At 73.0% G+C, this 57,671-nt stretch carries 28 protein-coding genes (2 of these 28 running past the window's edge); 9 read left to right on the top strand and 19 right to left on the bottom strand.

The window, feature by feature from the left end; genetic code table 11:
* From ACIQAC_RS18780 to ACIQAC_RS18735, 10 genes are all read right to left on the bottom strand, one after another.
* Positions 1-1,164: the 5' end (the start) of a type I polyketide synthase gene (locus tag ACIQAC_RS18780; protein WP_402192389.1), read on the bottom strand. It extends 2,808 nt beyond the left edge of the window; 1,164 of the gene's 3,972 nt are visible here — the first part of the coding sequence; the start codon lies at positions 1,162-1,164; the stop codon falls past the left edge of the window.
* 26 nt (positions 1,165-1,190) lie between these two features.
* The gene (locus ACIQAC_RS18775) at positions 1,191-16,676 is read right to left on the bottom strand and encodes an SDR family NAD(P)-dependent oxidoreductase (RefSeq protein WP_402192387.1); all 15,486 of its coding nucleotides are present in this window, start codon (positions 16,674-16,676) and stop codon (positions 1,191-1,193) included.
* Positions 16,677-16,741: 65 nt separating this feature from the next.
* Positions 16,742-21,505, bottom strand: coding sequence for a type I polyketide synthase (locus tag ACIQAC_RS18770; RefSeq protein WP_402192384.1), 4,764 nt, complete (start codon positions 21,503-21,505; stop codon positions 16,742-16,744).
* Positions 21,505-26,946: an SDR family NAD(P)-dependent oxidoreductase gene (locus tag ACIQAC_RS18765; protein ID WP_402192382.1), complete on the bottom strand. Its 5,442-nt coding sequence runs from the start codon at positions 26,944-26,946 to the stop codon at positions 21,505-21,507. Before ACIQAC_RS18765 ends, ACIQAC_RS18770 begins: the two co-directional genes overlap by 1 nt.
* 546 nt (positions 26,947-27,492) lie before the next feature.
* Positions 27,493-28,731 (bottom strand): cytochrome P450, encoded by a 1,239-nt coding sequence (locus ACIQAC_RS18760; RefSeq protein WP_402192380.1) that lies wholly within the window; start codon positions 28,729-28,731, stop codon positions 27,493-27,495.
* A complete protein-coding gene (locus ACIQAC_RS18755) occupies positions 28,728-29,993 on the bottom strand; it encodes a cytochrome P450 (protein ID WP_402192378.1) in 1,266 nt (421 codons plus the stop codon). Before ACIQAC_RS18755 ends, ACIQAC_RS18760 begins: the two co-directional genes overlap by 4 nt.
* Entirely contained in the window at positions 29,990-30,682 is a 693-nt protein-coding gene (locus ACIQAC_RS18750; RefSeq protein WP_402192376.1) for a GTP-binding protein, read from the bottom strand. Before ACIQAC_RS18750 ends, ACIQAC_RS18755 begins: the two co-directional genes overlap by 4 nt.
* Positions 30,663-31,019: a DUF742 domain-containing protein gene (locus ACIQAC_RS18745; protein WP_402192374.1), complete on the bottom strand. Its 357-nt coding sequence runs from the start codon at positions 31,017-31,019 to the stop codon at positions 30,663-30,665. Before ACIQAC_RS18745 ends, ACIQAC_RS18750 begins: the two co-directional genes overlap by 20 nt.
* Positions 31,016-31,444: a roadblock/LC7 domain-containing protein gene (locus ACIQAC_RS18740; RefSeq protein WP_402192372.1), complete on the bottom strand. Its 429-nt coding sequence runs from the start codon at positions 31,442-31,444 to the stop codon at positions 31,016-31,018. The genes ACIQAC_RS18745 and ACIQAC_RS18740 overlap by 4 nt, the downstream gene beginning before the upstream one ends.
* On the bottom strand, positions 31,441-32,802 hold the full coding sequence (locus ACIQAC_RS18735; RefSeq protein WP_402192371.1) for a sensor histidine kinase: 1,362 nt from the start codon (positions 32,800-32,802) through the stop codon (positions 31,441-31,443). Before ACIQAC_RS18735 ends, ACIQAC_RS18740 begins: the two co-directional genes overlap by 4 nt.
* A gap of 337 nt (positions 32,803-33,139) precedes the next feature.
* Here ACIQAC_RS18735 and ACIQAC_RS18730 point away from each other — a divergent pair, with 337 nt between their 5' ends.
* A complete protein-coding gene (locus tag ACIQAC_RS18730) occupies positions 33,140-35,851 on the top strand; it encodes an FAD/NAD(P)-binding protein (protein WP_402192368.1) in 2,712 nt (903 codons plus the stop codon).
* Positions 35,852-35,923: 72 nt separating this feature from the next.
* On the opposite strand, the gene ACIQAC_RS18725 is transcribed toward ACIQAC_RS18730, so the two are convergent.
* Positions 35,924-40,216: a discoidin domain-containing protein gene (locus ACIQAC_RS18725; RefSeq protein ID WP_402192366.1), complete on the bottom strand. Its 4,293-nt coding sequence runs from the start codon at positions 40,214-40,216 to the stop codon at positions 35,924-35,926.
* A 254-nt stretch (positions 40,217-40,470) separates the two neighbouring features.
* Here ACIQAC_RS18725 and ACIQAC_RS18720 point away from each other — a divergent pair, with 254 nt between their 5' ends.
* The gene (locus ACIQAC_RS18720) at positions 40,471-40,956 is read left to right on the top strand and encodes a DUF6174 domain-containing protein (RefSeq protein WP_402192365.1); all 486 of its coding nucleotides are present in this window, start codon (positions 40,471-40,473) and stop codon (positions 40,954-40,956) included.
* 115 nt (positions 40,957-41,071) lie between these two features.
* On the opposite strand, the gene ACIQAC_RS18715 is transcribed toward ACIQAC_RS18720, so the two are convergent.
* Together ACIQAC_RS18715 and ACIQAC_RS18710 are read right to left on the bottom strand one after the other, a co-directional pair.
* The gene (locus tag ACIQAC_RS18715; RefSeq protein WP_402192362.1) at positions 41,072-43,645 is read right to left on the bottom strand and encodes an NPCBM/NEW2 domain-containing protein; all 2,574 of its coding nucleotides are present in this window, start codon (positions 43,643-43,645) and stop codon (positions 41,072-41,074) included.
* 310 nt (positions 43,646-43,955) lie between these two features.
* A complete protein-coding gene (locus ACIQAC_RS18710) occupies positions 43,956-44,837 on the bottom strand; it encodes a GNAT family N-acetyltransferase (protein ID WP_402192360.1) in 882 nt (293 codons plus the stop codon).
* A 170-nt stretch (positions 44,838-45,007) separates the two neighbouring features.
* On the opposite strand from ACIQAC_RS18710, the gene ACIQAC_RS18705 reads away from it, so the two are divergent.
* Entirely contained in the window at positions 45,008-45,766 is a 759-nt protein-coding gene (locus ACIQAC_RS18705; RefSeq protein WP_402192358.1) for an SDR family NAD(P)-dependent oxidoreductase, read from the top strand.
* Between the two features lie 24 nt (positions 45,767-45,790).
* Here the strand turns inward: ACIQAC_RS18705 and ACIQAC_RS18700 are convergent, their stop codons facing one another.
* Positions 45,791-47,764, bottom strand: a complete 1,974-nt coding sequence (locus ACIQAC_RS18700) for a hypothetical protein (protein ID WP_402192356.1) — start codon at positions 47,762-47,764, stop codon at positions 45,791-45,793.
* A 263-nt stretch (positions 47,765-48,027) separates the two neighbouring features.
* Between ACIQAC_RS18700 and ACIQAC_RS18695 the strand changes: the two genes are divergently transcribed.
* The gene (locus tag ACIQAC_RS18695) at positions 48,028-49,479 is read left to right on the top strand and encodes an alpha/beta hydrolase (protein WP_402192353.1); all 1,452 of its coding nucleotides are present in this window, start codon (positions 48,028-48,030) and stop codon (positions 49,477-49,479) included.
* 32 nt (positions 49,480-49,511) lie between these two features.
* On the opposite strand, the gene ACIQAC_RS18690 is transcribed toward ACIQAC_RS18695, so the two are convergent.
* Entirely contained in the window at positions 49,512-49,943 is a 432-nt protein-coding gene (locus ACIQAC_RS18690) for a methyltransferase domain-containing protein (protein ID WP_402192350.1), read from the bottom strand.
* Between the two features lie 122 nt (positions 49,944-50,065).
* Here ACIQAC_RS18690 and ACIQAC_RS18685 point away from each other — a divergent pair, with 122 nt between their 5' ends.
* Together ACIQAC_RS18685 and ACIQAC_RS18680 are read left to right on the top strand one after the other, a co-directional pair.
* On the top strand, positions 50,066-50,923 hold the full coding sequence (locus ACIQAC_RS18685; RefSeq protein WP_402192348.1) for an NAD-dependent epimerase/dehydratase family protein: 858 nt from the start codon (positions 50,066-50,068) through the stop codon (positions 50,921-50,923).
* 74 nt (positions 50,924-50,997) lie between these two features.
* On the top strand, positions 50,998-51,870 hold the full coding sequence (locus ACIQAC_RS18680) for a LysR family transcriptional regulator (protein WP_402192345.1): 873 nt from the start codon (positions 50,998-51,000) through the stop codon (positions 51,868-51,870).
* Here the strand turns inward: ACIQAC_RS18680 and ACIQAC_RS18675 are convergent.
* Both ACIQAC_RS18675 and ACIQAC_RS18670 read right to left on the bottom strand, forming a co-directional pair.
* A complete protein-coding gene (locus ACIQAC_RS18675; protein ID WP_402192343.1) occupies positions 51,867-52,832 on the bottom strand; it encodes a catalase in 966 nt (321 codons plus the stop codon). The two genes, ACIQAC_RS18680 and ACIQAC_RS18675, sit on opposite strands and share 4 nt — an antisense overlap.
* Positions 52,833-53,010: 178 nt before the next feature.
* Positions 53,011-54,015, bottom strand: coding sequence for a 2-dehydropantoate 2-reductase (locus ACIQAC_RS18670; protein WP_402192341.1), 1,005 nt, complete (start codon positions 54,013-54,015; stop codon positions 53,011-53,013).
* 166 nt (positions 54,016-54,181) lie between these two features.
* On the opposite strand from ACIQAC_RS18670, the gene ACIQAC_RS18665 reads away from it, so the two are divergent.
* Together ACIQAC_RS18665 and ACIQAC_RS18660 are read left to right on the top strand one after the other, a co-directional pair.
* Positions 54,182-54,448, top strand: coding sequence for a hypothetical protein (locus ACIQAC_RS18665; protein WP_402192338.1), 267 nt, complete (start codon positions 54,182-54,184; stop codon positions 54,446-54,448).
* Positions 54,449-54,764: 316 nt separating this feature from the next.
* Entirely contained in the window at positions 54,765-55,556 is a 792-nt protein-coding gene (locus tag ACIQAC_RS18660; protein ID WP_402192337.1) for an ANTAR domain-containing protein, read from the top strand.
* Positions 55,557-55,947: 391 nt separating this feature from the next.
* Here ACIQAC_RS18660 and ACIQAC_RS18655 read toward each other — a convergent pair whose 3' ends face one another.
* The gene (locus ACIQAC_RS18655) at positions 55,948-56,679 is read right to left on the bottom strand and encodes a hypothetical protein (RefSeq protein WP_402192335.1); all 732 of its coding nucleotides are present in this window, start codon (positions 56,677-56,679) and stop codon (positions 55,948-55,950) included.
* 130 nt (positions 56,680-56,809) lie between these two features.
* Positions 56,810-57,232, bottom strand: coding sequence for a CBS domain-containing protein (locus ACIQAC_RS18650; RefSeq protein ID WP_402192333.1), 423 nt, complete (start codon positions 57,230-57,232; stop codon positions 56,810-56,812).
* 220 nt (positions 57,233-57,452) lie between these two features.
* On the opposite strand from ACIQAC_RS18650, the gene ACIQAC_RS18645 reads away from it, so the two are divergent.
* Positions 57,453-57,671, top strand: partial view of a thiamine pyrophosphate-requiring protein gene (locus tag ACIQAC_RS18645; protein ID WP_402192331.1) — the start only. 1,578 nt of this gene lie beyond the right edge of the window; only the first 219 of its 1,797 coding nucleotides appear in the window; the start codon lies at positions 57,453-57,455; its stop codon lies off the right edge, out of view.

Raw genomic sequence — 57,671 nt, 5'->3', positions numbered from 1 at the left:
CCCGTGCCGCATGGCCATCACCGTCTTGATGACACCGGCGACTCCGGCGGCGGCCTGCGTGTGACCCAGGTTCGACTTCACCGAGCCCAGCCACAAAGGCAGTTCGCGATCCTGGCCGTAGGTGGCCAGCAGGGCCTGCGCCTCGATCGGGTCGCCCAGGGTGGTGCCCGTACCGTGCGCCTCGACCACGTCCACGTCGGCCGCGGACAGCCGGGCCGAGGCGAGTGCCTGGCGGATCACCCGCTGTTGGGACGGACCGTTGGGCGCTGTCAGGCCGTTGGACGCGCCGTCCTGGTTGACCGCCGAGCCGCGCACCACCGCGAGCACCGCATGCCCGTTGCGGCGGGCGTCCGAGAGCTTCTCCAGGACGAGGACGCCCAGGCCCTCGGAGAAGCCGGTGCCGTCGGCCTCGTCGGCGAAGGAACGGCAGCGGCCGTCCGGGGAGAGGGCGCCCTGGCGGCTGAACTCGACGTAGGTGCCCGGCGACGCCATCACCGTCACTCCCCCGGCCAGCGCCAGCGTGCACTCGCCCTGCCGCAGCGCCTGCGCGGCGAGGTGCATGGTGACCAGCGACGAGGAGCAGGCCGTGTCGACGCTGAGCGTCGGGCCCTCCAGACCGAGGGTGTAGGCGACCCGGCCGGAGACGATACTGCCGGACCCGAAGCTGCCGAAGTAGTCGTGGTACATGACGCCCGCGAAGACACCCGTACGGCTGCCGCGCAGCGAGACGGGGTCGATGCCGGCGTTCTCCAGGGCCTCCCAGGAGCCCTCCAGGAGCAGCCGCTGCTGGGGGTCCATGACGAGGGCCTCGTTCGGGCCGATCCCGAAGAACCCGGCGTCGAAGTCGCCCGCGTCGTGCAGGAATCCGCCCTGCCCGGTGTAGGAGCGGCCCGGCACACCCGGTGTCGGGTCGTACAGGTCGGGGTCCCAGCCGCGGTCGCCGGGGAACGCGGTGATGCCCTCGGCGCCGTCCCTGAGCAGCCGCCACAGGTCCTCCGGGGACCGGACGCCGCCCGGGTAGCGGCAGGCCATGCCGACGATCGCGACCGGTTCCCGGGCCGCCGCGGTCAGGGCGCGGTTGCGTTCCCGCAGCCGCTCGATCTCCTTGAGCGAGGCCCGCAGGGCCTCGACCATCCTGGTGTCCGGGTTCTCGGACTCGGCCATGGTCCTCTTCCTTGTCACGGGCTTCGTCACAGGGCGTCGTCGTCCCCTACGAGATCGTCGAGCGCCATGCTGATGAGGCTCTCGGCGTCCATCGCGTCGATCGACGCGCGGCCGGCCTCGTCGGCGGTTGCCGGGTCCTGCGCGGGCCGCAGTCTGGCGAGTTCGAGCAGACCGTCCAGGAGTCCGGCCTCGCGCAGCCGGGCCACCGGGATGGCGGCGAGCGCCGCCCGTACGGTGTCCTCCTCCGTGCCCGGGGTGTCGCCGGTGCGCGGTGCCAGTTCGGCGGTGAGGTGCTCGGTGAGCGCGGTCGGGCTGGGGTGGTCGAAGACGAGGGTCGCGGTCAGCCGCAGGCCGGTCGCCTCGTTGAGCCGGTTGCGGAACTCGACGGCGGTCAGTGAGTCGAAGCCGAGGTCCTTGAAGGGCAGTTCGGCGTCGAAGTCCTCGATGCCGAGGACGGCACGGGCCTCGTCGCGGACCAGCCGCAGGAGCCGCTCCGACCGCTCGCCGAAGGCGAGTTCGGCCAGTTCGCGGCGGAGTGCGCCGCCCGCGGCCGACGCCGTGGCCGTGGTCCGGCGCGGGGTGCGCACCAGGGAGCGGAGCAGCGGGGCGACACGGTGGGCCTCGCGCGGGGCGAGGTCCAGGTGGGCGGCCAGCAGGACCGGTTCGGTGCGGGCGGCGCCGGTGTCGAACAGGGCGAGCCCCGTCTCCGCGTCGAGGGCGAGGACTCCGCCGGAGGCCATCCGCCGGGTGTCGGTGTCGTCGAGCCGGTCGGCCATGCCGCCGCTGCCCGCCCAGGCGCCCCAGGCGAGCGAGACGCCGGGCAGGCCGAGCGACCTGCGGTGGGCGGCGAGGGCGTCGAGGAAGGTGTTGCCGGCGGCGTACCCGGACTGGCCGGGGCTGCCGAGCAGACCGGCGGCGGAGGAGAAGAGGACGAACGCGGTCAGGGGGCGTTCCCGGGTGAGTTCGTGCAGGTGCCAGGCCGCGTCGAGCTTGGGCCGCAGTACGGCGTCCAGCCGGTCGGGCTCCAGCGAGGTCAGTACGGCGTCGGCGACGATGCCGGCGGTGTGCACGACCGCGGAGACCGGGTGCTCGTCCAGGACCCGGGCGAGGGCGTCGCGGTCGGCGGCGTCGCAGGCGACGACGGTCACCTCCGCGCCGAGCCCGCCGAGTTCCGCGGTCAGCCCAGCCGCGCCGGGTGCCTCGGGTCCGCCGCGGCTGAGCAGGACCAGCCGTTCGGCGCCGTGCTCGGTGACGAGGTGCCGGGCGACGAGCCGGCCGAGGGCGCCCGTGCCGCCGGTGACGAGCACACCGCCGGACCAGTCGACCGGGGCGGGCTCGGCGACGAGCGGGGCGCGCACCAGCCTGGGCGCGCTCACCGCGCCCTCGCGCAGCGCCAGTTGGGGTTCGCCGGAGGTGACCGCGGAGGGCAGCAGCCGGCGGGAGGCGTCCGTGTCGTCGAGGTCGACGAGGACCAGCCGGTCGGGGTGCTCGGACTGGGCGGAGCGGATCAGGCCCCACGCGGTGGCGGCGCCGGGGTCGGTGATGTCGCCGGGTCCGGCCGCGCCCCGGGTGACCACCACGAGGGTGCTGTCGGCGAGGCGGCCGTCGATCAGCAGGTCCTGTACCTGGTCGAGCAGGCCCAGGACGTTGGTGCGGATGGCGTCCGGTCCGTCGCCGCCGGGGTGCAGGACGACGACGGTGTCGGGGGCCAGTTCGGCGGCCTCGCCGAGGTCTTCCACCACCACGGTCTCCGCGACCTCGCCGGCCATGGCGGCGGCGAGTTCCTCCCGGCCGGTGCCGAGGACGACCCAGCGGCCGGCCTGCGGGGCGGCGGTGATGGACACGGGCGCCCAGTCGAGGGCGAACAGGTCGTCGTGGCCGCCCGCGGCGGCGGCGGCGATCCGCTGCGGGTCGACGTCGCGCAGCGACAGCGCCGCCACCCGTGCCACGGACCGGCCGCTCTCGTCGGCGGTGTCGATCCGCACCGCGCCGGTTCCGGCGGGGGCGATCCGCACCCTGAGCGCGCCGGCACCCCGCTGGTGCAGTTCCACACCGCTCCAGTTGAAGGGCAGCGACATACGCTCCGCGGCTCCGGCGCGCAGCCCGATGGTGTGCAGGGCGGCGTCGAGCAGGGCCGGGTGCACGCCGAACGCGGCTCCGTCGGTGGTGACTTCGACCTCGGCGTACGCCTCGTCGCCTCGCCGCCAGGCCGCGCGCAGCCCCTGGAAGCGGGGGCCGTACTCGGCGCCCAGCTCGGCGAGGCGTTCGTAGACGCCGTCCAGGTCGACCGGTTCGGCGCCGGGTGGCGGCCAGGCGGTGAGGTCGTGGCCGGGCCGTTCCTCGGCGGGCCGCAGCAGGCCGGTGGCGTGGGTGGTCCACGGATCGCCGTCGCCCGCCGCGGAGTACACGCGGAAGGCGCGGCCGCCGTTGTCGTCGGGTTCGCCGACCGTGCACTGGAGGCGGACGGCGCCGTCCTCGGGCAGGGCCAGTGGTTCGGTGACGGTCAGGTCCTCGACCGTGCCGCAGCCGACGCGGGCACCGGCGGCGAGGGCCATCTCGACGAACGCGGTCCCGGGCAGCAGCGCCACTCCGCCGACCCGGTGGTCGGCCAGCCACGGGTGCTCGGCGAGGGCGAGGTGGCCGGTGTAGAGGGTGCCGTCGGCGCCGGCGAGTTCGACGGCGGTGCCGAGCAGCGGGTGGTCGCCCGCGGCGCGGGGCAGGCCGACGTCGCCGGTCATCCAGTAGCGGCTGCGCTGGAAGGCGTAGGTGGGCAGGTCCGAGCCGTCGCGGTGGGGCAGCAGGGCCGCCCAGTCGACGGCGGCGCCGTGTACATGGAGGGCGGCGAGGCCGGTGAGCAGGGCCTCGGTCTCCTCGCGGTCCTTGCGCAGCAGCGGGACGACGGCCGTCCCGTCGGGCAGGCAGTCGCCGGCCGCCGAGGTCAGCGCGTTACCCGGTCCGACCTCCGCGAAGTGGCGTGCGCCGCCGTGGTGCAGGGCGGTGACGGCGTCGGCGAAGCGGACGGCCTCGCGGGCGTGCCGCACCCAGTAGTCGGGGGTGGACAGCTCGTCGGGGGCGGCCGGGGCGCCGGTGAGGGTGGAGACCAGCGGGATGCGCAGGGTGCCGTATGTGAGGGATGCGGCGATCTCGCGGAACTCGGCCAGCATCGGCTCCATCAGGGCCGAGTGGAAGGCGTGGCTGACGGCGAGTTCCTTGGTGCGCTCGAAGCGGGCGGCGAGGGCGCGGGCCGGTCCCGCGGGGCCGGAGATCACGACGGAGGTGGGGCCGTTGACGGCGGCGATCCCAAGGCCGCCTTCAACGCCGTCGCCATCGCCATCGCCATTGCCGTTGCCGTTGCCGTTGCTCTCGCCGAGCAGCTGCGTGACCTCGTCCTCGGTGGCGCGTACGGCGATCATCGCGCCGCCCTCGGGCAGCGCCTGCATGAGCCGGCCGCGGGCGGCGATCAGCGTGCAGGCGTCCTTCAGGCCGAGCACACCGGCGACATGGGCGGCGGCGTACTCGCCGACGGAGTGCCCGGCGAGCAGGTCGGGCCGGACACCGAACGACTCCAGGAGCCGGTACAGGGCGACTTCCACGGCGAACAGGGCGGGCTGGGTGTACTCGGTGCGCTCCAGCAGCTCGGCGGAGTCCATGACCTCGGCGAGCGGCCGGTCGAGCAGCGGGTCCAGGTGGGCCCGCACCTCGTCGAAGGCGGTGGCGAAGGCGGGGAAGACCGCCGCGAGGCGGGTGCCCATGCCCGGCAGCTGCGAGCCCTGGCCGGAGAAGAGGAAGGCGAGCCGGCCGTCGGTGGCGGTGCCCAGGACGCCGGCCTGGGGGGTGCGGCCCTCGGCCACCGCCCTGACTCCGGCGGTGAGTTCGGCCGGGGTGGCGCCGAGGACGGCGGCCCGGTGGCCGAGTCTGGTGCGGGCATGGGCGAGCGCGCCGGCGAGGCGGTGCGGGTCGGTGTCCTGCGTCAGGTACTCCAGCAGACGGGCCGCCTGGGCGCGCAGGGCGTCAGGGGTGTGGCCCGAGAGCAGCCACGGCACGGTGCCGGTCGCCGGGGCCGTGGTGGGTTCCGCCGGCTCCTCGGGGGGCGCGGCCTCGACGATCACGTGGGCGTTGGTGCCGGAGATGCCGAAGGAGGAGATGCCCGCGCGGCGGGGGCGCCCCGGGTCCGGCCAGGCACGCGACTCGGTGAGGAGCCGGACGCCCGCGCCCTCCCACTCGACGTGCCGGGAGGGCCGGTCGACGCCGAGGCTGGCGGGCAGGGTCTCGTTGCGGATCGCCTGGACCATCTTGATGACACCGGCGACACCGGCGGCGGCCTGGGTGTGACCCAGGTTGGACTTGACCGAGCCGAGCCACAGCGGGCTGTCCTCGGTGTGCTCGGCGCCGTAGGTCGCGATCAGCGCCTGGGCCTCGATCGGGTCGCCGAGCGTGGTGCCGGTGCCGTGCGCCTCGACGACGTCGACGTCGGCGGCGGGGACGCCGGCGGCCTCCAGGGCGCGGCGGATGACGCGCTGCTGGGCGGGGCCGCTGGGGGCGCTGATGCCGTTGGATGCGCCGTCCTGGTTGACGGCGGTGCCGCGCAGTACGGCGAGGATCTGGCGGCCGTTGCGGCGGGCGTCGGAGAGCCGTTCGAGGAGCAGGACGCCGGCGCCCTCGCCGAAGCCGGTGCCGTCGGCGGCGTCCGCGAAGGGGCGGCAGCGTCCGTCGCGGGACAGGCCCCGGTGCCGGCTGAACTCCACGAAGGTGCCCGGGGTGGCCATGACGGTCACGCCTCCGGCGAGCGCCAGTGAGCAGTCGCCGTCGCGCAGGGCCTGGGCCGCCAGGTGCATCGCGACCAGCGACGAGGAGCAGGCCGTGTCGACGCTGAGGGTGGGGCCCTCCAGGCCGAGGGTGTAGGCGACGCGTCCGGAGACCACGCTGCCGGAGCCGAAGCTGCCGAAGTAGTCGTGGTACATGACGCCCGCGAAGACGCCGGTGTCGGAGCCGCGCAGGGTGGCCGGATCGATGGAGGCGCGCTCCAGGGCCTCCCAGGACGTCTGGAGGAGCAGCCGCTGCTGGGGGTCGGTGACCAGGGCCTCCTCGTCGTCCATGGCGAAGAACGCCGGGTCGAACTCGCCCGCGTCGTAGAGGAAGGCGCCGTGCCGGGTGTAGCTGGTGCCGGGGCGGTCGAGCGTGGGGTCGTGGAGGTTGTCCACGTCCCAGCCGCGGTCGGCGGGGAACTCACCGACGGCGTCCCGGCCTTCGGCGACCAGCCGCCACAGGTCCTCGGGGGAGGTGATGCCGCCCGGGAAGCGGCAGGCCATGCCGACGACGGCGATGGGCTCGTCGGCGGTGGTCTCCCGGGTGGCGGTGCGGACGGTCGCCGCGGCGAGGGTGCCGGTGAGTTCACCGAGCAGGTAGCGGGTGAGTTCGGCCGGGGTGGGGTGGTCGAAGACCAGGGTGGCGGGCAGTCTGAGGCCGGTCGCCGCGGAGAGCTTGTTGCGCAGTTCCACGGCGGCGAGGGAGTCGAAGCCGAGTTCGCGGAAGGCCAGGGTGCGGCCGACGTCCTGCGCGGAGCGGTAGCCGAGAATCGTCGCCACGTGGCTCTGCACCAGCTCGGTGAGGAACGGCTCGCGCTCCCCCTCCAGCAGCCCGGCGAGCCGCTCCCGCAGCGCGTCGGCGCCACCGGCGGTGCTCGGCCCGGTGGCCGCACCCGACCGGCGTACCGGCACAAGACCGCGGAACAGCGGTGCCAGATCGTCGCCCTGGGCGCGCAGCGAGGCCATGTCGAGCTTCACCGGCAGCACGGCCGGGTCGGTGCCGCGCAGGGCGGCGTCGAACAGGGCGACGCCCTCCGCGGTCTCCAGCGGCGCGACTCCCCCGCGCGCGATGCGCGTACGGTCCGTGTCGTCGAGGGTGCCGGTCATGCCGCCCGCCTGGGCCCACAGTCCCCACGCCAGCGAGTGGGCGGGGAGGCCGAGGGTGCGGCGGTGTGCGGCGAGCGCGTCGAGATAGGCGTTGGCGGCCGCGTAGTTGGCCTGTCCCGGTGAGCCGAGGGTCGCGGCCGACGAGGAGAACAGCACAAACGCCGACAGGTCGAGGTCCGCGGTGAGTTCGTGCAGGATCCAGGCGGCGTCGACCTTCGGCCGGAACACCGCGTCGATCCGCTCCGGGGTGAGGGAGGTGAGTACACCGTCGGCGAGCACACCGGCCGCGTGGATCACGGCGGTGAGCGGCCGGTCGGCCGGTACGGCGTCCAGGACGGCGGCGAGCGCGGTGCGGTCGGCCACGTCGCAGGCGACGCTGCTCACCTCGGCGCCCAGTCCGGTGAGTTCGGCCGCGAGGCCGGCGGTGTTGCCGCTGCGGCTGAGCAGCAGCAGGTGCCGGACGCCGCGTTCGGTGACGAGGTGGCGGGCGAGGATGCCGCCGAGGGCGCCGGTGGCACCGGTGAGGAGGACGGTGCCGGTACCCAGGCCGGCTGTGGCGTCCGCCTCGGCGCCGGTGCCCGAGTCTCCTTCCTCGCTCTCCCCGCCGGTGGTCACGCGGGCCAGTCGCGGCACGTGCCACGCCCCGTCGCGCAGCGCCAGATGCGGCTCCCCGGTCGCGAGCGCCTCCGCGAGACGTCCGGCGTCCGGCTCCTCGTCCGTCTCGATCAGCACGATGCGGTCGGGGTTCTCCGACTGTGCGGAGCGGACCAGGCCGCCGACGGCGGCGCCCGCCGGATCGGTGCCGGTGACGACGACCAGGGTGGTGTGGGTGAGGTGCTCGTCGGCGAGCCGCGTCCGCAGCTGGTCGAGCACGGTGTCGACGGCCGCCCGGGTCTCGGCGGCTCCGACGCCGGCCGGGGCGAGCAGGACCTCCGACGCCGTGGCGGTCCCGGAGGGCGGCGGGGCCGGTATCCAGTCGACGCGGTGCAGTGCGCCCGCGCGGGCCGTACGGGCCGCGGCGGCCAGGGTCTCGGTGCGCAGCGGCCGCAGGGTGAGCGAGTCGACGGTGGCGACGGGCGCGCCGGTCGGGTCGGCGAGTGTGAGGGTGACGGTGCCCTCGCCGGTGGAGCGGACCCGCACGCGCAGTGCGGTGGCGCCGGTGGCGTGCAGCCGTACTCCGGACCAGGCGAACGGCAGCAGCGCCTCGTCGCCGGCCGCGTCGGTGAGGCCGACGGTGTGCAGGGCGGCGTCGGACAGGGCCGGGTGCAGACCGAAGCCGTCGGGGGCCGCGTCGCTCGCGACCTCCGCGTACAGGCCGTCGTCGGTGCGCCAGGCGGCCTTGAGGCCCTGGAACAGGGGGCCGTAGCCGAGGCCGAGGGCGGCGAGTTCGTCGTAGAGGCCGTCGAGCGGTACCGGTTCGGCGCCCTGCGGGGGCCATGCGGTGAGGGGCTCGGCGGTCGTGGGGAGGGTGCCGGTCGGGGCGAGGAGGCCGTCGGCGTGGCGGGTCCACGGGAGGTCCTCGTCGGGGCTCTCCGGGCGCGACCAGATACCGACCGGGCGGGTGTCGCCGTCGGGCGGGCCGACGGTGACCTGGAGCTGGACGGCGCCGTGGTCGGGCAGGACCAGGGGTGCGTGCAGGGTGAGTTCGGCGATGTCGCCGCAGCCGACCTGGTCGCCGGCGCGCAGCGCGAGTTCCAGGTGGCCGGTGCCGGGGAAGAGCAGCGCGCCGCCGACGCGGTGGTCCTCCAGCCAGGGCTGGGTGCCGGGTGAGAGGCGGCCGGTGAGGACGGCGCCCTCGCTGTCGGCGCGGACCAGCGCGGCGCCGAGCAGGGCGTGGTCGGTGGGGTCGAGTCCGGCGGAGGTGACGTCGGCGCCGGTCGCGGTGGAGTCCAGCCAGTACCACTCGTGCTGGAAGGCGTAGCCGGGCAGCGGCACCCGGCGGGCGGCGCGGCCCTCGGCGACGGCGGTCCAGTCGACGCCGGCGCCGTGGGTGAAGGCCTCGCCGAGCGCGGTGAGCAGCCGGTCCCGGCCGCCCTCCTCGCGGCGCAGGGAGCCCACGGCGGCGACGGCGTCGTTGGTCTCCTGGATGCCGACGGTCAGTACCGGGTGGGGGCTGGACTCGATGAACAGGTGGTGTCCGTCGGCGACGGTGGCGAGCACGGCCTGCTCGAAGTGCACGGTGCCGCGCAGGTTGGTGTACCAGTAGTCGGCGCCGAGGTCGGTGGTGTCGATCGGGGCGCCGGTGACCGTGGAGTAGAACGGCACCTGGGTGGCGCGGGGTTCGATGCCGGCGAGGACCTCGGCGAGGCGCTCGCGCAGGGTCTCGACGTGGGCGCTGTGGGAGGCGTAGTCGACGGGCAGCCGCTTGGCGCGGACCTTCTCCGCGCGCAGCAGGTCGAGGAGTTCGTCGAGGGCGTCGGAGTCGCCGGACACCACCGTGGAGGCGGCGCCGTTGACGGCGGCGACCGACAGCCGGCCGTCGAAGGCGGTGAGCCGAGCGCGGACCGCGTCGGCGCCCTCGCCGACGGACATCATGCCGCCGGATCCGGACAGCAGTTCGGCGATCGCCCGGGAGCGCAGCGCGACGACGCGGGCGCCGTCCTGGAGGGTGAGGGCGCCGATCGCGCAGGCGGCGGCGATCTCGCCCTGCGAGTGGCCGATGACGGCGGCCGGGGTGACGCCGAACTCGCTCCAGGTGTGCGCCAGGGACACCATCACGGCCCACAGCAGCGGCTGGACGACGTCCACGCGGTCGAGTCCGCCGCGCAGTTCGGTGTCGAAGTCCCAGTCGGTGTACGGCTTCAGCGCGGTGGCGCACTCGGCCATGCGGGCGGCGAACACCGGGGACTCGTCGATGAGCCGGGTGGCCATGCCGGACCACTGGGAGCCCTGTCCGGGGAAGACGAACACGGGCTTGGCGCGGCCGGGCGCGGTGGACTCGACGAGGCCGGGGGCGGTGCCGCCGTCGGCCAACGCGGCCAGGGCGCCGCGCAGTTCGTCCGTGTCGGCGCCGGTGAGGGAGGCGCGGTGGGTGAAGCGGGCGCGGGTGGTGGCCAGGGACCAGCCGACGTCGGACGGGTCGAGGTCCGGGTGGGTGTCGAGGTGGCCGAGGAGCGCGGCGGCCTGGCCTGCGAGGGCGGCGGGGGTCTTCGCGCTGAGCAGCCACGGCACGGCGAGGCCCGGGGCCTCGGACCGCCGGGACTGCGCGGGGGCGGCGGCGATGGGCGCCTGTTCGAGGATGACGTGGGCGTTGGTGCCGCTGATCCCGAAGGAGGAGACACCGGCCCGGCGCGGCCGGCCGAGCTCCGGCCAGTCGCGCTGCTCGGCCAGCACCCGCACGTTCCCGGCGTCCCAGTCGACCTTCGTGGACGGGGCGTCGACGTGCAGGGTCCGAGGCAGCACCCCGTGCCGCATCGCCATGACCATCTTGATGACACCGGCGACACCCGCGGCGGCCTGGGTGTGCCCGATGTTGGACTTGACCGAGCCGAGCCACAGCGGGCTGTCCTCGGGCCGGTCCTGCCCGTAGGTCGCGAGCAGCGCCTGCGCCTCGATGGGGTCGCCGAGGGTGGTGCCGGTGCCGTGCGCCTCCACCACGTCGACGTCGGCGGTGGTGAGCCGGGCGTTCTCCAGTGCTTCGAGGACCACCCGCTCCTGGGAGGGGCCGTTGGGCGCGGTGAGGCCGTTGGAGGCGCCGTCCTGGTTGACGGCGGTGCCGCGGACGACGGCGAGGATCTCGTGGCCGTTGCGGCGGGCGTCGGAGAGCCGCTCGACGACCATGACGCCGACCCCCTCGCCCCACACCGTGCCGCCCGCCGCGTCGGCGAACGCGCGGGTACGGGCGTCGGGGGCGAGCGCGCCCTGCCTGCTGAACTCGATGAACGTCTCCGGGGTGGCCATCACGGCGACGCCGCCGACCAGCGCGAGGCTGGACTCGCCCTGCCGCAGCGACTGGGCGGCCAGGTGCAGCGCGACCAGCGACGACGAGCAGGCCGTGTCGACGGAGAGCGACGGTCCTTCGAGGCCGAGGGTGTAGGCGACGCGGCCGGAGATGATGCTGCCGGAGCCGAAGCTGCCGAAGTAGTCGTGGTACTGGACGCCGGCGAACACTCCGGTGCGGCTGCCCTTGAGGCTCTGCGGGTCGATGCCCGCGTGCTCCAGCGCCTGCCAGGACGCCTCCAGCAGCAGCCGCTGCTGGGGGTCCATGACGAGGGCCTCTTTGGGGCTGATGCCGAAGAACGGGGCGTCGAAGTCGCCCGCGTCGTGCAGGAACCCGCCCTCGCCGACGTAGGAGGTGTCGGGGCGCTGCCGGGTCGGGTCGACGATCCGGTCGGCGTCCCAGCCGCGGTTGCCGGGGAAGGCGCTGATGGCGTCGGTGCCGTCGGCGACGAGCCGCCACAGGTCGTCGGGGGTGCGGACGTCGCCGGGGTAGCGGCACGCCAGCCCGACGATCGCCAGCGGCTCGTCCACGCGGGACGTGGTGGTACGACGGCCCCGGCGCGCCCCGGTCCTGGCCGCGCCGCCGACGAGGGTGCCGAGGTGGGTGGCGAGGGCCTCGGGCGAGGGGTGGTCGAAGACGAGGGTGGCGGACAGCCGCTGTCCGACCTCCGCGGACAGGGAGTTGCGCAGTTCGATCGCGGCGAGCGAGTCGAAGCCGAGGTCCTTGAAGGCGCGGTCGGTCTCGACGCTGCCCGGGTCGGTGTGTCCGAGGACACCGGCCACGTGGGCGCGGACGGTGTGCAGCAGCGCTTCGGCGCGCTCCTCGTCGCCGAGTGCGGCCATCCGGTCGGCGAAGCCGGCGTCGGTGCCCTGCGCGGACGCCTCCCGGCGGACCGGGCGGCCCGCGAGCGCGCGGAAGACGGGGGCGAGTGCGGCGCCCTGGGCGCGCAGCGCGGGCAGGTTGAGCCGTACCGGCACCACGGTGGGCCGGCCGGCGCGCACCGACAGGTCGAACAGGGCGGTGCCCTCCTCGGCCGACAGGGCGTTCATGCCGCCGCGGGCGATGCGGGCGTGGTCGGCCTCGTCGAGGGAGCTGGTCATACCGCCGGTCGGGGCCCACGGCCCCCAGGCCAGTGACACCGCGGGCAGGCCCTGGGTGTGGCGGTGGGCGGCGAGGGCGTCCAGGAAGGCGTTGGCGGCGGCGTAGTTGCCCTGGCCCGGGGCGCCGACGGTGCCGGCGACGGACGAGAACATCACGAACGCCGCGAGGTCGGTGGTCAGTTCGTGCAGGTGCAGGGCGCCGAGCGCCTTGGGGGCGAGGACCGTGTCGACGCGCTCGGGGGTGAGCGAGGCGACCACTCCGTCGTCGAGCACACCGGCGGCGTGCACCACCGCGGTCAGCGGTTGTCCGGCGGGGACGGCGGCGAGGACGGCGGCGAGGGCGTCCCGGTCGGCGAGGTCGCAGGCGTGGGCGGTGGCCGTGGCGCCGAGGTCGGCGAGTTCGGCGATCAGTGCGTCGGCGCGGCCCGACCGGCTGAGCAGGGCGAGGTGCCGGACGCCGTAGGAGGTGACGAGATGGCGGGCGAGTACCGGGCCGAGGCCGCCGGTGGCGCCGGTGAGCAGGACGGTGCCCTCGGGGTCGAAGTCGAAGTCCGGTGCGTCCGCGGGGAGTTCGGCGCGGACGAGCCGGGCGGCGCGGGCCGCGCCGCCGCGCACGGCGACCTGGGGTTCCCCGGTGGCGAGGACCGCGGGCAGTACCACACCGGCGTCGGCGCCGGGTTCGAGGTCGACGAGCGTGAACCGGTCCGGGTTCTCCGACTGCGCGGACCGCACAAGACCCCATACGGCGGCACCGGCCAGGTCGGTGACGTCCTCCCCGGCGGCGCTCACGGCGCCGTGGGTGACGACGGCCAGCGGGCGCGGGTCGTCGTCCTGGAGGGCGGCGAGCGCGGTGTGCAGCGCCTCGCGCACGGCGGCCGGGCCGGAGCCGGGCGCGCTGCGCAGGATCCGGTGGCCGGCGTCCGGGACGTCCGCCTCCAGGGGCAGTGGCTGCCAGTCGAGGGTGAACAGGGCGTCGGCGGTGGTGTCGCGGGCCGCGCGCAGGTTGGTGAGCGGGCGGGCCGCGAGGGAGGTGACCGTGGCGACGGGTGCGCCGCTCGCGTCGGCCAGGTCGACGGCGAAGGCGTCGGTGCCGGTCGGCACGAGCCGGGCCCGCAGTACGGAGGCGCCGACGGCGTGCAGGGTGACGCCCGCGAACATGAACGGCAGCCGGGCGGTGTCGTCGGCGGAGCCGTCGCCGAGCAGTGCGAGGGCGTGCAGGGCGGCGTCGAAGGCGGCCGGGTGCAGGCCGAAGCGGGGTGCGTCGGCGGCGGGCCGCTCGGGCAGCCGTACCTCGGCGAAGACCTCCTCGCCGCGCCGCCAGGCGGCCGTCAGGGCCTGGAAGGTGGGGCCGTACTCCAGGCCCGCGGCGGCGTGCCGCTCGTAGAGGCCGGTGGTGTCGAGGGGTTCGGCGTCCTCGGGCGGCCAGACGTCGAGTCGGCTGCCCGGGGTGCCTGTGCCGGTGCCGAGCAGGCCGGAGGCGTGCAGGGTCCACGGTTCGTCGGCGGGCAGGCTCTCGGCGCGGGCGTACACGTGGACCGTGCGGGCGCCCGACGGGTCGGGGGCGCCGACGGCGACCTGGACCCGCATACCGTCGTCGTGGGGCAGGACGAGCGGTATCTCCAGGGCGAGTTCTTCGAGATGGCCGTAGCCGACCTGGTCGCCCGCGCGGACGGCGAGCTCGACCATGGCGGTGCCGGGGACGACGACGTCGCCGCCGACGACGTGGTCGGCGAGCCACGGGTGGCTGCGCGGCGACAGCCGTCCGGTGAGCACGGCGCCGTCGGAGTCGGCGAGCATGGTGGCCGCGCCGAGCAGCGGGTGGTCGGCGGGGTCCAGGCCGGCGGAGCCGACGTCGCCGACCGTGACGGCGGTCTCGGGCCAGAACCGCTCGCGCTGGAAGGCGGTGGTGGGCAGGTCGAGGGTGCGGGCGCCGGTGAACAGCGCGGTCCAGTCCACGTCCGCGCCGCCCGTGTACAGCTGGGCGACCGCGGTGAGCAGGGTCTCGGTCTCGTCGCGCTCGCGGCGGGTGGCGGCGGCCAGCACGGCGTCGGTGTCCGTGCCGTCGGCGGCCAGGCACTCGCGGGCCATGGCGGTGAGGACGGCGTCCGGGCCGAGTTCGAGGAAGCGGGTGACCCCCGCGGCGGCGAGGGCGCGGATCCCGTCGTGGAAGCGGACCGCCTCACGCACGTGCCGCACCCAGTAGTCGGGGGTGGCGATGTCCTGGGTGGCGAGGGCACCGGTGACGTTGGAGACGACGGGGACGGTGGCCCGGTGGAAGGTGAGGGTGGTGACGACGGACCGGAAGTCGGCCAGCATCGGCTCCATCAGCGGCGAGTGGAAGGCGTGCGAGACCTTCAGCCGGCGGCTCTTCCCGAAGTGCGCGGCCACGTCCTCGGCCTCGGCGGCGTCGCCGGAGATCACCACGGAGTCGGGGCCGTTGACGGCGGCGATGCCGACCCGCGCGGTGAGCAGCGGCCGGACCTCGTCCTCGGTGGCGCGTACGGCGATCATCGCGCCGCCCTCGGGCAGCGCCTGCATCAGACGGCCGCGGGCGGCGACGAGGGTGGTGGCGTCCTTCAGGTCGAGGACGCCCGCGACATGGGCGGCGGCGATCTCGCCGATGGAGTGCCCCGCGAGGTAGTCGGGGGTCAGGCCCCAGGACTCGACCAGGCGGTACAGGGCGACCTCGAAGGCGAACAGCGCGCTCTGGGTGCGGGCGGTGCGGTTCAGCGGTTCGGGGTCGTCGCCGAGGACCAGGTCGCGCAGGTCGTCGTCGAACAGGGCGCAGATCTCGTCGAAGGTCCGCGCGAACACCGGGAAGTGCGTGTGGAGTTCGCGGCCCATGCCGGCCCGCTGGGCGCCCTGTCCGGTGAACAGGAAGGCCGTCTGGCCCTTGCGGACGCGGCCCGCGGCGGCGCCCCGGCCGCCCTCGGCGACCCGGGCCGTGGCCGTCACGAGCGTTTCGAGGTCGGCGCCGAGCACCACGGAGCGGTACTGGTGGGCGGTGCGGGTGGCGGCGAGGGAGTGCGCCACGTCGACCGGGTCGGCGTCGGCCACTGCGTCAGGCAGCCGGGCGGCCTGCTCGCGCAGGGCGGCCTCGGTGCGGCCGGTGAGGACCCACGGCACCAGGGGCGGCGCGCTGCGCGGCGCGGCCTCGGTGTCCGCCGGCTCCTCGGCGGGGGGCTCCTCCAGAATGGTGTGGGCGTTGGTGCCGCTGGCGCCGAAGGAGGAGACGGCGGCGCGGCGCGGGCGGCCGAGGTCGGTCCAGGGCCGGTTCTCCGTCAGCAGCCGGACGCTGCCCTGGTCCCAGTCGACCTTGGTGGACGGTGTGCCGGCGTGCAGGGACCTGGGCAGGATTCGGTGGCGCATGGCCATGACGGCCTTGATGATGCCGGCGACACCGGCCGCGGCCTGTGTGTGCCCGATGTTGGACTTGACGGAGCCGAGCCAGAGCGGGGCGTCCTCGGCCCGGTCCTGCCCGTAGGTGGCGAGCAGGGCCTGGGCCTCGATGGGGTCGCCGAGGGTGGTGCCGGTGCCGTGGGCCTCCAGGAGGTCGACGTCGGCGGTGGTGAGCTGTGCGCCGGCCAGCGCGGCCCGGATGACCCGCTGCTGGGAGGGCCCGTTGGGGGCGGTGAGGCCGTTGGAGGCGCCGTCCTGGTTGACGGCGGAGCCGCGCACGACGGCCAGTACCTCGTGGCCGTTGCGGCGGGCGTCGGAGAGGCGTTCCAGCGCGAGCATGCCCGCGCCCTCGCTCCAGCTGGTCCCGTCGGCGCTGTCCGCGAAGGACTTGCTGCGGCCGTCGACGGCGAGACCGCGCTGCCGGGAGAAGGCGACGAAGTTGTTCGGCGTCGACATCACCGTCGCGCCGCCCGCGAGGGCGAGGGTGCACTCCTTGTTGCGCAGCGCCTGTACGGCGAGGTGCACCGCGACGAGCGCCGAGGAGCAGGCGGTGTCGATGGTGACGGCCGGGCCCTCCAGGCCCAGGGTGTAGGAGATCCGGCCGGAGATCACCGCGGCGAGCACACCGGTGCCGAGGGCGGCCTCGCTGTCCTCCGGCATCCGGGCCAGCAGGTCCTTGTAGTCCTGGCCGTTGGTGCCGGCGAACACCCCGATCCGGCCGCCGTGCGCCGAGTCGGGGGCGATGCGGGCCCGCTCCAGGGCCTCCCACGACACCTCCAGGAGCAGCCGCTGCTGGGGGTCCATGGCGACGGCCTCACGGGGGCTGATGCCGAAGAAGTCCGGCTCGAACCCGGCCGCGTCGTCCAGGAAGCCGCCGCGGGTGACGTAGGTCCTGCCGGTGGCGTCCGGGTCGGGGTCGTAGAGCGTCTCGTTGTCCCAGCCCCGGTCCTCGGGGAAGTCACCGATGGCGTCGGTGCCGTCGTGGACGAGCTGCCAGAACTCCTCCGGCGTGCTCACGCCGCCGGGGAAGCGGCAGCTCATGCCGACGATGGCGATGGGTTCCCGGTCCTGGGTCTCCACCTCGCGCAGCCGTTGACGGGTCTGGGCCAGGTCGGCGGAGACACGCTTGAGGTAGGAGAGCAGCTTTTCGTCGTTGGTCATCGGGTGTCGCCACTCCTGTGCGAAGAGGTGTACGCAGTCGGCCGGGAGTCGTGGGAGGGGCAGGCCTAGCCGAGTTCGTTGTCGATGAACGCGAAGACGTCGTCGGCGGAGGCGTCCTCCAGCCGTCCCGCGACGACGTCGGCGGACTGGCCGAGGGTCTTGTTGAGGTCCACGAGCAGGGCCTGGAGACGGGTGGTGATCCGTCCCTGTTCGAGGTCCTCGGCGGTGAGGTCGCCGAGCCGGGAGGCGACCCGGTCGAGTTCGGCGACGACGGAGTCCACCGAGTCGTCGGCGCCCGCGAGTTCGGTGCCCAGGTGCTTGGCGAGGGCGGCGGGGGTCGCGTAGTCGAAGATGAGTGTGGCGGGCAGCGGCACGCCTGCGGCGTTGCTGATCCGGTTGCGCAGATCGACCGAGGTGAGCGAGTCGAAGCCGAGGTCGCGGAAGGCGGTGGTCGGTTCGACCGCGTCGGCGCCGCCGTAGCCGAGCACCGCGGCGGCCTGGCCGCAGACCAGCTCCTGGAGCGCGCGGTCGCGTTCGCCGCCGGTGAGTCCGGCGAGCTTCTCGGCGAAGCCGTCGACCGCTCCCGCCCCGTCCTGGCCGCCGGCACCCCGCTGGGTCTCGGGCAGCGCGGACAGCAGGGCGCTGGGCCGGCCGGACGTGAACGCGGGCGCGAACACGGTCCAGTTGACGTCGGCGACGGTGACGGTGGTGTCGCCGCCGTCCAGGGCCCGGTGCAGCGCGGTCAGCGCGCGCCCGGGGTCGAGGACGGACATGCCCATCGCACGGGCGGCCGAGCGCACGTTGCCGTGGGCGGCCATGCCGTCGCCGCCCCAGGGTCCCCAGGCCACGGAGGTGGCGGGCAGCCCGGCGGCGCGCCGGTGTTCGGCGAGGGCGTCGAGGTAGCTGTTGGCGGCGGCGTAGTTGGCCTGGCCCGCGCCGCCGACGGTGGCGGTCAGGGAGGAGAACAGCACAAACGCCGACAGGTCGTGGTCCGCGGTCAGTTCGTGCAGGTGCCGGGCCGCGTCGGCCTTGGGCGCGAGGACTCCGGTGAACCGCTCGGGCGTGAGCCCGTCGAGCACACCGTCGTCGAGGACACCGGCCAGGTGCAGTACGGCGGTCAGGGGCCGCTCGTCCGGTACGGAGTCCAGCAGCGCGGCCACCGCCTCGCGGTCGGCGACGTCGCAGGAGACGAGGGTCACCTCGGCGCCTGCTTCGGTGAGTTCGCGGACGAGGTCGGCGGCGCCGGGCGCCTCCGTGCCGCGCCGGGACGTCAGCAGCAGGTGCTCCGCGCCCTCGGCGGCGAGCCACCGGGCGACGGCGGCGCCGACGGCGCCGGTGGCGCCCGTGACCAGGACCGTGCCGGACGGCTTCCAGGGCGCGCCGGCCCGGGCGGGGGCGTGTTCCAGGCGGCGGCCGTACGTGCCGGACTCGCGGATGACGACCTGGTCCTCACCGCTCTTGTCACCGGAACCGGCGGCTTCGCCGAGCAGCGCGGCCAGTCGTACGGCGGTCTGGGGGCCGATCTCGGCGGGCAGGTCGACGAGTCCGCCCCAGCGGTCGGGGTGTTCGAGGGCGGCGACCCGGCCGAGGCCCCAGACCTGGGCCTGCGCGAAGCCGGTGACGGTGTCGGCGGTGCCGTGGGCGACGGCGTCACGTGTGGCGCACCACAGCGGGGCGTTGATCCCGGCGTCGCCGAGGGCCTGCACGAGGGCGGCGGTCGCCGTGGGTCCGGTGGCGGGCGCGAGCAGGGAGAGCACACCGTCGGTGTCGCCCTTGCCGGTGAGCAGGGCGGCGATCGCCGCGCGGTCGGCGTCGGCCGGCACCGTGAGCGTGTCGACGGTGATACCGCGGTCGGCGAGTCCGGCGAGGACGGCCTTGGTCCAGTCGTCACCGCCCGCCGGGACGACGGCGAGCCAGCGGCCGCCGAGCGCGGGGGTGGCGGCGGGCGGCAGCGGCTCCCAGGAGATCCGGTAACGCCAGCCGTCGGCGGCGGCGTTGGCCTGCCGCTGCTCGTGCCAGGCGGCCAGCGCCGGGACGACGGCGGCGACGGACGGCTCGTCGGTGACGCCGAGGGTGGCGGCGACGGCGGTGATGTCCTGGTCGCGGACGAGCTCCCAGAACGGGTCGGCCGCGTCACCGCCCGCGCGGGCGGCGGCGGAGCGCTCGGCCTGGAGGATCGGCGCGTCCTCCCAGTGCCGGTCGCGGCGGAACGCGTAGGTGGGCAGGTCGACCTTGCGGCCGCCGGCGAACACGGCCGGCCAGTCGGGTCCGGTGCCCGTCAGGTGCAGCCGGGTGACCGCCTCGACGAGGGTGGCGTCCTCGGCGCGGTCGCGGCGCTGGGTGCCGACGACCTCGGGGACGACGTCCTGCGCCATGTTGGTGAGGACCGAGTCGGGGCCGACCTCCAGGAAGCGGGTGGCGCCCTCGGCGGCCAGGGTGGTGAGCCCGTCGTGGAAGCGGACGGCTTCGCGCACGTGCCGTACCCAGTACTCGGGCGAGGTGAGTTCGTCGGCGAGGGTGCCGGTGACGTTGGAGACGACGGGCAGGGTGGGCTCGTGGAAGGTGAGACCCGCCAGCACCTCGCGGAACGCGTCGAGCATGGGGTTCATCCGCCGCGAGTGGAAGGCGTGCGACACCTTGAGGCGGGTCGACTTCTCCACCTTCGCGGCGACCGCGAGGACGGCCTCCTCGTCGCCGGATATCACCACGGCACGCGGGCCGTTGACGGCGGCGATGTCGACGCCGTCGGTGAGCAGCGGGATGACCTCGGCCTCGGTGGCGAGCAGCGCCACCATCGCGCCGCCGGACGGCAGTTCCTGCATGAGCCGGCCGCGCGCGGCGACCAGCGCGACCGCGTCCGCCAGGTCGAGGACGCCGGCGACGTGCGCGGCGACGATCTCACCGATGGAGTGCCCGGCGAGCAGGTCGGGGCGGATGCCCCAGTGTTCGAGGAGCCGGTACAGGGCGGTCTCGAAGGTGAACAGGGCCGCCTGCGTGTAGGCGGTCTGGTTGAGGAGCGCGTCGGCCGGGTCGGTGTCCTCGTCGAACATGACGTCCCGCAGCGGCTGTTCGAGGTGGGTGTCGAAGGCGGCGCAGATCTCGTCGAAGGCGGCGGCGAACACGGGGAACGCGCCGTGCAGGGTGCGGCCCATGCCGGGGCGCTGGGAGCCCTGTCCGGAGAACAGCACACCGAGGCGGCCGGGTTCGGGGACGACCACGGCGGCCCGGCTGCCGTCGGCGACGGCCCGCAGTCCGGCGAGCAGTTCGTCCCGGTCGCGGCCGGTGACGGCGGCCCGGTGGCTGAACCGGGCGCGCGTGGTGGCGAGGGAGTGTCCGACGTCGTACGGGTCGAGGTCTCCGGCGACGGCGAGCAGCCGCTCGGCCTGGCGCTGTACGGCGTCGGAGCCGCGTCCGGAGAGCACCCACGGAACGACGGGCAGCGCCGCCCGCTCCGGGCTCTCGCCGGTGTCGGCGGGCGGGGCCTGCTCCAGGATGGTGTGGGCGTTGGTGCCGGAGATGCCGAAGGAGGAGACGCCGGCGCGGCGCGGGCGGCCGTCGGGGGTGGTCCACGGCTCGGGCTCGGTGAGCAGCCGGATGTCGCCCGCGGTCCAGTCGACGGCGGTGCTGGGCTTCTCGACGTGCAGGGTGCGCGGCAGCACGCCGTGGCGCATCGCCATGACCATCTTGATGATGGCGCCGACGCCGGCCGCGGCCTGCGGGTGGCCCATGTTGGACTTGATGGAGCCGAGCCGGACGGGTCCGCTGTCGGCCCGCTCCTGCCCGTAGGCGGCGATCACGGCCTGGGCCTCGATGGGGTCGCCGAGGGTGGTGCCGGTGCCGTGCGCCTCGACGGCGTCGATGTGGTGCGGGGCCAACTGAGCGTCGGCGAGGGCCTGCTGGATGACCCGGATCTGCGCGGGGCCGCTGGGCGCGGTGAGCCCGTTGGAGGCGCCGTCCTGGTTGACGGCCGAGCCGCGGACGACGGCGAGCACCTCGTGCCCGTTGCGTACGGCGTCGGAGAGCCGCTCGACGAGCAGCATGCCGGCGCCCTCCGCCCAGGCGGCGCCCGCGGCGTCGTCGGAGAAGGAGTGGCAGCGGCCGTCGGGGGACAGCGCGCGGCGCTCGCTGAACTCGATGAACATCTCGGGGCTGGCCATGAGGGCGGCGCCGCCCGCGAGGGCCAGTGAGCACTCGCCCTTGCGCAGCGACTGGATCGCCGAGTGCAGGGCGACCAGGGACGAGGAGCAGGCGGTGTCCATGGTGACCGCCGGCCCTTCGAGGCCGAGGGTGTAGGCGATGCGGCCGGAGACGATGCTGCCGGAGATGGTGCCGCCGATGTAGTCGTGGTGCATCAGGCCCACGAAGACGCCGGTCGGGGTGCCCTTGGCCTGCGTGGGGTCGATGCCGGCCCGCTCGAAGGCCTCCCAGGTGACCTCCAGGAGCATGCGCTGCTGGGGGTCGGTGCCGGGCGCGTCCTTGGGGCTGATGCCGAAGAACGCGGGGTCGCACTCGGCGGCGTCGTGCAGGAAGCCGCCGTGGCGGACGTAGCTCTTGCCGGGGGCACCGGGCTCCGGGTCGAAGATCTCCGAGACGTCCCAGCCGCGGTCGGTGGGGAACTCGGTGACGACGTCGATGCCCTCGTCGACCACCCGCCACAGGTCCTCGGGGGTGCGCACACCGCCGGGGTAGCGGCAGCCCATGCCGATGATCGCGATGGGCTCGCGGTCCTGCTCCTCCAGCTCGCGTACGCGGCGGCGGCTGCGCTCCAGCTCGGTCGTGGCCCGCTTGAGGTAGTCGCGGAGCTTGCCGGCCGTGGCCGAGTCTTCCATTACAGGGCTCCCAGTTCGTTGTCGAGCTTGGCGAAGAGTTCTTCGTCGCTGGCTTCCCGGAAGTCCTCCGGTGCCTCGGGCGCGCCGGTGCGCCCGTGGGTGTCCTGCCAGCTGCGCAGCAGCGCTTCGAGGCGCGCGGTGACGCGGGCGTGGCTGCCGTCCTGGTCGGGAAGGGCGTTGAGGGCGCCTTCGAGCCGGTCCAGTTCGGCGAGCGCGGAGCGGGCCTGGTCGGCCGGTCCTGGCACGAGCGCGTTCTTGAGGTGGGCGGCGAGGGTGAGGGGGCTGGGCTGGTCGAAGACGATCGTGGCCGGCAGGGACAGGCCGGTGGCGCCGGCGAGGAGGTTGCGCAGTTCGACGGCGGCGAGCGAGTCGAAGCCCATCTCCTGGAAGGCGCGCCCGGGGTCGACGGACTCGGGCGAGGGGTGGCCGAGGACGCCGGCGACGTGGGTGCGCACCAGCTCCAGCAGGGCGCGGTCGCGTTCGGCGTCGGCCAGCGGGGCCAGCCGGTCGCGCCAGGAGTCCGTGGGGGCGCTCGCGGCGCCCTCGGTGCCGCGTCGCCGGGCGGGCCGCACCAGGCCGCGCAGCAGTGCGGGCACACCGTCGGCCCTGGCGCGCACCGCGGCGGCGTCGAGCCGTACGGGCACCACCACCGCGTCCTCGCCGCCGATCCCGGCGTCGAAGGTGCGCAGTCCCTGTGCCACGGTGAGCGCGGGCAGGCCGAGCCTGCGCAGCCGTTCCAGGTCGGCGGCGTCGATGCCGGCGCTCATGCCGCCGGACCCGGACCACAGTCCGTAGGCGAGCGAGACGGCGGGCAGGCCGAGGGAGTGGCGGTGGGCGGCGAGTCCGTCGAGGAAGGTGTTGGCGGCGGCGTAGTTGGCCTGGCCGCCGCCGACCAGCAGGCCCGCGGTGGAGGAGAGCAGGACGAACGCCGACAGGTCCTTGTCGCGGGTGAGTTCGTGCAGGTTCCAGGCGGCGTCCGCCTTGGGCCGCAGCACCCGGTCGACCTTGCCGGCGTCGAGGGTGGCCAGCACCCCGTTGTCGACGACACCGGCGGCGTGCACCACGGCCCGTACGTCGTGCTCGGCGAGCAGCGCGGCCAGGGCGTCCCGGTCGGCGGCGTCACAGCGGGCGAGGACGACGTCCGCCCCCCGTTCGCCCAGCTGCTCGCGGAGTTCGGCGGCTCCCGGGGCGTCCGCGCCGCGGCGTCCGGCCAGCAGCAGCCGTCGTACGCCGTGCTCGGTGACGAGGTGCCGGGCGATCAGGGCGCCGAGGCCGCCGGTGCCGCCGGTGATCAGGACGGTGCCGTCGGGGTCCCAGGCGAGCGGGCCGCCGGGCTTGGCGCGGGCCAGTCGCGGCACACGTACCTCGCCGTCCCGTACCGCGACCTCCGGTTCGCCGGCGGCGAGGGCGGTGGCCAGCGCGGGGCCAGGGTCGGCGCTGCCGTCGCTGTCGATGAGCAGGAACCGGCCGGGGTTCTCGGCCTGTGCGGCGCGTACGAGTCCGTGGAGCGGGGCGTGGCCGAGGTCGCCGGTGCGCAGGAGCACGGCGAGCCGGCTGTCGGCGCAGCGGTCGTCGCCGAGCCAGTCGCGCAGGGTACCGAGGGTGGTGTTGACCCGTTCGCGCACGAGGGCGGGCAGGTCGGTGACCTCGGCGGGCGCTCCGGGTTCGCGGATGCCGGTGGCCTGCCGGGGTACGGAGAGGATCACCAGTTCGGGCACGGTGCCCGCGGCGGCGAGGGCGTCCAGGTCCGGGTACCGGGGTGCTTCGAGGCCGGTGGTGTCGCCGCAGACGGCCAGTGGCGGGAGTTCCGTGGCGGCCGGGCCCGGTGCGGGGACCAGGTCGACGCGGTAGAGCGGGTCGTCGCCGTCGCCCGCGAGCTGTTCGGCGGAGACGGGGCGGGCGACGAGGCTGCGTACGGTCGCGACGGGGGCGCCGGCCGGGTCGGTGAGGGTGAGGGTGACGGCGTCGGGGCCGGACGGGGCGAGGTGCAGACGCAGGGCGTCGGCGCCGGCCGCGTGCAGGGTGACGCCGCCCCAGGCGAACGGCAGGACGGCCTGTCCGCCGGGCAGGTCCAGCAGGTTGACGTGCAGGACGGCGTCCAGGAGCGCGGGGTGCACACCGAACGCGGTGGCGGTGGCGCGGGCGCTCTCCGGCAGTGCCGCCTCGGCGAACAGTTCGTCGTCGCGCCGCCACATGGCGCGCAGCCCCTGGAAGACCTCGCCGTAGCCGTAGCCGGTGCGGGCGAGTCCGGGGTAGAGGTCGTCGAGGTCGACGGGCTCGGCGTCGGCGGGCGGCCAGACGGCCGGCGCGGCGGGGCTCTCGCCGTCGTCGGGCGCGGAGGTGAGCTGTCCGGCGGCGTTACGGGTCCAGGGGGCGTCCGGGGTGTCGGAGCGGCGGGACCAGATGGTCACCTCGCGGCGTCCGTCGTGTTCGGCGCCGACGGCGACCTGGACGGCGAGCGCGCCCTGCTCGGGCAGGATCAGCGGGGCGTGCAGGGTGAGTTCGTCGACGGTGTGGGCGTCGGTGCGCTCGGCGGCCTGGAGGGCCATCTCGACGAAGGCGGTGCCGGGCAGCAGGACGGTGCCGTGCACGGCGTGGTCGGCGAGCCACGGGTGGGTGGCGAGGGAGAGCCGGCCGGTGAGGACCGCTCCCCCGGTCTCGGGCAGTTCGGTCGCGGCGGTCAGCAGCGGGTGTCCGGTGGCGCTCTGGCCGAGTCCGTCGGCGTCGCCGCTGCCGCCCGGGGTGCTCTCCAGCCAGAGCCGTTCGCGCTGGAAGGCGTAGGTGGGCAGGCCGGTGCGGCGGGCGCCGTGCGGGGCGAAGAACGCCGCCCAGTCCACGGGGGTGCCGGCCGTGTGCAGCCGGGCGACGGCGGTGACGAGGTCGCGTTCCTCGTCACCGTCGCGGCGCAGCCCGGCGACGGTCACGCTGTCCTCGGGCACACAGTCCACGGCGAGCGCGGTGAGGGCCGCGTCGGGGCCGACTTCGAGGAAGGTCCGTACGCCCAGCTCGTGCAGTGTGTCCAGCGCGGGCGCGAAGCGGACGGGCCGGCGGACGTGGTCCACCCAGTAGGCGGGCGTGGCGAGTTGGGCGGGGTCGGCGAGGGCGCCGGTGAGGGTGGAGACGATCGGGATCGTCGGCTCCGCGAAAGTGCACTTGGCGGCGGCCGCGGCGAAGTCGGCCAGCATCGGGTCCATCAGGGGCGAGTGGAAGGCGTGCGAGACCTTCAGCCGCTTGCTCTTCTCGAAGCGGGCGGCGAGCGCGTCCACGGCTTCCTCGGCACCCGAGATCACCACGGAGTGGGGGCCGTTGACCGCGGCGAGCCCGACCCGGTCGTCGAGGTGGGAGGTCACCTCGTCCTCGGTGGCGCGCAGCGCGGCCATGGCACCGCCCGCGGGCAGGGCGGCCATGAATGTGCCGCGCGCGAGGACGAGCCGGACGGCGTCGGCGAGGGACAGCACCCCGGAGACATGGGCGGCGGCCAGCTCACCGACGGAGTGCCCGGCGAGGTAGTCGGGGGTCACACCCCAGGACTCCAGGAGCCGGAACTGGGCGACCTCGGTGGCGAACAGTGCGATCTGCGCGTAGTCGGTACGGGTGAGCAGGTCGGCGTCGGTGTCGATGACCTCGGCGAGCGGCCGCTCAAGGCCCGGGTCGGCGAGCGCGCACACCGCGTCGAAGGCCTCCGCGTACACGGGGAAGGCGTGGTGCAGGGTGCGGCCCATGCCGATCCGCTGGGCGCCCTGGCCGGTGAAGAGGAAGGCCGTCTTTCCGCCGACCGGGGTGAGCGGGTTCGCGGTGGTGAGCGCGGCGAGGAGTTCGCCGGTGTCCCGGCCGACCGCGAGGGCGCGGTGCTCGAAGGGCGCCCGGGTGGTGGCCAGGGAGAGGCCGAGGTCGGCGGGGCGTACGTCCGGGTGCGCGTTGGTGTGCGCGCGCAGCCGCGCGATCTGCCCGGCGAGTGCCTGCCGGGTCCGCCCGGAGACGACCCAGGGCACCCAACCACCCTCACGCGCGGGGGTGTTGGACTCCCCGGCGTCGGCGGTGTCGGCGGCCTCGGCGGTGGGCGGCTCCTCCAGCACGACGTGGGTGTTGGTGCCGCTGATGCCGAAGGAGGAGACGGCGGCGCGGCGGGGCCGGCCGGTGGCGGGCCAGGGGCGCCGGTCCAGGGCCAGTTCGACGCCGCCCGCGCTCCAGTCGACCTGGTCGGTGGGGGCGTCGACGTGCAGGGTGGGCGGGACCTCGCCGTGCCGCATCGCGAGGACCATCTTGATGACACCGGCAACACCGGCGGCGGCCTGGGTGTGTCCGAGGTTGGACTTGACCGAGCCGAGCAGCAGCGGCCGGTCGGCGGGGTGTTCCTTGCCGTAGGTCGCGAGCAGGGCCTGGGCCTCGATGGGGTCGCCGAGGGAGGTGCCGGTGCCGTGCGCCTCGACCACGTCGACGTCGGCGGCGGTGAGGCCGGCTCCGGCCAGCGCCTGCCGGATGACCCGCTGCTGGGAGGGGCCGTTGGGGGCGGTCAGCCGGCTGCTGGCGCCGTCGGAGTTGACCGCGCTGCCCCGGATCACGGCGAGCACGGGGTGGCCGTTGCGCTGGGCGTCGGAGAGCCGCTCCAGGAGCAGCATGCCGGCGCCCTCGCCCCAGCCGGTGCCGTCGGCGGCGGCCGCGAACGCCTTGCAGCGGCCGTCGGGCGACAGGCCCCGCTGGCGGCTGAAGTCGACGAAGGTCTCCGGCGTCGACATCACGGTGACGCCGCCCGCCAGGGCGAGTGAGCACTCGTCGGACTGGAGCGCGCGCACCGCCCAGTGCAGGGCGACGAGGGAGGAGGAGCAGGCGGTGTCGATGGTGGCGACCGGGCCTTCGAGGCCGAAGGTGTAGGCGACGCGGCCGGAGGCGATGCTGGCGGCGCTTCCGTTGGCGAGATAGCCGTCGAGGTCGTCCGGCACGGAGGTGAGGCGGGTGGCGTAGTCGTTGTACATGACCCCGGCGAAGACACCGGTGCGGCTGCCGCGCAGGGTGGCCGGGACGATTCCGGCGCGCTCGAAGGCCTCGTGGGAGGTCTCGAGGAGCAGCCGCTGCTGCGGGTCCATAGCGAGGGCCTCGCGGGGGCTGATGCCGAAGAAGTCGTAGTCGAAGTCGGCCGCGTCGTGCAGGAATCCGCCGGTGCGGGCGTAGGTCTTGCCGGTGGCGTCCGGGTCGGGGTCGTAGAGCGCGTCGACGTCCCAGCCGCGGTCGGCGGGGAAGTCGGACACCGCGTCGGTGCCGGCCGCGACCAGGTCCCACAGTTCCTCGGGGGTGGTGACGCCACCGGGGTAGCGGCATCCGATGCCGACGACGGCGACCGGGCCGTGTGCGCGTTGCTCGTTCTCGCGCAGCCGGCGCCGCGCTTCCCGCAGGTCCGCGGTGGTCCGCCTGAGATAGTCGAGCAGCTGCTCTTCGTTGTTCACCAGCGCGCCATCCGATCGAGATCGAAGTGAGGGCCTCGGCCGAGCGGAACGCCTCCGGACGGTGTCCGGTCCGCTTCCCCTCCGCTTCCGGAGGCTAGGCAGCGGGTGGTTGGGCGGGACACCCCTAGAGCCCCCAGGGGCCCCGGCGGGGATTAAGGGGTGCCGGGCGGAACGCTGCCTGGTCCGGGGCATGGCGGGGCCCGCGCAGGGGTTCTCGGGTGCGGTTCCGCGCGGCCCGCGGGGCAGGGGGCCGCCGTAGGGGGCGGAGTGCGGGAAGTGCGCGCACCCGCAGTGGTGTTCGCCACTCCCCCGCCGCTGGTGGCCACTTCCCCGTTGACGCAGGCCGTGTCGGCGGCGCTCCGGCCGTCCCCGCGGTGATCGCGTGCGGCATGGCCGAGCTGCTCAACGTACCGATCGGAAGGGGGATTTCAGGCAAGCAGAACGCCGGCCCGCGTACGGGCCGGCGTCGCGCGGCGAGCAGGCGTGGCTGGACAGGACGGAGGGGTAAGCCCGGCGTACGACTCCCCGGCCCCCTCTGGCCTCCGGTCAGCCGTGGAGTCGTACGGGGAAGGTCTCCAGGTCGTTCTGTGTGAGCACCGGCATCTTGCGGAGCTCGTGCAGCGGCAGGGCCGCCCTGAGGTCCGGGTAGCGGGTGAAGATGCCCGGCAGGGCGATGCTCGCCTCCAGGCGGGAGAGCGCGGCACCGGGGCAGATGTGGGGGCCGTGGCCGAAGGTCATGTGCCGGATCGGGGTGGCGCGGGTGATGTCGAAGGAGTTGGCGTGCGGGCCGTGCTGGTCGGTGTCGCGGCCGATCGCCCGGTAGGAGATGACCACCCCCTCGCCCTTGGGGACGACGAAGCCGTCGACGTCGATGTCCTCGACGGCGAACCGCATCAGCAGGTGCGAGACCGGCGGGTCCCAGCGCAGCGCCTCCTCCACGACCGTGTCCCACGGGATCTTGCCGTCGAGCACCAGGGCCAGCTGGTCGGGGTGGGAGAGGAGACCGCGGACGCTGTTGAGGATGAGGCTGACGGTGGTCTCGTGTCCGGCGCCGATCATCGACTGGAGGTTGCCCACCACCTCCTCCTCGGTGAGCGGTTCGCCGCCCTCGTCGGCGAGGATCAGGGCGCTGGTGAGGTCGTCGGCCGGGTGGGCGGCCTTCTCCCGGACCAGGTCCGTGAAGATCTGGTTCAGTTCCTCCATGACGGCGAGCCGTTCGTCCTGCGGCGTGAGCAGGGAGAAGAACGACTTCCACAGGCGCATCTGGTGCGGGATCGCGCTGAGCGGCACCCCCATGAGGGTGCAGACCACGCCCATCGGCAGCGGCTGGGCGAAGACGGTCTTCAGGTCGACGTGACCCTCCGGGTCGGCCTGTTTCTCGAGTTCGTCGAGGAGTTGTTCGGTGAGCTGGACGATGTAGGGCCGCTGCGCCTCCAGGCGGCGGGGGGTGATCGCCTGGGCCGTCTTCACTCTCAGACGGCGGTGTTCGGCGCCGTCCACGGTGAACATGGACCGGCCCGGGTCGACCATGCCGATCAGCGGCCACTGCCGGGTGACCGCGCCCGACTGCCACAGACCCCAGGCGCCGATGTCCTTCACGAGCCGGGGGTCGGTGAGCAGACTGCGGGCCACGGCGTGCCGGGTGACGGTCAGGGCGGGCACGCCGAGCAGGTCGATCCGGGCGAACGGGCCGCCGGTGCGCAGCTGTTCGGTCTCCGCGTCGAGGTCGCGCACGAGCGGGTCGATGACGAGGGGTGGCGTCGCAACGTCCTGGGCGTGACTCACGGTTGGCCTCCAAGGGCGGGGACGGGCGTGAACCGTACGGGTATCGCGGTCATGCCGCGCAGGAAGGCGGACGGGCGGCGCACCAGGGTCTTGACGGGTACCGCGAGATCGAGGTCGGGGAGCCGGTCGAGCAGCACCTCGATGCCCGTCCGGGCGATGATCTCGGCGATCTCCTGCGCGGCGAACGGGCAGCGGTACTCGCCGAAGCTGTAGGCGAAGTGGGCGCTGTTGCCGTTCTCGTAGCTGCTGGGGCCGTGGTGGATCAGCGGGTCGGCGTTGGCTCCGGCGAGGCCGAGCAGCAGCATGTCGCCGGCCCGGATCCGGCGGCCGCTCAGGACGGTGTCGCGGGCGGCCCACCGGCCCGCCAGGATCTGGGTGGGGGTGTCCTCCCAGAGGACCTCGTTCATGGCCTGGCCGACGCTGTGCCGGCCGCCGCCCAGGGCCGCGGCGAACCGGTCGTCGGTGAGCATCAGCCGGATCGAGTTGCCGATCCAGTCGGCGGTGGTGAGGAACCCGGCGGCCGTGACGTCCTTGGCGTCGAAGGCCAGTTCCTCCTCGGTGAAGCCGGCGCCGTGGGCGAGCAGCCAGGAGATGATGTCGGCGCCGGGTTCGGCGCGCTTCGCCTTGACCAGGCGGTGCATGTGGTCGACGAACTCCAGGTACGCGGCCTGGGCGCCCGCTCCCCCGTCGGCGAGTTCGCCCAGTACCTCGGCGAGCCGGGCGCCCTCGGCGTCGGGGAAGCCGATGATGCGGGCCAGTGCCAGCACGGGCAGCGGTTTGGCGAAGTCGGCGAGCAGTTCGGCCTCGCCGCTGCCGCAGAAGGAGTCGACGAGCCGGTCGGACAACTCCTCGCAGGCGCGCCGCAGTTCGAACGGGTCGACGCTCTCCAGGGCCGGGCCGACGAGCTCGGCGTGGCGCCGGTGGGCCTCGCCGGCGGTGAAGTAGATGGACGGCATGGGGCGGCCCACCATGGGCAGCAGCGGCCAGTCCTCGGGGATGTTCGGCCACTGGTTCCACAGGCTGACGTCCCGGGGGAAGAGCTCCGCGTCGCCGGTGACCTGGTGGAGTTCGCGGTAGCCGATGACGAGCCAGGCCGGGACGCCGCCGGGCAGTTCCACCGGTACGACGGGGCCGTGGTCGCGGCGCATCTCGCGGTACACCTGGTGCGGGTCGGTGTGGAAGCGCGGGCCGCTGAGCGGTACGGCCGAATCGCCGTGCGCCACCGGGCACTTGCTGTCGGGGGCCGGTTCTGCGGTCGTCATCTGGCGGCCTCCGGGGTGCCGACGAGGGCTTGCACGTGTTCGACGAGGGAGATCAGCACGGCCTTGCAGGACGCGCGGGAGCGGGCGTCGCAGGCGACCAGCGGAATGTGCGGGTCGAGGTCGAGGGCCTCGCGTACGGCGTGCCCGTCGTGAGGCGGCCCGCCGAAGTCGTTGCGGGCCACGATGAACGGGGTGCCGTGGTGTTCGAGCCGGTCGATGGCGTACCAGGAGTCGGCGAGGCGGCGGTCGTCGACGAGCACCACGGCGCCGAGTGTGCCGGAGAACAGCCGGTCCCACAGGAACCAGAACCGCTCCTGGCCGGGCGCGCCGAACAGGTAGAGCACCGTGCGCGCGTCGAGGCTGATGCGGCCGAAGTCGAAGGCGACGGTGGTGCCGGACTTGTGCGGCACCGCCCGCAGGTCGTCGACGTCCCGGCTCGCCTGGGTCATCGTCTCCTCGGTGTCCAGCGGCCTGATCTCGCTCACCGAGCGGACCAGGGTGGTCTTGCCGACGCCGAACCCGCCCACGACAACGATCTTCAGCCCGTTGTCGGCGGTGCTGCTCAGCGGCGTGCGCGAGGCCGGACGTACCGCCGCGTCGGACGCGGGGCCGGGGGGCACGGGGCCGGGGGCCGCGAGGTCGGGAGTCGTGAGGCCGGCGGTCGCGAGGTCAGAGGTCGCGGAGTCCAACGAGCACCTTCTCGAGCGTGGCGTGGTCGGGGAGCCGGGCCGGTGTCATGGTGAGCCGCGGCGGACGTACGGTGATCCGGCCGGCGTCCAGCATGTCGGACAGCAGGATCTTGGTGATGCCGACCGGCAGCCGCAGATCGGCGGCTATCTCCACGACGGCCGTGGGCAGTTGGCACATCCGCAGGATGGCCGCGTGCTCGGACTGCATGCCGGGGACGGGGTCGCACTCGCTGACCACCAGGGCGACGAGGTCGAGATCGTCACGGCCCGCCCTGCTGCGCCCTCCGGTCAGGGTGTACAGCCGGTCCGGGTCCTCCTGCCGAACCGACCTGTTCATCGGGGAGCGTCTTCCTCGGGCGTGGACCGGGGCGGTGTGCTGAGGTGTTCGCCGATCTGCTCGACGAGTTCGAGCATGTTGTGCCCGACGAGGCCCGCGTCGGCCTCCTCCTCGGCGACGATCGCGACATGGCTGCCGGCGCCGGCCTCGGCGATGAACAGGGTGCCGCCGTAGAACTCGGTCATGGACTGGCGGACTCCGCCCCTGCCGTCGCCGAACTCCACGGAGGCGCTGTGCGAGAGGCTCTGGATGCCGGCGGCGATGGCCGCGAGCTGGTCGGCGCGGTCCGTGCCGAGTTCAGGGGTGTGGCAGAGCTTGAGTCCGTCCCGGGAGAGCACAAGGGCGTGGCGGGTTCCGGCCGTGCGTTCCAGCAGGCCCTCCAGCAGCCAGGTGAGTCCTGCCGCCCCGGTGGCGGATGTGGTCATGAGTCGTCCTCCGTACGGGAAGGTTCGGTGGGTGCGGCGGATGTGCCGCGGTCCGGGTCGCCGCCCTGCTGGTCCTGGCCGGTGACGGCCCGCCGGAAGGCGCGGAACCGGGCTCCGGCGTCGGCGTCCGCGCCGTGCCGGGTGCCGGGGGCGGCCGGTTCGGGCTGCTGCCGGGTGGTGTCCGTGGCGGGCAGGCCCCTGGGGTGGCTGGCGGCGAGGGTGCGGCCGCGGCGCCGCTTGGGCAGTCCGGTCCCGGCGGCGCGGTCCTCGGTGCGGGTCTCGGTGCGGGTCTCGGCCTCCGTGGTGTGCCGGCGGGCCGGCCGGGACTCCCAGGAGTCGGTGGCGGTGTGCCGGGCGGGGGCGGGACGGGCGGGCCGGGCCCGGGGGTCGTCGGGGCGGGCCCGGGTGATCAGTTCGGTGGGGATCATCACGACCACGCCGGTGCCGCCGGTGGCGGAGGGCCGGTAGGAGATCCGCAGGCCGTGCTTCTTCGCGAGCCGCCCGACGACGGCGAGGCCGAGCCGGGTGCCGGTGAGTTCGGACAGGTCGCCGGACTCGCCGGAGACGGCGCGTTCCGCGCGGCGCAGCGCGGTCTCGCTCATCATCAGCCCGCTGTCCTCGATGGTGATGACCGCGCCGGCCGGCACCTCGGCGACATAGCCGTGCACGTCGGTGCTGGGTGGCGAGAAGTTGCAGGCGTTGTCGAAGAGTTCGGCGAGTACGTGCATCACGCCCTCGGCGGCGTGTCCGGCGACGGCGAGGTCGGCGACGGAGTGCAGCCGGACGCGCTGGTAGCCGGCGGTGCGGCCGATGGCGCCGCGCAGCACGGACTCCATCTGGATGGGCTTGGCCCAGCGGCGCCCCGACCGGGCCCCGCTCAGTACGGCGATGCTGTCGGCGAGCCGGCCGGCCTGGGCGGTGCGGTGGTCGAGGTGCAGCAGGTCGGCGAGTACGTCCTCGTCGCCGTGCCGGTGTTCCATCTCGCGCAGGTCGGCGAGCATGCCGGTGGAGATGGCCTGCATCCGCCCGGCGGCGTTGGCGCAGGCGGCCATGGCGGCGGCCCGGCGCTTCTCGCTGCGCGCGGCCTCCTCGGCGACCTGGCGCAGGACGCGCCGGTAGGCGGGGCTGGCGCTCGGGGCGACCGAGGCGAGCGCCGATTCCACGGACGCGCCCTTGCGTACCGCGGCGAGCAGTCCGGGGACCGCCTCGTCGGCGAACCACTCGGTGGCGGTCACCAGGTGACCGGCCTCCTCGTGCTCCCGGCGGGCCAGTTCCCGGTGGCGACGGGCCTGCGCCCGGTACACGAGCGCGGCCGCACAGAACAGCAGCGCGGCAGCGGCCACACCGTACAAGGCCATCAATGGCTCCCAGACGACAGGACATGTGCAGAAACTTTCAACTCCGGGACCCTATAGGGCAGATGGAGACAGCGCACTAAAACCAGAGGAGATCTCATGTTTGGGCGCGGCATCCAGCCAGGGTCCGCCGGGTGTTCCGGCGTTGTCCGAGAATGCCGCGAGAACGGCCGAAGTAGCCGTGGGAACGGGCACCGGGGCGCGGAACCATGAACGGAGTGTGAACGGCCGACCGGTGCGCTGAGGATCGAGTGAGATACCCGGCGTCACCATAGTTTCCCACCAGTCCGATGTGAATAGTGAGGAAGCAGCCGAACGTCGGAGCCGCATCCGTCCGCGGATGTTCTTCGGCCGATCTCTGCCGGAGGTAAACGTGAGTCCAGCCCGTGAGCGGTACACCGTGGCCGTGGTCGGTGCCGGTGCGGCCGGCGCGCTCACCGCCGTCCAGCTGTGCGAGACCGCGCTGCGCCGCCGGACACCTCTCGACCTCGTCCTCGTCGACCCCGCTCCCGAGGCCGGCCGCGGCACCGCGTACGCCACCCCCGATCCGCGGCACCGGCTCAACGTGCCCGCCGGCAACATGAGCTGCTATCCCGACGATCCCGGCCACTTCACCCGCTGGCTGTGCCGGCACGGCGAACCCGGGGTCACCGGCACCGACTTCGCCACCCGCTACCGCTACGGCGCCTATCTCGCCGACACCCTCGCCCAGGCCATCGTCCGGGCCCGCGGGGTGGTCGCGGTACGCCGGCTGCGCACCCGCGCCGAGGGCTGTTCCGGCGCCCCCGGGGGCCGGGTGGGCATCCGGCTCGCCGACGGCGGCCTGCTCACCGCCGACAGTGCCGTGCTCGCCACCGGCCCCGCCGCGCCCACCGCCGGCCGCACCCTGCCGGCGCTGCGCGACAGTGGCCGTATTGTGGCCCGGCCGTGGGCGCCTGGCGCCCTGGACCCGATACTGACCGACCCGTCCGAACCCTCCGACGTGCTGCTCGTCGGGACTGGGCTGACAGCCGTCGACCTGGCGCTCACCCTCGACCGGCCGGGCCGTACCGTGCATGCCCTCTCCCGCAGCGGACTGCTCCCCCAGCCGCACACCCTCACCCCGGCAGGGCCGATGGCCGCACCCCGGCTGCCCGCCGACGCCTCCCTGGGCCGGCTGCGCCGGACCGTCTACCGGCATGTCAGCAGGGCGCTGCGCACCCACGGCGACTGGCGGCCCGCCCTGGACAGCCTGCGCCCGCACACGGCCCGGTTGTGGCGCAGTCTCACCCCCGAGGAGCGGGCCGACTTCCTCGCCCACGAGGGCGCCCTGTGGAACACCCACCGCCACCGCATGGCCCCCGCGACCGCCGAGTCCGTGCACCGCGCCCGCACCGCACGGCGGCTCACCCTGCACACCGGCACCGTCACGGGCGCCGAGCCGCAGCAGGACGGCACCCTCCTGGTCGGCCTGTCCGACGGCCGTGCCCTGAAGGTCGGCTGGGTCGTCGACTGCACGGGACCGGGCCGTACGGTCGACGATCCGCTGTGGGCCTCACTGTTCGAGGCCGGGGCCGCGGTGCCCGGCCCGCTCGGCATGGGTGTCGCCACCGACGACGGCCGGGTCCTGCCCGCCCGGCGCGAGGCCGCACTTCCGCTGTTCACACTGGGCGCGCCCCGGCGCGGCGAGCTCTGGGAGACCACGGCGATCCCGGAGATCCGCGTCCAGGCCGCGGCCGTCGCCGCCGACGTACTGGCCCCGCTCACCGCCCCGAGGCGCGCCGGGCGCCGACCCGTCGACGGACACGGTCTGGCCCTGTCCACCCATGCCGAGGCGGCGGCGGCCTACCGCCGGGGGCTGGACCGGGTCCTCAAGGTCCGTGCGGGTGCCGAGGAGGCGTTCGGGCGGGCGGTCGCCCTCGATCCGGGTTTCGCCCTCGGACACGCGGCGCTGGCACTGCTCGGGCACGAGTGCGGTGGCGCGGTGGACGTGCCGCGCGCCCTGGCCGACGCCCAGCGCAGCGCCCGCGAGCGGGCGGACGAGCGGGAGCGGTCGTTCGTGGACGTCGTCACCCGCCGGGTGCACGGCGACGGCGGCGACGCGGCCCTGATGCGCCATCTGGAAACCCATCCGGGCGACGCCCTCGCACTGGCCACCGCCGTGCCCACCATCGCGTTCTCCGGGGTCGACGACCTCGACGACGACTACGCGCTGCGGCTGGTCGAGCGCACCTCACCGGCCTACGACGGCCACTGGTTCCACACCTCGCTGCTGGCCTTCCTGCGCCAGGGCGACGGGCGGCTGCACGAGGCGGGCGAACTCGCCCACCGCGCGCTGGCCGTCGAGCCCGCCTCGGGGCACGCCGTGCACGCGCTGACCCATGTCTACTACGAGACCGGCGTCCACGCGGCCGGCCGGGACTGGCTCGATCAGTGGGTGTCCGGGCGTGGTCGCGGTGCCGTCCACCGCGCCCACTTCTCCTGGCACATCGCCCTGCACGAACTGGCCCTCGACGATCCGGCGGCCGTGCGCAGGCGCTGGCAGAACCAGCTGTCGCCGGGCCGGGTGAGCGGTGTGCGGGCCCTCGTCGACTCCGGTTCGCTGCTGTGGCGCGCCCGGCTGAGCGACAGCTGGGAGGGCGAACTGCCCACGGACGGCGTCCTGGAGTCGGTGGAGCGGGAGTTGCTCGAACGTCCGGCGACCGCGTTCACCGCCCTGCACGGCGCCGTCGCCCTCACCGCCGCCGGCGATCTGCCCGCCCTGCGGCGGCTGCGCGACCACGCGGCCGGCGCCGACGAGGTGCAGCGCGAGGTGGTGGCGCCGCTGTGCGACGCGTTCGCCGCGCTGGTCGAGGAGCGTTTCGGCGAGGCGGCGTCCGGTCTCGACGCGCTGCTGCCCATGCTGCGCAGGGTGGGTGGCAGCGCCGCCCAGCGCGAGGTCGTCGAGGAGACCCTGCTGTACGCCCTGGTCGCCGCGGGGCGCTGCGACGCGGCCCAGCGGCTGCTCACCGCCCGTCTGGACCGCAAGGACGCGCCGCGCGACCGGCGGATGATGGCCGCGCTGCCCGACTGAACCGGCACGGCGCGGCGCCGCGCCCGGGTGTCCCGGACGCGGCGCCTGGTGCGGGGCCGAACAGCGGTTGCGCTACTGCCGGTTGATGGTGAACGTCGACGTGGTGTTGCGTATGTCCACGGCGTTGTTCTCCAGTCTCAGATTGACGAAGGTCGCCGAACCGACCGCCGGTCCCTGTCCGGGCTCGGGCAGTTCGTTGGCCCAGATGCCGAAGCCGGACTTGGCGTCGTAGGCGTCACCGCTCTTCTGGGCGCCGGTGATCGACACGTTGGTGAAGACCGTGTCCTGGACGGGGTTCTGCGGCTGCCCGCCGACGTAGTTCGTCTGGAACATGATCCCGCTGTACGTGGGATCGACGATGTCCACGTCGGTGACCCGGATGCCGGTGTACACCCTCGACGCCGAGAACATCCAGATGGCGCCGAAGGTCTGGCTGCCCCAGAAGTGGCCGCCCGCCCGGACCAGTGAGGCGTTCTCGACCCTGGTGGTGCCTGGTCCGAAGCCGTTCATCGGGTAGCCGAAGTCGAGGGAGCTGATGGTGATGCCGGAGTAGACCAGCGTGTCCGCGATGTGCAGGTTGCGGAACACGTTGTTCTCGCCGCCGTAGACGGCGATGCCGGCCGCGCGCCAGGTCAGCGTCGACGTCAGGTTCTCGTAGACGTTGCCGGTGTTGTTCCCGCCGCCGTTGTCGGTCGCGGCGAAGAGCGCGAAGCTGTCGTCTCCGGTGGACCGTGCCTCGTTGTTCTGGACGAGGTTGTTCTGCGAGCCGTTCGTCATGTTGACGGCGTCGGCGAACGTGTCACGGATCCGGCTGTTCCTGATGGTGACGTTGTCGCTGTTGGCGGCCCAGTACAGACACATCTGGTGCTCGACCCACAGGTTGTCGATGGTCAGGTTGCTGACGTTGGAGAGGTCGCCGAAGACCTTTCCGGGGCCGTCGTTGCGGGAGTTGTAGTTGCCGAAGTAGGAGAAGTTGGCGAACGTCGAGCCGTTGGCCGAGCTCTCGATCCGGAAGCCCACGTCCGTGTTGGACTGACCGGTGGGCGCGACGAACCGGCTGTACCAGGGCCCGGCGCCGATCACCCGCACGGCCTTGCCGTAGACGTTGAACTTGCTGGCCGTCTGGTAGTTGCCCGCCGGCAGGTAGACGCCGATCAGGTTGCCGGTGGTGTCCATGCGCACCCGGTCCAGGGCGTTCTGCACGTCCTGCTGGGTGAAGCCGGCCGGGGTGGTGTAGCGGGCCGGGTCGGGGTTGGCGATCTGGGCGACCTGCTCGGTGTTGATGAAGTCGATGGTGTACTGCGAGGTGTTGGCCGCGTCCTTCTGGAGCCGGATCTTCGCACCCGCGGGCACCGTCGAGTCGAGCATGACGTTGGCCTCGTCGTAGATGTGCCGCGGGGCGCCCGAGCCCGGCGAGTTGCTGGGGCTCGCCTCGGCGCCGTACAGCCACGAGTACTTCGAGGTCAGGTTGATCGCCTTGTGGAAGGCGCCGTTGACATAGATGTTGAGGGTGGAGTCGATACCGCCGCCGCCCGGGGAGTCGGGGATGGAGAAGCGGGTGACCAGGGTGTTCGTGGGCGCGGTGGTGGTCCACTCGACGTAGTTGCCGGTGTTGTTGAGGGTGACCGCGCGCCGCCCGGAGGCCTCGCCCGCGGGGTCGCCGACGGTGCGGTTGGGTCCGATGACCGCGGCGCCGCCGCCGGTCACCCCGTCCTCGGCCTCGAACGCGGAGAACGGCAGGTTGGCGCCGCGGCCCACGAACAGGGGCTTGGTGGAGGTGTTGTTGGCGCGCTTGACCGGCAGTTCGTTGGCGTCGTCGGCGATCACCGTACGGACGGTGTACTTGCCGTTGACGGCCGTCCAGGAGCCGAGCGCGACCGGGGCGGTGGTGGCCCCCGCGGCGATGGCGCCGTTGTAGGTGCCGGTCAGGGTGCGGACCGTGCCGCCGCTCTCGTTGAGCACCGTCACGGTGATGGCGTGACCGCCGGAAGCGGAGGCCACGTTGCCCTGGTTCCGGACGGCGACGGTGAAGTTGACGTTGTTGCCGGACGCCGGGTTGTCCGGTGACCAGCCGACCGGTGAGGCCACCAGGTCGGCGCTCTGCACGGCCCGGACCACCAGCGGGGAGGCGGCGGTGAAGCTGTTGTTGGTGTCGTTGACCTCGACGACCGTGTTGGCCTCGTCGACACGCGCGGACAACTGGTACGACCCCGCGTCCCGGGTGCCGATGGACGCGGTCACGTCCGCGCTCGCACCCGCGGCGAGGGCGCCGACGTTGGCGGTGCCGACCCGGGCCGTACCGAGGTAGAAGTTGACGTTGCTGGCCGGGGAGGCGGCGGAGCCGGTGTTGGTGACACGGGCGGTGAGACCGACCGTGTCGGTCTCGATCGGGGAGGCCGGGTTGGCGGTGACGTTGCTGATGGTGAGATCGGGGTTGGGCGCCGGGTCGCCGATCACCTGGAGCTCGCCGATCTGGCCGCCGGGCGCGCCGTTGTTGCTGTTGATCCGCACCTGTACGTCGGCGGTCCGCGCGGTCACCGGGATGGTGACGGTGTTGCCGGTGCTGGGGCTGAAGTTGTAGTTCGCGGCCGACACGAGGTTGGTGTAGCCGGTCGCGTTCTGCTCGCGACCGAGGATCTGGATGTTCTGCGTACGGGGGCCCCAGATCGGGTCGGGGTTGAGCTTGATGACGACCTGGGAGATGTCGGCGTTGGCCCCGAGCCGGACGGTGAGCGTGCTGGGCCAGACGCCGCTGGCGCCCTCCCAGTAGGTGCCCACGTTGTTGTCGACGGCGTTGGTGCCGACGAAGGTGTGGACGTGCCCGGACTCCACGACCGGTTTACCGACGGCGAGGTTGGTCGCGAGGATGCCGGCGCCGTCGCTGAGGGACTTGGCGCTGAGCGCGGAGGTGTTGCCCGCGGCGTCCTTGGCGCGCACCTGGTAGGTCACGGTGGCGCCGGCCTTCTGCCGATCGGTGAAGGAGGTGACATCACCGGCGACACTCTTGCGCAGCTTGTTGTTGGCGTAGATGTCGTAGCCGGTGACCTTCTTGTTGTCACTGGACTTCTGCCAGGTCAGGCGTACGTCGCCGGAGTCGGCGTTGGCCCTGCTGGTCAGGTTGGCCGGCTGGGTCGGCGCCTGGGTGTCGCCCTTGGCGGCCTTGCGGGTCACCGTGTTGCTCGCCGGGGACTGGTTGCCGGCCGCGTCCCGTGCGGTGACGTGGTAGGCGAGCCTGCTGTCGGCGGGCTGGTGGTCGGTGTACGAGGTCGCGTTGCCGGCGACGGTGGTGCGCAGGGTGTCGCCGAGGTAGACGTCGTAGCCGGTGACCTTCTTGTTGTCGCTCGCGGGCTGCCAGGCGAGCGCGACCTGGCCGGTCTGCGGCTGGCTCAGCTTCAGTGAGCGGGGGGCGGACGGCGCCTCGGCGTCGCCGGTCGCCGGGCCGTAGACCTCGAACTCGCCGAGCCGGGCACCGGACTTCTGCGAGGCGCCGGTCAGGGCGAGGCGCACGTACCGGGTGGTCGTGGTGTCGAAGCTGATCGTCGCCTCGTTGCCCTTGTCCGGGTCGAACCGGTAGTCGGCGGCGGCGACCAGATCGGTGCGGTGCTTGCCGTCCGTGCTGCCCTGCACCTTCAGGGACTGCGTCCGGGCGTCGAACCCGGCGGGCAGCTTCAGCACCAGCTTGTTGACCGCGACGGCCGCGCCGAGGTCGGTCTGGATCCAGGGTGCGGAGTCCGTCCTGCCGCTCTGCCAGTAACTGTTCGCGTTGGCGTCGGCGGCGCCGGTCGCGGCGTGTCCGGCGGCTGAACTGCTGGCCGTCAGCCGCTTCCCGCGGGCCAGGTCACCACTGCTGCCGGTGGCCCGGTGTGCCTCCAGCTCGGCCAGCTGCCCCGCGTCCGCGGCGCTGTTGGCGGTGATCTCCACCCGCAGAAAGCGGGTGTCGAGCGCGGGGAAGTCGATCGTGACGGTGTTGTCGTCGCCCTCGGCGAAGGTGTACGTGGCGGAGGCGACGAGGGTCCGGAACGCCGTCCCGTCCGCACTGCCCTGCACGGACAGCGTCTGCTTGCGGCTCTTCCAGCCCTGGGGGAGCTTGAGCACCGCCTGGTCGATCTTCGTGGTGGCGCCGAGGTCGATCTGCGCCCACGCGGGGAACTTTCCGCGGTCGCTCTGCCAGTACGTGCCGCGGTCGCCGTCGTTGAGGGCGGCGGCCGTGTGGCCGCGGGTGCTGCTCGCCGCGCCGGCCGTGCCGGTCGCCAGGTCCGGACCGCCGTCCGTGGCCAGGGCGGGGAGGGTCGGTCCGCCGACTGCCAGGAGGCTGCCCGCCAGTGTCAAAGCGAGCGGGCGCCATCTGAATCGCTTGCTGCCCATCGTGCTCCTCGTATGCGGGAGGTGAGTGAGGTCCGCGAACATCCGTCCATGTCAGGAAGTTGCATGCATACAGTCGTGATGGTCACGGTCTTGCAAGTTATTTGCATCAGCTTGTTGAAGCGTTGCAGAAGGAAGCCATCGCGTCCATGCTCATGACAAAGATCGGTACGGACCACCGAACGCCGGCGCGCCCACCGGCGTCATAGGTGCAGCTGACGTCGCCCTGGACGCGGCGCACTTCGCAGGGGGCTGCCATGACCGCCGTACGTTCCCGGACCAGGTCCGTCTTCTCGGCCACCGCCGTGGCCGCGGCGCTGCTGTGCGCCACGGCGGCGTGCGGCAACGAGGCGGCACAGGAGGCGGGACGGGGCGCCGAAGGTGGCGGCGGGACGCCCTGGGAGGAACCCGACGCGTACGTGTACACACTCACGTCGAGCGAGGGGGAACGGTCACTGATCGGCACGATCCGTGTGACCGTGCGGAACGGGAAGGTGACCGGGGCGGTGGGGCTCGACGACAGCGGGCGACGGGTGGTCGAGCAGGACCCGGGCGAAGTACCCACCGTGGGCGAGCTGCTGGAGGAGGCGGAGCGGGCCAGGCAGAACGGCGCGGTCACGGCAGACGTCAGCTACGCCGCCGACGGACACCCCACGCGGATCGACCTGGACCAGGACAGGAACACGATCGACGACGAGGCCCGGTACGTCATCAGCGCCTACGAGGCCCGGGGCCGGTCATGAACGAGAACTCGGGAAACACACGAAGGCCCGTGTGACCGGCACTCCGGTCGGCCTCACTTGGAGGTCGTCCGGAGCTGCCGGGCACACGGGCCGGGGCCGCGAGCAGGCCGGTGGTTCAGCAGGTGAGGCGTGCGTCCGCCCAGTCGGCGTGGTCGTAGCCGCTGCCGTCGCCGCCGTCGGTGACCCGCAGCCGCAGGCTGTCGGCGCCGGTCAGGTCGACGTCGACGGGGGCCGCCGGGTCGCTGCCGGTCAACCGCGGGCTCTTCCAGACCTGTTCACCGTCCGCCCAGACCTCGAAGACGACACTGCCGAGGCCTCCGACCTCCGCGTCGACACCCACGGCGGCGGTCAGCGCGGTGCACCGCTTGCCGAGGTGGAGTCCGACCTCGGAGGTGGCGTGCACACCAAGTCCCTTGGCGTAGGCGGTGGTGCCGATCGTGAGCGGCCGGCCGTCACCGGCGCCCTGCTCCCCGTTGCTCAGGTCGGGTTCGACAGGACCCCAGCCGTTGCTCTGCGAGACGAACGTCAGATCACTCACCCACGGCCGGCCACTGGGCGGGGCGGGCAGCGGTGCCACGGTGACCGTCACCGGGTTGGAGCGGACCCGTTCGCCACGGACCGTGGCTTGGGCGGTGATGACGGCCCGGCCCTCGCCCACCCCGGTGACCACACCCTGGCTGTCGACGGTGGCGACGGACGGGGCCGAGCTGCGGTAGGTGACGGTCACGGGCGTGGTGCTGGTGTTGTCCTCGTTCAGGGCGAGGTCGTCACGGCTGACGGTTACCTCGGACGCGGCCATGTTGGTGGTGCTGACCCGCTGGTTGAAGCCCTTGGCGTAGCGGTTGTGGGAGAGGGTGATGTCGTCGCCGCCGTCGAAGGTGAACAGCGGGGCGGTGCTGGTCGCGGGGGGCGCGTCCGAGGACAGCTTCGCCGTGGTGCCGACGTGGAGGGGCTGGTCGGGGCCGCCCAGGTGCAGTCCGGAGTAGTGCTGGACCCGGTTGTCGCGGAAGGTCAGGTCACCCACGCCGCGGCCGGAGATCACCGTTCCGGAGGTGAGGTTGAAGTCGTTGTCCTCGATCAGGACGTTCCGGTGCACGGGCTCCCCGGTGACGGTGTCCTGGTTCGTGGGATCGAAGGAGATGACCGGGCTGGACGGGCGGTCGAAGACGTTGTCGCGGATGACGACGTCCCGCACGGGCCCGGACTCGTACCAGGAACGCGCGTCGGAGGAGATGTAGATGCTCGACATCGTCATGCCGTCGAAGTAGTTGTCCTCGATCCGCACCGGCTTGCGGGTGGTGACGAGGATGCCGCGGGTGGGGACCGCCTCGAAGATGTTGCCCTTGATGACGACGGAGGGTGTGTAAGTGGTGTTCTCCGCGGCGTAGTCACCGGGCGCGTTCAGCACGGCGTCGGGCAGCGGCCGGTCGACGACCACGGTCATGTCGCGCAGATACGTCGCCGGGTCGGCGCCCGGCGGGACACTGCGCCCGGTCGGCCCGTCCACCGAGACGACCCTGGCCGTCGCTCCGGGCACCGCGAGCATGGTCCGCTTGCTGACCAGCTCGATCACGTCACCGGGATAGAACTGCGGAAAGCCCGAGGTCTGGTCGTGCATGTACCGCAGCTTGAGCTGCTTGCGGCCCGCGTCGGCGTCGGTCACCTGGAGGTAGGTGCCGTGCACGTTGATGGGGTCGTCCTGCGGGTTGTCGAAGACGCAGTTGGTGATCCGGACGGTGCCCTTGACGCCGGACATCTGGATGTGGTCGGCGAAGCTCGACGTCACCCGCCCCGTCCTGCGGTCGGTCTTGAACACGACCGAGTCGACGGTGATGTCCTCGCTGAACTGGCCCACCAGCCCGAAGCCGTGGAGGTAGCCGAGCCGCATGTGGTCGACGGAGACCCGCGACGACTCCCAGAACAGGCCGCCCGGGGTGTCCCGGGTGTCCTCGCGCATCACGTAGACATAGCCGTCGTCCGTCGGCGCGATCCCGTTCCTGTAGACGATCTCCAGCCGGCGCTCGCCCCGGTCGGTGATGCTCGCGACGTTCTCGAAGACCGGGTTCGACGTCCGCCAGGTCCTGTTGGACACGGGGTCGTGCACCTGGGCGTAGTTGAAGGAGTTGGTGCCCGTCCAGTACGGCTTCCCGGTGACCGGGCTCCGCTCCCCCGACCAGCGCACGGAGGTGCCCTCGATGGCGTAGCGGTAGGTCCTGGGCACGGAGATGATCCGGTAGGCCCGGCCGTCCCTGACGCCGGTCTCGGCCACCGTGATGTCGACGGTCTTCGGATTGACCCAGTCCTGCTTGAAGTTGGTGAAGCGCACGTCGGTGGAGCGGATCGCGGCGAACACGGTCTGGAAGCCGTGGTTGAGGATGGTCGCCCCACCGCCGTCGACCACGACGTCGTCCATGTCCTCGATGAGGATGCCGATGCTCTTCGTCTTCAACGCCTGGTTGGCACCGATGGTGTTGCTGACGTACAGCTCCCGCTGGGGCGCGCGCTCGGGGTAGATCTGGTAGGTGCCGGGGGCGAAGTGGATGGTGGTCGGGCGGTGCAGCCGCTTGGCGTGCGCGACGGCCGCCGCGATCCCGGGCGCAGAATCCGACTTCCCCGTACGGTCCGCACCAAAATCGGTCACCTCGACGACCGTACGTCGGCGGTTGTCGACGGACGCTCCGCTCGTCACAGGTCCGATGACTGACTTCTCCGAACCCGGTCCCGCGTTCTGCTCGGCGGCGTCAGCGGGGAGCGCGAAGCACAGGGCTGCGACGCCACATCCTGCTACGGCAGCGGCAAATGCCCTGACGCGGCGGGAGGTACGGGCAGACCACGGATGCTTGGATCGCATGGCGTCCCCTCTCAGAACCGAGCTCGATATCCGATGTATATGACGCCAAGGAAGATAGAGCCGGACTCCTCAGAAGGACAAGGGAAACAACAAAACCCAACACAGCCGGCTCATCACGTCGTCCGCCCGACAGCCTCTGCGTGGCGCTCTACAGGTCGAGTTGGTACAGCAGCGAGGTGTGCGTCGGCAGATAGCCGAGGGCGTCGTTGACGGCCCTCATGTGCCGGTTGCTCTCGGCGGTGTCCGTCAGCAGGCCGTCCAGGTCCGGGTGTGTCTCGGCGGCGTGCCGGATCGACTCGGCCTTCATCCACCGGGCGAGGCCGTGCCCGCGGTGCTCGGGCAGGACTCCGGTGCCGTAGTGCTGGCCGTCGCCCCTGCCGTCACCGGGGACGACCAGCTCGGTGAAGCCGACGATCTCGCCGTCCGGCACACTGACGGCGGCGACGGTGTGCAGGAGATCGCCCCGCTTCTCGACGGCCCGCGCCGCCGCCCGGACCCGGTCCACGTCCCACACCACCCGGCCGTGGTCGGCGTCGTCCATCGGCATGTCGTCCATGGCCCGGCGCGACGCGGCGAAGGTCTCCGCGAGCGCGTCGGGGACGCAGCCGCTCCACGACTCCAGCCGGTAGCCGGGGTGGGGCTGCCGGACGATGTCGGCAAGCACGGCACGGTCCGCCGAGGCGAGCGCGAGCCGTACAAAACGCAAGGTCAGGACCTTGCGAAAGCCCTGCGCCGCGAGGAACGGATCCCCGGGCGACGCCGCGTCGGCCTGTGCCGTGACACACCGCCGCCCCTGGGCACGGGCCGCGGCCACGGCCGCCGTGAGCAGCCGCGCGCCGACCCCGCGCCGCCGCTCGGCCGGATGCACGGTCAGCGTGAGCTCGGCGAGGTGCGCCTGGCCCGGCGAGGTGAACAGGCGCAGGAAGGCGGAGCCCACGGGCACGTCGCCGTCACCGGACGCGAGCCAGGCCAGACGGTGGCTGGTGGCGGTGCGGTCGGGGTCGGTCAGTGCGGTGATGCGCGTCGACAAGGTCTCTCCGTCGTGAGTCGGCCGGCGGCCGCCCACACGGCCCCCGGCAGGAATGTGCAAGGACGCGGGAGGATCTTTCTTTCGCCGCCCCGGCGCCCCTTGGTTGCCTGGAAGTGTCACATTCTCGCGTGGAGATCACATGCTCCACCGGCGTGCGCAGGAGGCACATCATGCAGGTAGCCGTGGTCACGGGAGCCAGTTCCGGGATCGGCCGGAGCGCGGCCGTGAAGATCGCCGAGCGGGGTGTCGGAGTCGTCCTGACCTACAGCTCGAACGCGCAGGGCGCGAAGGACGCCGTCGCCGAGATCGAGTCGCGGGGCGGCACCGCGGTCGCGCTGCCCCTGGACATCGGCGACGCGTCCGGCTTCCCCGCGTTCCGTGACGCCGTCGCGGAAGCGCTGCGCACCACGTGGCAGCGCGACACGTTCGACCATCTCGTCAACAACGCGGGCTTCGCGGGGATGGCGATGTTCGAGGACACCACGGAGGAGTTCTTCGACCGGCTGACCAGCGGCCTGTTCAAAGGACCTTTCTTCCTCACGCAGACGCTGCTTCCGCTGATGGCGGACGGCGGGGCCATCGTCAACACCACCAGCAACTCCGCGCTGCCGCACATCACCGCGCCCGGCTACTCGGTCTACGCGTCGCTGAAGGGTGCGTTGACCGTGCTGACCCGGTACATGGCCAAGGAGTTCAGCGCGCGTGGCATCCGCGTCAACTCGGTCGCGCCGGGCGCCACCCGGACCCGCTTCGCCGACAACGCGTTTGAGCGCAACCCGGAGATCATCCCGGAACTGGCGCGCTCGTTCGCGCTCGGGCGGATCGGCGAACCGGACGACATCGGCGCGGTCGTCGCCCTGCTGGTCTCGGACGACGGCCGCTGGATCACGGCCCAGTCCATCGAGGTCTCCGGCGGCCAGAACCTCTGACCGCCGGCACCGGCATCCGGCAGGTCAGTCGCTGACCTGCACCACCACGGTCGCCCCGGCCCGCACGGTCGGTGTGGCGTAGGTGTACGTCACACCGTTGACCTTCTTGGTGCGTACGTGCTGGGGGACGCCGTTGACCTTGATCCGCTTGTGCACACCGGTGAAGCGGGCCTCCCAACGGTAGGAACCCTTGCGGGCGTTGTTGGTCAGCGTGCTCCTGGTGTGACCGTCGTGCCGCACGGTGACGGTGTCGTTGCCGACGGGCACGTCGGCGGACCTGAGCCACTTCATGCCGGACGGCAGCCGGGACTGGGTGGTGACCGTGCGCTCCCCCGCGTTGGGCGCGATGCCCATCAGGCCCTCGACGGTCTGGCTGACCAGGGTGAACGACACCTCGGGGTAGTCACCGTTGGGGCCCTGGCGGGAGTTGATGTGCTGGGCGTCGCGCTGGCCGTAGATCCGCTGCATCCACCACCAGGCGGTGTCGTTGCGGTTGTTCTTGAACAGCATGTCGGGCAGGTACGTCGTCGACTCGATGTTGGGCGAGCCCTGCGGGCCCAGCTCCTCCTGCTCGATGTAGTCGAGGTAGGCCTCGTTGCGCGGGCCCGGTTCGAGGATCTGCTTCAGCGGTACGAAGACGCTGTTCTCCTTGCCCCAGCCCGTGACCGGCTCGCCGGAGGTGGTGTAGGCGCGGACCATGTCGGCCCCGCTGCCGCGGCCGCTCCACTCGTCGTTGTAGTAGGCCTTGAGGTCGGCGGCCCGGCGGTCGTACTTCCGTGCCAGCGCCATGTCGCCCTTGCCCCGGGCGAGCACGGCCACCGCCAGATACGCCTGGTACTGGGCGGCGATACCGTCGCCGGCCTCGGCGAGACCGTCGCCGTCCTGCTCGTTGTAGCTGGCGGCTCCCTGGAAGATGCCGTGGCCGGTGCCCTCGGCGACCTTGACCCTGCCGTTGGGCTTGGCGCTGTTGTGCAGGTCGATGAACTCCTCGGTGGACTTCAGGTAGAAGTCCCACAGCACCGGGTCGTCGACGTAGCGCCGGTCGCCGCTCCACAGGTAGGCCTGGGCGGCCTTCTCGACGAGTTCGAAGACGGCCGGCACCTCCCGCACGTAGTTGTCCGGGGACTTGTAGTCGATGCTGAGGTACGTCTTGGCGTCGAAGTTGACCGCCCAGACCGGGAAGTACTTGTGCTCGGCGGTGGACGACTGCGCGTACGAGCGCAGCATGGTCCGGTTCTCGGTGTTGAGTCCGAGCAGCTGCGCTCCGGCCAGCTGGTGGGTCATGTCCCGGGAGTAGTAGGCGCTGCGGTTGGAGTACCCGGCCCAGTAGGTGCTGGTGTACTCGGCGCTGCCGTTGCCGCCGGTCTGGTACTCGTCGACGTTGACCGGGCCGACCGTGCCGGGCAGCTGCACATAGCTGTTGGCCTTCTTCTTCGCCCAGTCGAACATCTCCACGACCTGCGGGTCGGACGAGGTGACCTTGGGGTCCGAGGAGGCGGCGGGCGAGATCATCAGGTCGTCGACGTTGACCCAGCGGGTGCCGGAGCTGAAGGAGATCTCCAGGCGGTCGCCGGTCTTCAGCTCGACGTCGCTGATGGTGTACCGGGCGTAGGCCTCGCGCAGCGGCAGTTCGATCGTGCGGACCGGCTCGCCGTTGCGCCGGATCGTGTACGTGCCGCCGGTGCCGGAGCTTCCGACCCAGGCCGAGAAGTCGTAACTGCCGTTCCTGGGCGCGACGATGGTCTTCGCGGCGGTCTTGCCGGCTCCGGCGTCGAGGTAGAGGAAGCGGGCGCCGCTCCGGGAGTTGCCGGTGCCGACCCCGGTTCCCGAGCCGAAGGTCCAGCCGGTGCCGCCGTTCTCGAACCCGGCGTCGTCGAGGGTCAGTTGGGGTCGGGCGGCGCCGGTTGCCGTGTCCTCCGCCGCCGCCGCGGACAGCGCGGGCGCCGTCGGCATGAGCAGGGCAACAGCGGTGAGCAGCACGAGCCGTGAGTTCTTCATCGAGTCTCCCGGTCTACGGACCCGGCGGACGGCCGAGCGGTGGGCGGCAAGCTAGCAGGAGCGGAAGAGAGCGTTCAATATCACCTCGGTCACCGGCCGCCCCAACTGATGACGTATGTCACTGCTGATGGGGCGGTGCCGGCAGAACACTTGGTGTCACCACGCACACGCCGGGCCAGGCCGTCCCGGCGTGCGGTCCGGCATGGGCGAACGGTCCCGCGCCCATCCTTGCCGCCACCCCCACACACCCAGGAGAATTTCGCATGCGCAAACGTCTGTCCCTTGTTCTGGCGGCCACCGCCGTGGCGGCGACCGCGTTACCGGGAGTGTCGGTGGCGGCGACGCCGGACACCCTGCGCTGGGGCCCGTGCCCGAAGGACGTCACGGCGCCCCGGCTCCAGTGCTCGACGCTCGAAGTCCCCCTCGACCACCGGCATCCGGACGGCCGCGTGATCGAGCTGACGATCTCCCGGCTGGCGAGCGAACACCCGGAGCGGCGCCGCGGTGTACTGCTGACCAATCCCGGCGGACCCGGCGGCGCCGGGCTCGACTTCCCGGCCGTGCTGGCCGGCGCCGGGCTGCCGCAGGAAGTGCTGGACACCTACGACGTGATCGGCTTCGATCCGCGCGGTGTTGGTCACAGCACGCCCGTGACCTGCGATCTGACGCCGGAACAGCAAGCACGCGGCAACTTCCCGCCGTACGCGCACACCCCGGCCGACGTGGCGCGGGCCGCCGGTGCCGCGCGGACCGTGGCCGAGCAGTGCGCCACCTCGGGCACGTCGTGGATGCTGCCGCACACCACGACCGCGAACACCGCCCGCGACATGGACCGGATCAGGTCCGCGCTGGGCGAGCCGAGGATCTCGTTCCTGGGCGCCTCCTACGGCACCTATCTGGGCGCGGTGTACTCGACGTTGTTCCCCGGGCGCGGCGACCGGATCGTGCTGGACAGCAACCTGGGCCCCGGCGGGTACGACATCACGGCCATGCGGAACTTCGCCCGTGGGCTCGAGGACCGCTTCCCGGACTTCGCCCGGTTCGCGTCCGCGCACCCCGACTTCGACCTCGGCGGCACACCGCGGCAGGTGAAGGCGGAGTTCTACGAACTCGCCGAGAGGCTGGACGAGCAGCCCGTCGACGGGGTCGACGGGACGCTGTTCCGCGGGCTCACCTTCGGACTGCTCTACAGCGACGCGACCATGCCGCTGCTCGCCAGGTCCTGGCAGGCCCTCGACACGGGCCGGCCGCTGCCGCCCCAGCCTTCGTTGCCGAATCCGGAGAACCTGATGGCCGCCCGTTTCTCGGTGGTCTGCGGTGACACCCGCTGGCCGGCGTCGGTCCGGTCGTATCAGCGCGATGTGGCGGTCGACCGGCTGCGGTACCCGATGCTGGGCGCGTCCACGGCGAGCATCGGACCGTGCGCGTTCTGGCCGCGCGAGCGCGTCGAACCGCCGGTGCGCATCGGCGACCGGGGCCCGTCGAACGTCCTCATGGTCCAGAACGAGCGCGACCCGGGCACACCCCTGGCCGGTGCCCGGCAACTGCGGGACACCCTGGGGCGGCGCACGGTCATGGTGACGGCCGACGAGGGCGGCCACGGCGTCTATCCGTACGGCCCCAACACGTGCGCGAACAACGTGGTGACGGAGTTCCTGACCACCGGACAGCGCCCCGCGCACGACCTCGCCTGTGCGAAGGAATCACGCGGGTAGACGCCGAGGGGACGGCTCGCGTGGGGTGACCCTCAGCGCTGGAGGCGGAGTTCCGGCAGGGGAGCGCCGCCGTCGACGAAGAGCCGGGCGTCCGCGGTGGTCGCGAGGGCGATCCGCCGCAGCGCCCGCTCTCCGGCCTCGGGATGCCGTCCGTCGAGAGCGCCGACACGGACGGCGAACACGAGGTCGTAGAGTTCCTCGCCCGGGTCCAGGACGAAGTCCTCGGCCGCGGCGCGGCGGACCGTCATCCGGCCCGACGCGATCTCGGCGACCGCGGCGGCCTCGGCCCGGGCGACGGCGGTGGCGGACCGGTCGACGGCCAGGATGTGGCCGGTGGTGAGGCGGGCCGCGACGGCTCGCGCGGCCGCCCCGGGGCCGCATCCGATCTCCAGCACACGGAAGTGCGGCTGGAGCGGGAGCGCGTTCACGATCGCGGCGAGGCGCGGCGACAGGGCTGCGGACACGTCCGCCAGGGTACGCCCGCCGCTCATACCCGTAGGGCATCACAGACGACGGAACAGGTCTTGGACGGGCGCCCGGGACACGTCGCAGGCTGGGGGTGACCAGCGAGGAAAGGACTCATCCCATGAAGGTCTTCGTCACCGGCGGTTCGGGTTACATCGGCAGGGCGGTCGTCGCCGCACTGGTCCGTGAGGGCCACACCGTGGAGGCACTGGCGCGCAGTGAGCGGGCCGCGGACGTGGTCGGCGGGCTCGGCGCCCGGGCCGTCACCGGCGGGCTCACCGATCTGGACGTACTCAACACGGCGGCGGCCCGCGCGCAGGCCGTGATTTATCTCGCCCAGGCCGACTCCGGGGAGGCCGACCTGGCGGCGGCGGGCGCGATGCAGGACGGCATCGGCGGCGGCACCTACGTCCACACCGGCGGCAGCTGGGTCTACGGCGACACCGACGGCGTCTCCGACGAGGACGCGCCCTGGAACCCGCCGGCCCTGGTCGCCTGGCGCGAGCGGGTCGAGACGGAGGTACTGCGGCGCGCGGAGCGGGGCGGCCGGCCGGTCGTCATCCGCGCGGGCCTCGTCTACGGCCTGGGCGGCGGACTGATCGACATCTTCTACGCCGGTCCGGCCCGCCGGGACGGTGTCGTCTCCTGCATCGGCGAGGGCACCAACCACTGGTCCCTGATCCATGTCGAGGACCTCGCCGAGCTCTATGTCGCGGCCCTGCGGGCCAGGCCCGGAGCGGTCTACGTGGGTGTCGGCGGCGTCGACCCGACCGCCCGGGACGCGGCGCTGGCCGTCAGCCGCGCGCTGGGCATCGACGGAAAGGTGCGGTCCGTCTCGCCGGCGGAGGCCCGGGAGACGATGGGCCCGATCGCCGACGCCTTCCGGCTGGACCAGCGGTTCTCCCCCGCGCGTGCGCGGGCCGAGCTGGGCTGGGTGCCCCGCCACACCGACCCGCTCACCGTACTGGCGGGCGGCTGACCCGGGCCCGGCCCGGTCCCCGCGGATACAGTGAGGTCAGCCCCGGCACGGCGGGAAGGCGGCGGTGCGACGCCATGGACGACCTCGATCTGCGCAAGGTCCGCTACTTCGTGGCGGTGGCCGAGGAGCTGAACTTCGGCCGCGCGGCCGAGCGGCTGCACCTCGCGCAGCCCGTGGTCTCCCGGCAGATCCGGGCACTGGAGGACGAACTGCGGGTGCGGTTGTTCCGCCGGGACCGGCGGGGCACCGAACTCACCGCGGCGGGGCGCCAGTTGCTCGAAGAGGCCCGGCCCCTGCTCGCCGCCGCCGAGGCACTGCGCCGCCGGGTCGTGTCGGCCGCCGCGGACACCCGGGTCTTCACCGTCGGCTTTATGCCGGGCCTCACCGTGACGTCCGCGGTGCGGGCACTCAAGCGGCGGCATCCGGATCTCGACGTCCGGCTCCTGCGGACCACGTGGGACGACCAGGTCGAGGTGTTGCGGGACGGCCGGGCGGACGTCAGCCTCGTACGGCTGCCGATCGACCAGCGTGATCTCCAGGTGCGGCCGCTGTTCCAGGAGGCCCGGGTGGTGGCCCTTCCGGTCGGGCACCCCCTCGCGGGGAAGCGGTCGGTGAGCATCGCCGACCTGGCCGGCGACCATCTGCTCCAGAACCCGGACGCCGTACCGGAGTGGCGTGACATCGCCGTCGAGATGCGGTCCGGCACCCGCCCGGAGGTGCCGCCCGTGCACAGCGTGGAGGAGAAGCTGGAACTCGTGGCGTCCGGCGCCGGTGTCTGTGTGATCCCCCTGTCCACGGCCGGTTTCTACACCCGGCAGGACGTGGTCACCTCCCTCGTGGAGGACATCGCGCCCAACCAGGTGTGTCTGGCGTGGATGGCCACGAGGCGGTCGCCACTCATCCATGACTTCGCGGACGCGGCGGCACCCCCGGACCCGGCGGTCTAGCCCGCCTCGTGGCGGTGGGCCGCGGAGACGCCGTACGCGTGCGGCCGGAACGCCAGCACCCGGTCGTCCGACACTTCGAGGCCCGCCGCCAGCCGGGTGGGATCGAAGACATGCTGCTGCCACTGGTCTTCCTGGGGCGAGCGGCCGGTGACGACGATCCGGCCGGCCACGAGCAGACGCCGGTGCTCGGGCCAGGCCTGCGAGGGGTCGTGCGTGGGGTCACCCGGCTCGGCCAGCTGGAAGACCAGGGTGAAGCCGACCGACGTCTCCTTCAGCCGCGCGTCCAGGTCCGCGATCAGGAAGTCCGCGGCGAGTGTCCTGGCGTACTCCGGGTCGAGGTCGACCTCGCCGAGTTCCGGGACGAGCCGGTAGCGGAAACTCTGCCGCTTCCCGTCCGCGTCGATCATCGTGAAGGCGTGCAGACCGTCGAACCGGGTGGTGGCGAAACTGGCCTGGGGCGGCTTGCTGAGAAAGCCTTTCAGGGCGTCACGGCTCTCCGGGCGCCGGGCGAGCACCGAGGCGACCTTTCCGGCGCCCAGCACCTTCCCTTTGCCGGTGCCGGAGTTGGCCTCGGCGAGGGCCTCGACGAGTTCGACGAACCCCTCGGGGGTGCTGCTGGGGAAGACCCGAAAGGTGGCCGCGACCAGGTCCGTGACCGCCTTCCCGTCCTCCAGGAACTTCACGGCCATCCCGCGCACGCCCCGCGTCCTGTCGTCCGCGTCGTACCGTCCGGAGCCGTTGGAGAACCGGATGACCGCCTCGGAGGGACTGGTCAGGTGGGTGGCGGTCGTCCAGCGCGCGATCTCCTCGCTGGGGGTGAACTCCGCCGCGTACACGGCTCCTCTGGCGTGCAGCCGGCGGTCCTGTCTCCGTGGCCGGTTGGCCGCCTCGATCCGCTCGATCGCCTGCGTGGCCGTCATACCGTCCGCCGTGACGGACCCGTCGTAAGGCTCTGTGTGCATGAGGGACAGCTTTCTGCTCAAGGCCCGGTGATCGACAACGTGCGGCAAGTACAGCGAACACCCAGTGCCTTGGCAAGGCCGCCCGGGAGCCATCGGAACCCGCCGCGCGGACATAAGTGGAGATAGTGACTCCGTATATTTTTCCCGGCCCGAGCCGGCCTGAGCCGTCCCCTCGTTCTCAGCCCGCGGCCAGCAGTTCCGCGTACAGCTCGGGTCCCGTCCAGGTGCGTGGCGCGGTCTCCGCCTCCCGGACCAGGGCCATCAGGCGGGCGTTGGCGGGGGCGGTGCGACCGTGGGCGGTGGCGAGGGCGACGATCTCGCCCTGGAGCGACTCGATCTCGGTACGGCGGCCGCGTTGCAGGTCCTCCCACATCGAGGAGCGGGCGTGGGCGTCGATCCGGAGGGACGCGGCGGCGACCCGGCGGAAGAGCGTGTCGGGCAGGGCCAGGACGTACGGGGTGACGCCGGGCGCGGAGGGGCCGAGGCGGGCGGGTGCGACGCCCGCGGCGCTGTACGCGGCGAGGGCCTCGCGCTGGCACAGGGCGAGGCAGCGGCGGTAGGCGCGCTGTGCGAGCTGGTCGCGCAGGGGCAGCCCGGAGAGGGCGTTGATCGCGTTGTTGAGGTTCATCAGCAGCTTGGCGTGCTGTACCTCGGACATGTCGGTACGGGCCTCGATGGCCAGGCCCGCGCCCCGGAACGCGGCGACGAGTGTGTCGTCGGGTTCGGTCATGAGCCGGCCCGGCATGCCCTGGTGCACGGTTCCGGGCTCGGACTGGACCACGTTGTAGGGCACCATCCCGGCCAGCACGGTGTGTCCGGGGAGGGCGGCGCGCAGGGTGGCGGGGTTGTGCAGCCCGTTCTGGAAGCTGACCACCACGGCGCCGGGGGCGAGGTGGGCGGCGAGGTCCTTGGCGGCGGACCCGGTCGCGGCCGTCTTCACCGTCACGAGCACGTAGTCGGCGCCGGCCGCGGCCTCCGGGCCCACGGCAAGGGTCAGCCGGTCCGGTGTCACGTGGACGGGCGGCCGGTTCGACGTGCTGAGGGTGAGCCCCCGCTCGCCCAGTACGTCCATGGCCGCGGCCCTGCCGATGAGCACCACGTCGTGTCCGGCGGCGGCGAGGCGGCCACCGAGATGGCAGCCGATGCTCCCGGCACCCAGGACGGCGAAACGGGGCTTGGACATGGGCGGACTCCTGGACCTCGGCCGGTGACGGACAGCACCTGGTGGCGTATGACGGCCACCCTCACACACACCTCGTGACCGCCGGCAGCCCGGAACGTCCCCAGGTTTCCCGCTCACCACCGGAGGTACCCGCGTGGCACGTGATCCACAGGGAAGGGAGTACGTCGTGGCCGACCGGCACCGTACGGGCGAGGACGGCGAACCCGTGCCGCGGGACATGCCCGACCAACTGGCGGGTGAGGGTGATGACCCCTGGGACATCACCCCGGACCTGAGCGAGGCCGACAAGGCCGGGACCGCGGACAAGGCCGCATCCGCGGACAAGGCCGAGGACGTACCCGACACCGACGAGGCCGGCACGTCCCGCCGGGATGAGTCCAATCCGGCGTCCCCTCAACCCGAGGACCCACACCCGGACGAGTCCCCCGCCTGAGGCCGGGCGCCGGGGGCTGTCAGCCGCCCGGCGTCCGGAACCGTCCGCGGCCCAGGTGTCCGGACCGGAGACGGCACAGCGGCCACGCCCGGTCCGGCGCGGCGGAACTCCTCGCCGCCCTCGGCGACTTCGGCGCCGGGAGCGGGCCGGGCGGGCGGCGGAATCCCGCCGGATCGGTTCCCGCCTTGGCCGAATCCTACGATCGACCATTCACGATCTCAAACTAACGAAATAAAATTCAGGTATCTCTTGACGTGCCACGCGCTCGCGGCGATTCTTGGGGCAGGGAACTCCGGGTACGCAGGGAGAGGCAGTCATGTCCGAGTCGCCCCGGGCAGCTCAGTCGATGAGCGGGGACGGCACCATGAGTGCGCGCGCCGGCGGCCGTCCGCGGATCACCACGCGCCGGGACGCCGGCCGGCTGGTCGTGGCCGTCGGCGGCGGGCTGTGTCTGGACGACGCCGAGATGCTGGAGCGCACCCTGCGCGCCGCCCTCAACGAGCCGGTCCGGCACGTGGAGCTGGACCTCGGCGGCCTGGAGTTCTGGGACTGTTCCGCGCTCAACGTGCTGCTGAAGTTCCGCCGGCAGGCGCTCGGTGACGGAAAGTCCCTCGTCGTCACCGCCACCAGCGTGGTGGCGGACCGACTGCTCGGCCTCACCGACACCCTGCCCCTCTTCACCCCTGCGCAGATGAACACGGATCACTCGAACCAGACGGATCACTCGAACCAGTCAGAGCACCCCGACCGCTCCCCCGCCACGGACCACGAGCCCGGCGCCCCGCCCGGCGCCACCGAGGACGGCCTGCGCTCCGAGGTCGTACAGCTGCGGCGGGCGATGGCGACCCGCCCGGAGATCGACCTGGCCCGCGGCATCCTCATGGCGTCCTTCGGGCTGAGCGCCGACGAGGCCTGGGAGGTGCTGGTCATGGCCTCCCAGCACACCAACACCAAGCTCCACCGGCTCGCCGCGGACGTGGTGACCGCCGTGAAGGGCCAGTCCCTGCCGGACGGGATCCAGGATCAGCTGAACGGCGCGGTGGCCCGGGTCAAGGCCGTCACCGAACGCTCGGCACGGGACGGGACGGACCCCGGAGGACGCGGCTGACGTGACGGAGCCCGGGAGCATGTCCAGCTCCCGGGCTCCAGCTTGCCACCCATTTGCGCACACCGGCGGCGTTGAAGAACGCGGGTCATGCTGAGATCGACGTGTTCTGCCTTTGAACTACAGCGCCACGCAAGAGGCGCCGGAGGGACTTGAACCCCCATCCGTCGATGTTCGCCCACGCTCGGTCGATCCGGTGTTCGGCGGCGAATACTGAGACTGGAGCGAGAATCTGAGTTTCACGGGGCCGCCTCTGCCGGCTTGGGCCACCCCCGCACGTGGTGCGGGGAGAGGGATTCGAACCCCCAACTGACACCCCTGGTTCAGCTTCAACATCAGTTTCAGCTTGCGCTCATCGCGCACCCTCCGCTCGCGACGGAGGGCGTGTGTGGGGCTACCGGAAGAGGTAGCCGAATACCGCGTCGCCGATCCGCTGGTCGGTGACCTCGGTGTTGTTCGCCTCCTCACGGGCGAACTTGACGGCCTGCTGGAGCTTCTCGACGCGGTCGAGGAGCTCGTTGACCCGCCGGGCGGGCAGCGCGCCGGAGAACTTCACCGTGGTCCAGTAACCGACCGGGACGTCCTCGTAGTACACCTCGACCTGCGCCGGGTGCTTCTCCGTGGCCTCGGCCTTCACGTGGTTGCGCGGAACCTTCTTCGTGCGGATGGTCCGCACCGGGTCCGTCTTCCACGAGTCCGTCGAGGGGTCCAGGCTCCACGACTCGGAGGCGTCGAGCACCGGCAGCTTGCGCACGAAGGTGTGCAGATCGGTGAGCTGCTTCTCCAGGAACAACAGGTAAGGGACGGGCACCTGGGGCAGCAGTACCGTGCCGTCGACCACCACGTCCGCGACCGCGGACCGGTTCGCCCAGTCCTTCGTCGCGGTCACGTCGAAGAGCCGCGTCAGTGTCCCGGCGGTCGCCCGCAGCGCGTCCTCGGCCTTGATCTGCACCCGCGTCGACTCGGGCGGCAACTGCTCGCCCTCCTCGTCCTTGGGCTGGTAGGTCCGGGAGATACCGGCGAGCAGGGCCGGCTTCTGCACGTCCTGGTGGGCCTGGGTCAGCTCCTGGAGGGCCTTGGACTTGACGCCCTTTTCGACTGCGATGATCTGATTCAGCTTCGGCACACGGTGAACCTAACAACTCCACACCGTAAGCACATCCGATTAAACGACCACCCTGTCCCTTCCAGGTGTTGGGCCTCGTCCCTTCCAGGTGTTGGGCCTCAACCCTTCCAGGTGTTGGGCCTCAACCCTTCTAGGTGTTGGGCCTCGCGGCGCTGATGTCGCCCAGCGCCGAGTGCTCGTCGCGCTCCACGGCCAGGTCGCCCAGGGAGACGATGCCCACGGGCCGGTCGTTCTCGTCCACCACGGGGAGCCGCCGCACGGAGTGCTCGCGCATCAGCTCGACCGCCCGGTCGAGACTGTCGCCCGGCGTGACGGTGACCAGGTGCTCGCTGCCCGCCTCCATCACGGTGGACACCGCGGGATCCAGACCGTCGGCGAAGGCGCGCACGACCAGGTCGCGGTCGCTCACCAGGCACCTGAGCCGTCCGCCGTCCGTCACGAGTACGGCCCCGATCCCCTTGTCGCGCATCAGCCGTGCCACGGCGGCGACCGAGGCCACCGGCTCCACGGTGACCGGAGCGCTCGTCATGATGTCCCGTACGTGCTGAGCCATGTCGGGTCCCTTCTCTTCGACGGCGTGCCGGGCAGCGGCCGGGTACCCCTCCTCGCCCACCCTCACCTTCCGCATCGCCGGCCGGCCACGGACCGGCCGGACCACCGGGCCCCGACCAGCCGGACCACCCTTCCCCGACCGGGTTCGGCGGGCCGTCGCCGCGGGTACCCGGAACCCCCGCGCGCCTGGCAGCACGCCCCGTCCGGAAGGGAAACCGCCCATGTCGACGAAGGTCTCCGACCACCTCCTCCAGCGGCTGCGCGAGTGGGGAGTCGAACATGTCTTCGGCTACCCCGGTGACGGCATCAACGGTCTCCTCGCGGCCTGGGGGCGCGCGGAGGACAACCCGCGGTTCATCCAGTCCCGGCACGAGGAGATGTCCGCGTTCGAGGCCGTCGGCTACGCGAAGTTCTCCGGCCGAGTCGGCGTCTGCGTGGCC

It is taken from the genome of Streptomyces sp. NPDC088387 (genome assembly GCF_044753385.1).
GTDB lineage: Bacteria > Actinomycetota > Actinomycetes > Streptomycetales > Streptomycetaceae > Streptomyces.
This window is presented reverse-complemented; position numbering and strand designations above follow the sequence as displayed.

Excerpts from the sequence above, each read along its gene's own strand:
- ACIQAC_RS18775 (WP_402192387.1), bottom strand. The coding sequence starts at position 16,676 with ATGACCAACGACGAAAAGCTGCTCTCCTACCTCAAGCGTGTCTCCGCC.
- ACIQAC_RS18770 (WP_402192384.1), bottom strand. The coding sequence starts at position 21,505 with ATGGAAGACTCGGCCACGGCCGGCAAGCTCCGCGACTACCTCAAGCGG.
- ACIQAC_RS18755 (WP_402192378.1), bottom strand. The coding sequence starts at position 29,993 with ATGACGACCGCAGAACCGGCCCCCGACAGCAAGTGCCCGGTGGCGCAC.
- ACIQAC_RS18745 (WP_402192374.1), bottom strand. The coding sequence starts at position 31,019 with ATGAACAGGTCGGTTCGGCAGGAGGACCCGGACCGGCTGTACACCCTG.
- ACIQAC_RS18740 (WP_402192372.1), bottom strand. The coding sequence starts at position 31,444 with ATGACCACATCCGCCACCGGGGCGGCAGGACTCACCTGGCTGCTGGAG.
- ACIQAC_RS18735 (WP_402192371.1), bottom strand. The coding sequence starts at position 32,802 with ATGGCCTTGTACGGTGTGGCCGCTGCCGCGCTGCTGTTCTGTGCGGCC.
- ACIQAC_RS18730 (WP_402192368.1), top strand. The coding sequence starts at position 33,140 with ATGTTCTTCGGCCGATCTCTGCCGGAGGTAAACGTGAGTCCAGCCCGT.
- ACIQAC_RS18725 (WP_402192366.1), bottom strand. The coding sequence starts at position 40,216 with ATGGGCAGCAAGCGATTCAGATGGCGCCCGCTCGCTTTGACACTGGCG.
- ACIQAC_RS18720 (WP_402192365.1), top strand. The coding sequence starts at position 40,471 with ATGACCGCCGTACGTTCCCGGACCAGGTCCGTCTTCTCGGCCACCGCC.
- ACIQAC_RS18705 (WP_402192358.1), top strand. The coding sequence starts at position 45,008 with ATGCAGGTAGCCGTGGTCACGGGAGCCAGTTCCGGGATCGGCCGGAGC.
- ACIQAC_RS18700 (WP_402192356.1), bottom strand. The coding sequence starts at position 47,764 with ATGAAGAACTCACGGCTCGTGCTGCTCACCGCTGTTGCCCTGCTCATG.
- ACIQAC_RS18695 (WP_402192353.1), top strand. The coding sequence starts at position 48,028 with ATGCGCAAACGTCTGTCCCTTGTTCTGGCGGCCACCGCCGTGGCGGCG.
- ACIQAC_RS18685 (WP_402192348.1), top strand. The coding sequence starts at position 50,066 with ATGAAGGTCTTCGTCACCGGCGGTTCGGGTTACATCGGCAGGGCGGTC.
- ACIQAC_RS18680 (WP_402192345.1), top strand. The coding sequence starts at position 50,998 with ATGGACGACCTCGATCTGCGCAAGGTCCGCTACTTCGTGGCGGTGGCC.
- ACIQAC_RS18675 (WP_402192343.1), bottom strand. The coding sequence starts at position 52,832 with ATGCACACAGAGCCTTACGACGGGTCCGTCACGGCGGACGGTATGACG.
- ACIQAC_RS18670 (WP_402192341.1), bottom strand. The coding sequence starts at position 54,015 with ATGTCCAAGCCCCGTTTCGCCGTCCTGGGTGCCGGGAGCATCGGCTGC.
- ACIQAC_RS18660 (WP_402192337.1), top strand. The coding sequence starts at position 54,765 with ATGTCCGAGTCGCCCCGGGCAGCTCAGTCGATGAGCGGGGACGGCACC.
- ACIQAC_RS18650 (WP_402192333.1), bottom strand. The coding sequence starts at position 57,232 with ATGGCTCAGCACGTACGGGACATCATGACGAGCGCTCCGGTCACCGTG.